Genomic DNA, 53761 nt, shown 5'->3' with positions numbered 1-53761 from the left:
TCGTGCAGTTCCTTGGCGTTCATGCGCCATACTCCTTTCAACATCACCGGAAGGCCCCTTGCCCCATGCGCGAGGGTCACCCTGATTCCAGTGGAGTACATGGATGAGCGGCCCCTATAGGCGGCTTTCCCTGCATTGGCAACCCCGGAATGATGGGCGCTGTCCGGGTGGTCGCGACGAGTGCCAGAGGTCCACGCCCTTTGGCCGCACGCGCATCGGGGGCGCTGCCCCCGTCTCCCTTCGGTCGACTCCCCTGGAGATATTTATGAAGAAGAGAAATCAGGGGTGCGGCGCCAGGCGTCCAGGGGTTGGTCCGGCCGTAGGGCCGGAGCCTGGGCGCCTCAGGCGTTCTTGTCCTCGGGGTCGATCATGTATTTCTGCAGCGCCACGATCTGCCACCACAGGAAACCGAAGAGCGCGGCGGGGAAGGCGAAGGTCTCGATCTTGACCCAGAGGTCGGTGGACATCGTGCGCCAGACGAATTCGTTGGCCGCGGCCAGCACCAGGAAGGCGAGGAAGAGGCGGCGGGTCAGCAGCATCCAGCCCTCCTCGCGCATCGGAATCAACTCGCCCATGACGTAGGCGAGGTAGGATTTGCCCTGCAGCAGGCCGATCCCCAGCAGCGCCGAGAAGACGCCGTAAACAATGGTCGTCTTCATCTTGAAGAAACGCTCGTCGTTGAACCAGGCGGTGAGGCCGCCGAAGAAGATCACCATGAAGGCGGTGAAGACCTGCAGGCGGCTGAGCTTGCCCGAGAGCTTCCACAGGATGCCCATTGCGACCAGCAGGATTGGCACGAAGACAATGGTGGCGACGATGAAGCCCGAGTAGTCGGTGCCGTGGAAGGTATAGGTATTGTCGCGGATCCGCAGGTAGATCAGGAAGAACAGCAGCGTCGGGCCGAGTTCCAGCACCTGCTTGACCCAGGGGTTCACGACTTTCTCTTGCCTTGCCATGCCGGTGCCTCAGCCTCCCATTTCAACGATCACCGCGCCGAGCGCGATCAGGGCCATCAGCACAACGCGGCGCGGCCCCACGGTTTCCTTCAGGACGATCCAACCGATCAGCGCGGCGAAGACCGTCGAGGTCTCGCGCAATACCGCCGCTTCGCCCACCTTGTCGAGCCGTGTCGCCATCATCACCGAGCCGAAGCTGCCGAAGGCGATGATTCCGCCGAGGACCCCGCGCCGCAGCAGCGGGCCGACTTCGGGGCGCTCGGTCATGCTGCGCCAGCGCAGCAGCGCGATCACCGGCATCACCAGCCCGTCGATCATGAAGAACCACGCCAGGAAGGTGAAGGGGTCGGCGGTCGAGCGGATGCCGTAGGCATCGTAGGTCGTGTAGAGCGCGACGAAGAGACCGGTCACCACCGCCAGCGCCAGCGCCGTCTTGAGCGTGTCCCGGGAGGCCTGCAGGAACATAAGGTTGTAGGCCGCCAGCCCGAAGATGCCGGCAAGCAGCACCGCGATGCCGAGCCACTGGGTCAGCGTGAAGACCTCGCCGAAGATGAAATGCGCGCCGATCACCGCGAAGAGAGGGCCGGTGCCGCGCACCACCGGGTAGACCACCGTATAGGCGCCCTTGGTATAGGCCTGGGCCTGCAGCAGCTTGTAGGCGACGTGGATCACGAAGGCGCAGGCGAAAATCCACCACATGTGCGGTTCGGGCCAGGGCACCACGAAGAAGGCAAGGGGCGCGGCCATCAGACCATAGCTCGCGTCGATGGCGCCACGGGACAGCCAAGGGTCGTGACGCCCCTTCTGCAGGGCCCCGAAGACGGCGTGCAGGAAGGCCGCCAGCAGGGCGAGGATCAGCGCCAGCCTGTGGCCGGCCTCGGTGCCTTCGAGGGAGAGCAGCCAGGCACTCATGTCCGGAGGCCCTTGGGGAACCGGCCGGCCCAGGCCGCGTTCGGTACGAAGGGGGTGCGCATGGTCGACGACATCATCGAGGAACTGACCGGAGGGTTTTCCGTGGTGCCGGTCGAGGCTTCGGCCATCCGGCTGGGCGTCGCGCTGCTGCTCGGCGCGGTGATCGGCGTCGAGCGCGAGGCGAGCCGCAAGCCGGCCGGCCTGCGCACGCATATGCTGATCTCGATGGCGGCCTGCCTGTTCATCCTGGTGAGCCAGAACCTCGCCACGCTGCAATTCGGCGACCGCGAGACGATGCGAGTGGACCCGCTGCGCCTGGTCGAGGCGGTTACGGCCGGCGTGGCCTTTCTGGGCGCGGGTACGATCTTTGCCTCGGGTGGCCGGGTAAAGAATGTCACTACCGGCGCGTCGATGTGGCTCGCCGGCGCGATCGGGCTGGCCTGCGGCGCCGGGCAGGAGGCGCTGGCGGCGCTGGCCACCGTGCTGGTGGTCACCATCCTCATGCTGCTCGGCTGGCTGGAGAAACGCATGGGCTGGCGCGACGTGGACGATTGATCAAGCCTTAAGGTCCAGTCCGGTCAGCGCCGCGGCGAATTCCTCGGGGTCGAAGGGGGCGAGGTCGTCGATCTGCTCGCCCACCCCGATGGCGTGGATCGGAAGGCCGAAGCGGTCGGCCAGCGCCACCAGCACGCCGCCCTTGGCGGTGCCGTCGAGCTTGGTCATCACCAGCCCCGAAACATCGGCGATCTTGCGGAAGATATCGACCTGGGAAAGCGCGTTCTGCCCGGTGGTGGCATCGAGCACCAGCAGGGTGTTGTGCGGCGCGGTCTCGTCCTTCTTGCGGATGACACGGACGATCTTGGCCAGTTCCTCCATCAGGTCCTGGCGGTTCTGCAGCCGGCCGGCGGTATCGATCAGCAGCAGGTCGGCGCCATCCTCCTGCGCCCTGGTCATCGCGTCGAAGGCGAGGCTGGCGGGGTCGGAGCCCTCGGGGGCGGTCAGCACCGGCACCCCTGCCCGGTCGCCCCAGACCTGGAGCTGTTCCACCGCAGCTGCGCGGAAGGTGTCGCCGGCGGCGATCACCACCGACTTGCCGGCGGCGCGGAACTGGCTGGCGAGCTTGCCGATGGTGGTGGTCTTGCCCGAGCCGTTGACGCCGACCACCAGCACCACCTGCGGGCGCTTGGGGAAGAGCGGCATGGGGCGGGCGACGGGCTCCATGATGCGGGCGATCTCGGTGGCGAGCAGCTGCTTGATCTCATCGGACGACAGGCGCCGGCCCATCCGGCCCTCGGCCATGTTGGCGGTGACGCGCAGGGCGGTGTCGACGCCCATGTCGGCGGCGATCAGCAGTTCCTCGAGCTGTTCCAGCATCTCGTCGTCGAGCGTGCGGCGCACCACCGTCTGCGGCACGGCGCGGCCCATGAGGCGGCCGAGCAGGCCGGGGCGCGCGGCTTCGGGCTGGGGCGGCGGGGTCACCGGGGCGGGCGCGACAACCGGCGGCGGCGCATGGGCTGCTGGCGGCGGCACCGGATCGGCGGGGGGCGGCGCAGGCTCGGCAGGGGGTGGCGCAACCGCTTCTTCGGTACCACCGTCCTCGACAATGGCGTCCAGCCCCTCGTCGAGTTTCGAGGAGGATTTGAACAGCCTGTCCTTCAGCTTCTGGAAAAATGCCATTGCCGTCTCCGCAGGGTCTTGCCCTTCACCTAATGCGCTTCGGCGGGATTGGAAAGCGTCCGGGGGCGCAAAGGTTCAGGAGAAGGCGGTGAAAAAGCCCGCCTGTGCCCCCCAATAGAGCAGCCAGACAGCGTAGGGCGTCCAGCGGTGGGCCGGATGGGCGGGCGGCATCAGGAATTTCTCGCAGGCGAGGATCAGGTCCGAGGCGATGAAGGCCAGCGCCGGAAGCAGCGCCAGCGCGGGCGGCAGGGTCAGCGCGGCGAGGCCCATCGACAGGATGACCGGGACATAGGCCAGCACCGCGCCGCGCAGGGCGCCGGCGTGGCGCCAGAGCAGCGCGGCGGCCGCCAGACCGATCAGCGCCAGCAGGGCGAGCACGGCCAGTTGCAGCGGCCCTGCGAGGCGGGTTGGGTCGCTGACTGGATGGGCGAGGAAGAAGGCGACATAGGCCAGATGCCCGGCCGCGAAGGCGCCTACGCCGCCCATGAAGGCGCGTTCGCCGGGGCGGGACAGCAGCCAGTCGCCCAGCGCGCAGAGCGCGAGGGCCACGGCCAGCAGCCCCGGCGCGGCGAGCGCCAGAACGGCGACCGAGAACGTCTTGACCACCGAGCGCACCCAGCCCGGCGGGCGCGGGGCGAGCGGCAGGTAGACCAGCGCGGCCGCCCCGGCGACAAATAAGGCCGGTGTCATACTTCGTCGGGGAAGTGCTTCATGGTCAGGCGGATCGGGTTCGGCGCCGCCTGGCCCAGCCCGCAGATCGAGGCGTCGGCCATGGTCTGGCAAAGCTCTTCCAGCAGGCCGGTGTCCCAGCGGTCGGCCTGCATCAGCTTGACCGCCTTCCCGCAGCCGACCCGGCAGGGGGTGCATTGGCCGCAGCTTTCATCCTCGAAGAAGCGCAGCATGTTGAGCGCGGCGGCGCGGGCCGAGTCCCTGTCGGACAGCACGACGATGGCGGCGGAGCCGATGAAGGTGCCGTATTTCTGGAGCATGTCGAAATCCATCGGGATGTCGGCCATGCTGGCCGGCAGCAGGCCGGCCGAGGGGCCGCCAGGCTGATAGGCCTTGAAGGTATGGCCGTCGAGCATCCCGCCGGCGGCCTCGATAATGTCCTGCATCGTCGAACCGGCGGGCAGCAGGTGGACGCCGGGGCGCTTCACGCGGCCCGAGACCGAGAAGGAGCGCAGGCCCTTGCGGCCGTTCTTCTCGGTCCCCGAGAGGACCTCGGGGCCGTGACGGACGATTTTAGACAGCCAGTAGAGCGTCTCGACGTTGTGGACCAGCGTGGGGCGGCCGAAGAGGCCGACCTCGGCGACGAAGGGCGGGCGGTGGCGCGGCAGGCCGCGCTTGCCCTCGATCGACTCGAGCATCGCGGATTCCTCGCCGCAGATATAGGCCCCTGCCCCGCGGCGCAGCTCGATAAAGCCCGTGTCCACAATGCCCGCGCCTTCCAGCGCGGCGATCTCGCGGCGCAGGATCTCCAGCACCGCCGGGTATTCGTCGCGCATGTAGATGAAGCAGCGCTCCGCCTCGACCGCCCAGGCGGCGATCAGCATCCCTTCGAGGAAGACATGCGGCTGGCGTTCGAGGTAGTGGCGGTCCTTGAAGGTGCCGGGTTCGCCTTCGTCGCCGTTCACCGCCATGTAGCGCGGGCCGGGATGGGCGCGCACGAAGCCCCACTTGCGCCCCGAGGGGAAACCCGCGCCGCCGAGGCCGCGCAGGCCGGAGGCCGCGACCTGGGCCTGCACCGCCTCCCAGTCGCCGCTCTCGCGCAGCTTGAGGAGTTCGGCGTAACCGCCCTCGGCGCGGTACGTTTCCAGCGTCTCGTAGCTGGGGATATGTGCGTGGGTATCCTGTTTATGGATTGCCGCCAGCACCTTTTCAGGCGTGGCGTGGTCGATGTGGTTGTGGCCGATCTCGAGCGTGGGCGCGGTGTCGCAGCGGCCCATGCAGGGCGCGCGCAGCACGCGCACCTTCGCCGGGTCCAGCCCCTGCTCCAGCGCCGCCTTCAGCTGCTGTGCGCCGGCCAGCTCGCAGGAGAGCGAGTCGCAGACGCGGATGGTCAGCGCCGGCGGCGGGGCCTCGTCTTCCTTGACCAGGTCGAAATGGGCATAGAACGAGGCGACTTCCCAGACCTCGGCCTGGCCGATGCGCAGCTCTTCGGCCAGCGCGCGCAGGTGGCGGGCGGCGAGGTGGCCGTGGGCGTCCTGAATCAGGTGCAGGTATTCGATCAGCAGGTCGCGCCGGCGCGGACCTTCGCCCAGCAGCGCGCGGACCTCGGCCAGGGCGGCATCGTCGAGCTGGCGGCCCTTCGGCGTCCGACGGCCCTTGCCCTTGCCCGATTTCCAGACACCCTTGCCGTCCTGAACTGTCATGACGCCATCACTCCCCGTGCTTCGCGATCGGGTCTATACCCGGTCCCGACCGCAAGGGCGATCAAAAGCGACATCCCGGCGCGGCTTTGCGTTGCCGCAGCGGCGCCTTTCGGAAACCGCCGCGCGCTATCGGAGCCCCTGTCAGGCGCGGGCGCGCTCGGCCCCCTCTTCGATCGCCTTGCGCAGCTTGGCCTCGAGCGAGCGCTGCTTGCTCTCGGAGTAGTATTTGAGGCCGAACATGTCCTTGACGTAGAAGGTATCGACCGCCTGCTCGCCAAAGGTCGCGATCACCGCGTTGGCGATATAGACGTTGCTGGCCGCCAGCGTGCGCGCGAGGTCGTAGAGCAGGCCCGGCCGGTCGCGGGTATCCACCTCGATGATGGTGTAGATATCCGACCCCTCGTTGTCGAAGACGATATGGGTCGCGACGTTGAAGGCCTTCTCGCGCTTCTTGATCTTGTCGCGCGACTTGAGCGCGTCGCGGGCCACCACCTCGCCCTTCAGCGTCTTGTGGATCATCTGCGCCAGGCGCGGAAGCTTGGCTGACTCGTAGGGTTTGCCGTCGGCATCCTGGATCCAGAAGGTATCGGTGACGTAGCCGTCCTTGGTGGTATAGCTGCGCGCGTCCACCACGTTGGCGCCAACCAGCGCCAGCGCCCCGGCGAGGCGGGCGAAGATGCCGGGATGGTCGGCCATCACGAAGCAGGCGCGGGTGGCGTCGCGGTCCTCGTCCGGGTGCAGGTTGATCAGCACCTTGCCGGGGTCGTTGGCCTCTTCCAGCTCGCGCAGCATCCGCGCGAAATCGACATGGGCGGTGAGGTGCAGCCCCTGCCAGTAGGGCGGGTAATGGCGCGAGGTCTCGGTCTTGAGCGCCGATTTCGGCCAGTCGGGCAGCGCCTCGCGCAGCAGCCGCTTGGCCTCTGTCCCGCGGTTCTCGCGGTTGAGCGCCTCCATCCCCTCTTCCAGCGCGCGCCGGGTCTGACGGTAGAGCGCACGCAGCAGCGCGGCCTTCCAGTTGTTCCAGGTGTGCGGGCCGACTCCGCGGATGTCGCAGACCGTCAGCACCGTCAGCAGGTCGAGCCGCTTGACCGTCTGCACCGCCTTGGCGAAGTCGCGCACGGTGCGCGGGTCGGCGATGTCGCGTTTCTGCGCCATGTCGGACATCAGCAGGTGATGACGCACCAGCCATTCCACCGTTTCGCTGTCCGCCTTGTTCAGGCCCAGTCGCGGCGCCACCTTGCGCGCGATCTGCGCGCCGATGATCGAGTGATCCTCGCTGCGGCCCTTTCCGATGTCGTGCAGCAGGAGCGCGACATAGAGCACCCGCCGGTTCAGCCCGCCCTCCTTGAGGATGCCCGAAGCCACCGGCAGCGATTCCGTCAGCTCGCCCTTCTCGATCTGGGCGAGGTTTCGGATGCACTGGATGATATGCTCGTCCACCGTGTAGCTGTGATACATGTTGAACTGCATCATAGCGACGATGGGCTCGAACTCGGGGATGAAGGCGGCAAGCACGCCCAGCTCGTTCATCCGCCGCAGCGCCCGCTCGGGATTGCCATGCTTGAGCAGCAGCCCCATGAAGATGTTCGCGGCCTCGCGGTCGTTGCGCATCTCGTCGTCAATCAGCCGCAGGTTCGCCGTCAACTGGCGCATGGCGTCCGGGTGGATCAGCATTCCCGTGCGCAGGCCCTCGTCGAAGATGCGCAGCATGTTCAGCGGATCCTCGAAGAAGCTCGCCGGATCGGCGATGGCGAGCCGGTTGTGGATCACCTCGTAGCCGTCGCGCACCCGCCGCTTGCGCGGGAAGATCCGGTCGAGCAGCGGCGCCGGCTTGACGTGGATCGCCTCCATCTTGGTCAGCAGGATGCGGGTCAGGTCGCCCACCGCCGTGGCGTGGCGGAAATACTCCTGCATGAAGACCTCGACCCCGCGCCGGCCCGACTTGTCCTCGTAGCCCATGCGCTCGGCCACCTCGACCTGCAGGTCGAAGGTCAACTGCTCGGTGGCGCGGCCGGCGATCAGGTGCATATGGGCACGCACCGCCCAGAGGAAATCCTCGGCGCGCTGGAAGCGGTCGAACTCCTCGCGCCGGAACACGCCGAGCGGCACCAGGTCGGCGGTGTCGTCGACGCCGTGGACATATTTCGCCATCCAGAACATCGACTGCAGGTCGCGCAGGCCGCCCTTGCCCTCCTTGACGTTGGGCTCGACCATGTAGCGCTGGCCGAATTTCTGGTGCCGGCTGGCGCGCTCGGCGAGCTTGGCCTCGAGGAAGGCGCGGGCGTCATGGGCGAAGAGATCGGCCTTGAGCCGCTTGTCGAGCTCGGCCGCCAGCCGGGCGTCGCCGGTCAGGAAGCGATGTTCGAGCAGCGCGGTGCGGATGGTGAAATCTTCCTGGCCCAGCCGGACGCACTCGCGGATGGTGCGGCTGGCATGGCCCACCTTCAGGCGCAGGTCCCAGAGGATGTAGAGCATCGACTCGATGACGCTCTCGGCCCAGGGGGTGATCTTGTAGGGCGTGACGAAAAGCAGGTCGACGTCCGAGAAGGGCGCCATCTCGCCCCGCCCGTAACCGCCTACCGCGATCAGCGCGATGCGCTCGGCGGCCGTGGGATTGGGCAGCGGATGCAGCCGCGTGCGCGCCACGCGCAGCGCCGAGATCACCAGGCAATCGGTCAGCCAGGCATAAGAGCGCGTCAGCGCCTGGGCGTTGAACGGCGCCTTTGCAAAGGCCTCGGCAATCGCCTCGCGCCCGGCGAGGTTGGCCTCGCGCAGGATGCGCACGGTCTCGTTGCGCAGCCCGGTCGCTGATGCGCCGTCCGCCGGCAGCGCATCCAGCGCCGCGGTCACGGCGGCTACGTCAAAGATCGACCCCGGCTCGCAGATCAGCGAGAGGTCGGGCGCCGGGACGGCTGGCTCAGAGGCCAGCGCCCGAGAAGCTTGTTGGCGCAGGGTCAATCACTACCACCTGTCTGTTCTGGATCGTGGCCACGGCCAGGCCACGCTGGTTGGTTCCGTCCCCGAGGAGCCGGAAGATGCCACCGACGCCCTGGAAGCCGGCGCCCTGGGTCAGCGCCGCACCGGTCAGCGCGTCGGACTTGCCCGCGCCCACCAGCGCACCGATGGCGGCGATGCCGTCATAGGCCAGCCCGCCGATCGGGTGCGGCGCCGCGCCATAGGCGGCGGAATAGCGGGCGGTGAACTGCGCCGCCTTGTTCGGATCGGGCAGCGCGAACCATCCGCCCTGCACGCCCGGCAGCTCCAGCGTCTGCGCCGGGATGTCCCAGCGGGTCAGGCCCATGTATTGCACCGTCGTAGGCGAAACCCCGGCCTCGGGCAGCAGCTGCGACATCAGCGGCAGCGCTCCGGCGGTATTGGCGGTGAGGAAGAGCGCATCGGCGCCAGTGGAGCTCACGGCGTCCTTGATGCGCGGAATCGAGGCGATCACGCTCTGCTGCGAGAGCTCAAAGGGCACCTCGCCCGCGATCCGCGCGCCGGCGCGGGTGGCGGCCGACTGGAAGGCATCGCGCCCGGCGGTTCCGGCGAGATCGTTGGAATAGACCACCACGATGTTGCGCTTGCCGTGGGTTGCCGCGTAATTCGCCATCCGGCTGGCGGTATTGGCGAAGGTATGCCCCAGGATGAAGACGTTGCCACCGGCGATCGAGGGGTTGTTCGAGAAGGACAGCACGTTGACGTTGCGTCCGCGCACGGCGAGGCCGGCAGCATTGGCGGATTCCGCGTAGACCGGGCCGAGGATGATCCGAGCGCCCTCGTCCACCGCCTGGCTCGCCACCGTGGCGGCCGTGGTCGCGTCGCCGGCGGTATCATAGACGCGCAGGTCGATCTTCACGCCCTGCAGGTCGCCGATCGCCAGCCGTGCCGCGTTCTCGAGGCTCGCGGCCAGAATCGCGTCGCCCGGCTGCGCCGAGCCGCGCGGCACCAGCAGCGCCACCGGCACCGGGGCAGAGGTATCGATGCTGGGACCGCCGGTTCCGACGGTATCGCAGGCAGCCAGCACTGCGCCGGCGATCAGGGTAACTCCGACGAGGGCCGCCTTGCGGGCCCTGGAAAAAACAGCGAACATGAAACACTCTCCCTCGGATCGCGCGGCTTTTTGCCGCCCTCTGGTCGATCCAGGATAATAGTCGTCAACGTAGGCGGGTCCAGCATTGAATCATCAGAAGGTGCGTTTGGCCCCCGGGCTGCACTTTGTCGCCACCCCGATCGGAACCGCGCGCGACATCACGCTCAGGGCGCTGGATACGCTCGCCTCGGCCGATGTCCTGGCGGCCGAGGACACCCGCAGCCTGCGCCGGCTGATGGAGATCCACGGCGTCCCGCTGGAGGGGCGCCGGATCGTCGCCTATCACGATCACAGCGGCGAGACGGTGCGCGCCAGGCTGGTCGCGGCGATGGCCGAGGGCAAGTCGGTGGCCTATGCCTCGGAGGCCGGGATGCCGCTGATCGCCGACCCGGGCTTCGACCTCGCACGCGCCGCCACGGCCGCCGGGCAGCCGGTGACCTGCGCTCCGGGCCCTTCGGCCCTGCCGACGGCGCTGACCCTGGCCGGGCTGCCGACCGACGCCTTTTTCTTCGCCGGTTTCCTGCCCCCCGCCAGCGCCGCGCGCAAGGCGCGGCTGGAGGAACTGGCGCAGGTGCCCGGCACGCTGGTGTTCTACGAATCGCCGCAGCGAGTGGCCGCGTCACTGGCGGACATGGCCGAGGTGCTGGGCGCCGAAAGGCCGGCGGCGCTCTGCCGCGAACTGACCAAGAAGTTCGAGGAGGTGCGCCGCGCGCCATTGGGAGAACTGGCCGCCGACCTCGCCGAAGCACCGGTGAAGGGCGAGATCGTGCTGGTGGTCGACCGGGGGCGTTCGGGGAATGTTAGGGAAATTGACGTAGAAGCAGACCTGATCGAGGCGATTAAGGCGAATCGTCTGCGCGATGCGGCTGATCTTGTGGCGCGGATGCATGGGCTTCCGCGGCGGCAGGTCTACCAGATGGCGCTGAAACTAGGGAAGGACTGAGGGATGCGAAGGGATCTGCGCGGGCGCACGGCGCATGAGGCGGGCGCCGCCGCCGAAGAGCGGATCGCCGAGGAGTACCAGCGGCGCGGCTTCACCCTGGCCGGGCGGCGCTGGCGCGCCAGCGGCGGCGAGATCGACATCATCGCGCGCGACGGTGAGGGGCTGGTCTTTGTCGAAGTCAAGCAAAGCCGCGATTTCGCCAGCGCGGCCGAGGCGCTCTGCCGCCGCCAGATGCGCCGGATTTGTGCCGCTGCCGAACAATTCCTGGCCGGCGAACCCCGTGGGCTGATGACCAACATGCGCTTTGACGTGGCGCTGGTGAATGGCTCGGGCGCCTTTCACATCATCGAAAACGCCTTCGGCGAGGCCTGATCGCCATTGATCCCCCCTCGCCGCTGCGCCATGAATGCGGCCAGCGACAAGGGGACCGCCATGAAAATCGCCTTCCAGATGGATCCGATCCTTTCGGTGAACATCAACGCCGACAGCAGCTTCCGGCTGGCCGAAGAGGCCCAGAAGCGCGGACATACGCTGTTCTACTACGGGCCGGACCAGCTGGCCTTCCAGGAGGGCCGGATCACCGCGCGCGGACAGGATATGACCGTGCAGCGGGTGCCTGAGGCGCCGGCGATCCTGGGCGAGTCGCGCGAGGTGGACCTGGCCGATTTCGACGTGGTCTGGCTGCGCCAGGATCCGCCCTTCGACATGCATTACATCACCTCGACGCACCTGCTCGACCGGCTGAAGGCGACGACGCTGGTGGTCAACGACCCGTTCTGGGTGCGCAACTTCCCCGAGAAGCTGCTGGTGCTGAACTTCCCCGGCCTGACCCCGCCGACCACCATCGCCCGCGACCTCGACACCATCCGCGCCTTCAAGGCGCGCCATGGCGACATCATCCTCAAGCCGCTTTACGGCAACGGCGGCGCCGGCGTGTTCCGCCTGGACGAGAACGACCGCAACCTCTCCTCGCTCTACGAGCTGTTCACCGGCTTCTCGCGCGAGCCGCTGATCGTGCAGAAGTTCCTGCCCGCCGTCGCCCAGGGCGACAAGCGGGTGATCCTGGTCGACGGCGAGCCGGTGGGTGCGATCAACCGGGTGCCGAAGGCGGGCGAGACGCGCTCGAACATGCATGTGGGCGGACGCCCCGAGAAGGTTGGCCTCACCGCACGCGACCGCGAGATCTGCGCCACCATCGGCCCGCTCCTGCGCGAGAAGGGCCAGGTCTTCGTCGGCATCGACGTGATCGGCGACTATCTGACCGAGATCAACGTGACCTCGCCCACCGGCATCCAGGAGCTGGAACGCTTCGACGGCATCAACGTGGCCGAGAAGATCTGGCAGGTGATCGAGGCGAAGGTCGGCTGAGAGAACTCCGAGGCGGGGGGCTGTCTGCCCCCCGGCGGCCTGGCGGCCGCTCCCCCCGAGGATATTTGGGGCAAAAGGAAGCCGCAGCTCAGCGGTAATACCAGCGCATCAGCAGCGGCGTCAGATACATCGGCACCTGGTAGCAGCCGATGAAGAGCAGGATCGGCGTAGTGATCTCGGGCGGCAGCGCCACGAGGAACAACGCGATGTTGCGGTTTCCCGCGATGATCGCAAGCGGGGTGCGGTCGTCGCGGCCGCGCAGCACCCGGCCCGCCAGCAGCTGCAGCCCGAAGTTGGCGGCGAAGGCGATGCCCAGCCAGGTGAAGAAGCGCGCCGGTTCCTGGGTCAGCGCCGGACCGGCCGCTGACATCAACCCGACCACCATCACCGCCATCAAGAGCGCCGAGGCGCCGTCGACGGCCTGAACCTGCCGCGCCTCCGGCGCCGGCAGGAGGCGCGCGCGCAGCCAGAAGGCCACCCCGGCGGCGGCGAGGATGATCGCGGTCAGGCGGGCCGAGACGTACAGCAGGTCGGCCGGCCCGCCGAGGCCCGAGCTGACCAGGAAGGCCGGGATCACCGTCAGTGGCAGCACCGCCGTGCCGACGATCACCATGCGCAGCGCCGGCACCGGCGGGCCGCCGGCCATCACCGTCAGGTTCGGACTGCCCGCAACCGAGGGCGCCGCCGTCATCAGCGTGAGCGCCACCGCCAGGGGCGTGCCCGCCAGCCCCAGCGCCAGGCAGGCCAGCGCCACCGCCAGCGGCACCGCCACCTGGAAGGCCAGCACCGCCCCGGCAAGGCGCGGCAGCTCGGCAAGCGAGGTCATCGCCTGGCGGTGGCCGATGCGGAAGGCCGAGATCAGGATCAGCCCGGCCACCATCGCCGGCAGCCAGGCCCGCATCGCCTGGGCCAGGTCCTGCAGGACCAGCCCCGCCACCAGCCCGGCGACCAGCAGCAGCCGCCCGTGGCGGGCGGCCAGTACCAGCAGGTGCATCAGGTGCCGGGCCGCTGGCGGATGTTCTCGGGCAGCCATGTGGCGATCTCGGGGAAGAAGATCAGCACAAAGACCATCGCCACCATGATCAGGAACATCGGGATCGCGGCGCGGGCGATGAAGGTCATCTGGTGCCCGGTCATCCCCTGCAGCACGAAGAGGTTGAAGCCGATCGGCGGCGTGATCTGCGCCATCTCGACCACCACCACGATGAAGATGCCGAACCAGATGATGTCGATGCCGGCCTGGCGGATCATCGGCTCGACCACCGCCATGGTCAGCACCACCGAAGAGATTCCGTCCAGGAAGCAGCCAAGCACGATGTAGAAGACCAGCAGCGCCATCAGAAGCTGAAACTTCGACAGCTCCAGCGAGGCGATCAGGTCCGCCAGCCCGCGCGGCAGGCCAGTGAAGCCCATCGAGAGCGACAGGAAGGCCGCGCCGGCGAGGATCAGCGCGATCATCGCCGAGGTGCGCACCGCGCCCATCAGGCTCTCAGAGAAGGTCGCAAAGGAGAGCGACCCCTGCCCCGCCGCCAGCAGCAGCGAGCCGATCACCCCGAAGGCCGCCGCCTCGGTCGCCGTGGCAAGGCCGAGATACATCGAGCCGATCACCACCAGGATCAGGCAGATCACCGGCAGCAGGAAGCGCGAGTTCTTCAGCTTCTCGGTAAAGCTCATTCGCGGTTCAGGCGTCGGGTTGAAGTCGCGCTTCACGAAGGAGGCGATGGCGACATAGGCCATGAACATCGCCGCCAGCACCAGGCCGGGGAAGACGCCGGCCATGAACAACTTGGTGATCGATTCGTTGATCGTGACGCCGTAGACGATCAGCGTCAGCGAGGGCGGGATCATCAGGCCCAGCGTGGCGGCCCCCGCCAGGGTGCCGATGATCATGGTTTCGGGATAGTTGCGCTTGCGCAGCTCGGGGATCGACATCTTGCCGACCGTGGTCAGCGTTGCCGCCGAAGAGCCCGAGACCGCCGCGAAGACGGTGCAGCCGACGATATTGGTATGCACGAGCCCCCCCGGCAGCCGCGCCATCCAGGGGCTGAGGCCGCGGAACATGTCCTCGGACAATCGCGTTCGGTAGAGGATCTCGCCCATCCAGATGAACAATGGCAGGGCGGTCAGCGTCCAGGAGGAAGACGAGGTCCAGATCTTGGTGATCATCGCGTCGCCGGCGGGGCGCGAGGTGAAGAGCTCCATGCCGACATAGGCCACGCCCATCAGCGCGAGGCCGACCCAGACGCCGGAGCCCAGCAGCAGGAAGAGGACGCAGAGGAAGATGGCGATGGGAATGAGCTGTTCCATGAACCTACTCCGCGTGGGCCTGGTCGACGGTCTCTTCCGAGATACCGTGAGACCCGGTGAAGAGCAGCCGGATCAGGTGATCCCAGAAACAGACCGCGAGAAGGATGGTGCCGATGCACATCGCCAGCTGCGGGATCCACATCGGCGTGGCGTCGAGGCCCTGGCTCAGTTCCTTGAAGCGCAACGACAGCCGGGTGCCCTTGACGGCGTAGTAGGCAAAGTAGGTCGCGGTGGCCGCGCCGATGCCGAAGCACCAGACCTCGCCCCACCAGCGGTGCCGGCCGAGCGCGGTGAGGAACAGCGACACCCGGATATGCGCGCCGTGGTTCAGCGCATAGGCGAAGGCGAAGAACGAGGCCGCCGCCATGCAGTAGCCGGCGTAATCGGTCGCGCCGGGAAAGACCTGCCCGGTCCATCGCGCCAGCATCTGCAGCACGATCAGCACCAGGATGGCGATCAGGAAAAAGGCCGCGATCACTCCGCCAAGAGTGTACAGGCCATCAAGAAGGCGCCGCAGCACCCTGGCAATCGGCATCGCTCACCCCCGCGTTGCACCAGCTGGAAGGGGGGCCAAAAATCTTGCAAAGATTTTTGCAAATTTCTTCGCAAGAAATTTGGCCCCGGCCCGGTCGTCCGGCGTCAGTTGCCGGCCTTGTAGGCGTCGACGATGGCCTTGCCGTCGTCACCGGCCTTGGCCAGCCACTCCTCGGTCATGGTCGCGCCGATCGCCTTGAGGCCGTTCATCAGCTCGTCACCGGCGCGTTCGACGGTCATGCCGCCTGCTTTCAGCCCGTCAAGCGTGAAAGCGGTATAGTCCTTCGACTTGGCAAGGCCGTCGGCTGCCGCAGTGGCGGCGCAGTCGTTCATCACCGTCTTGGTGGCGTCGTCGAGGCCGTTCCAGGCGTCCATGTTCACGAAGACGGCGTTGCGCGGCAGCCAGGCGTCGACTTCGTAGAAGTGGCTCAGGTGCTCCCAGACCTTGCGGTCATAGCCGGTCGCGCCCGAGGAGATGAAGCTCTCGGCCACGCCGGTCGCCAGCGCCTGGCTGAGTTCCGCCGCCTCGACCTGCACCGGCAGAGCGCCGGTCAGCTCGGCCATGCGGGCCGTGGCGGTCGAATAGGAGCGGAACTTGACGCCCTTGAGGTCGGCCACCGAGGTCATCGGCTTGTTGATGTAGAGGCCCTGCGGCGGCCACGGAACCGAGTAGAGATAATGCAGGTTGTCGCCCGCCAGTGCCTTGGTCACATAGGGCTCGGCGATCTTCCAGAGCTTTTCGTGCTCGTCGAAGGAGGAGACCAGGAAGGGGATCGAGTCGACGCCGTAGAGCGGGTTCTCGTTCTCATGTGCCGAGAGCAGCCGCTCGCCGATATTGGCCTGGCCGGTCTGCACCGCGCGCTTGATCTCGTTGCCGGCAAACAGCGAGCCCGAGGGGTGGGTCACGATCTCGAGAGCGCCCTTGGTGCCGTCGGTCACGCATTTGCCGAAGGCGGCGCCGATCTCGGAGTGGAAGTTCGAGGCCGCGTAGGCCATCGGCATGTCCCACTTCTCGGCCTGCGCGGTCACCGCGCCGGCGAAGGTCATGGCACTGGCCGCCATCAGTCGTGCAATTGTCTTCATTTCAGTCTCCCTGTTTTGAGGATCCGGCGCTCTGCGGCACCGGTTGCGGTTTCAGTTAAAACGTTCAGGACTATAGGGGGCAAGATCAATGTTGGGCGCGCGGCCGGATACCAGCTGCGCGAGGATGCGTCCGGTCTTGGGGCCGCCTGTCAGACCGACATGGTCGTGGCCAAAGCCGAGGTAGATGCCCTCGACCCCCGGCACCTTGCCGATCACCGGGATCGAATCGACCATCGAGGGGCGGTGGCCCATCCATTCGATCGTCTTCTTCCAGGTCAGCCCAGGCATCGCCGCACGGATGTTGCGTTCGAGCAGGCGGAAGGGCGCGCGCGAGGGCGGCGCGTCGAGCCCGCCGAACTCGACTACGCCGGCGAGGCGGATACGGCCCTCCATCGGGGTCACCACGAACTTGCCCGAAGCGACCATGACCGGCGAGCGCGGCATGACCGAGGGTTCCCAGAGTTCGAGGTGATAGCCGCGTTCGCTCTCCAGCGGCATGTGCAGGCCGAGCTTGTTGGTCAGCGGCACCGACCAGGCACCGGTGGCGAGGATGGCATCGTCGCAGGCGATGGTCGTGCCGCCGGCGCGAATGCCGGTCACCCGGCCGTTCTCGCGCACGATATCCTGCACGTCGGCCTTGATGATCTTGGCGCCCTGCCTCTCGGCATGGGCGGCAAGGTCCTTCACATACTGGCCGGGATCGGCGATGCGGCCGTGGTTCGGCATGCGCACCGCAAAGCTGATCGCGCCGCCGAAGTTCGGGTCATAGGCCTTGAAGGCTGCACCTTCGAGGATCTCGCCCTCGAAGCCGTATTCCTTGCGGATGCTCCAGCCCAGCGCGTCGCCCTCGTAATGGGCGCGGTCATTGTAGAGGAAGACGTAGTCGGCCGGGATCAGCCATTTCTCGGCCCCCGTCCCGGTGGCCAGCGCCTGGTGGTCGGCCAGGCTGTCACCGATGATCGGCGCCAGCGCCGCGGCGCGGTGACGGACGCTGTCGGCATTGGCCGTCTTGAGATAGCGCCAGAGCCAGGGCGCGAGTTTCGGCAAGTAGCCCCATTTCAGGAACAGCGGCTGGTTCGGGTCGAACAGCATCCGCGGCGCCTTGCCGATCAGGCCCGGCACCGCCACCGGAATGATCGAGCAGGAGGCCAACACGCCGCCATTGCCGTGGCTGGTGCCTTCGCCCGGCCCCTTGCGGTCGATCAGGATGACCCTGTGCCCGTCGCGCTGCAGCCAGATCGCGGTCGAGACGCCGACGATGCCGGCCCCGATGATCGCAACGGTCTTGGGTGTATCGGTCAATTGATGGGGCCCCCGGCGCTTGCAATGGAAAATTTCTGGACCTTGTCCGTGTCCGGCACAAGTCCCAATCCTGAGGAACGGGGCACCTGCACGCACCCGTCTTTCACGGGAAAAGGTTCCGCCAGCAGGTCTTCGGCAAGGAAATACGTCGCCTGGTAGAATTCGCAGCCAAGCGTGATCTCGGGGGTTGCGGCGATCATATGCGCGCCGGCCAGATGGGCGATGCCGGTTTCGAACATGTCGCCGCCATAGGCCAGAAGGCCCGCCTCGACCGCCATGCGCGCCACGCTCTGCGCACGGGTCAGGCCGCCGGTCTTCATGATCTTGACCGAGACGCCATCGCAGATGCCGGCCTCGATGGCGCGGGCCATGTCCTCGGGGCCGAAGACGCTCTCGTCGGCCAGCAGCGGCATCTCGATCAGGCCGCGCAGCTCGGCCATCGTCGCCCAGTCGCCGGCGGCGACCGGCTGCTCGATGAAATCGGGCGCAAACCGGGCAACCTCGGGCACCTGAGCCATCGCCTCCTCGCGGGTCAGGCCCTGGTTATAGTCGACGCGGATCCTCAGCCCTGGGTGGTGGCCGCGGATATAGTCGAGCCGCTCCATGTCAAAGGCATGGCCCTTGAAGCCGGTCTTGAGCTTGACGAGGCCGACGCCATCGGCCTCGAGCCGGGCAAGCAGAGCGCGGTCGGCGGCGAAGTCGGGGTTGGCCATGGAACAGGAGAGCGGGATCGGTTGCGGGTCCTGCCCGCCGAGCAGCGCCCAGACCGGCTGGCCGGCAAGCTTGCCGGCCAGGTCAAGCAGCGCGGTTTCCAGCGCCGCCTTGGCCTCGGTGCAATGCACCACGGCGCGGCGGGCAAGGTCCATGATCGCCTGCCGGTCTGACACCCGGCGGCCGATCACCAGCGGGCGGAGATAGCGGTTCAGCGCGGCGTAGCTGGCCTCGGGCGATCCGGTGAAGACAACCCAGGGCGAGGCCTCGCCCCAGCCCTCCAGCCCGCCCTCGGTGGTGAGCCGCAGGACGATGACCTCGACCGACCCGCCGACGCTGCCAATCCCGTGGTCGCGCCGCCCCACCACCGGCAGGGCGCAGTGCCAGACTTCCATGCCCGAGATGATGTCGTCGGGCGCGGTCATGAGGCGCGTTCCGGGCGAGAAGGGCAGCGCCTGCCTGGGCGGGCGCCGGAGTACGACGGGGTCAGCGGCGGGCGGGCTTTCGGTGCCCCGACGTCGTCACCCGTTGCCACGTTGAAAGCGCCTGCCGGGGGGCAGGCAGGCGCTGCCCGGCGTGCCGCCGGGCGAAAGGCCGGATCGAGCGGCGCGAAGCTCTCCACCCTCAGGCCACCCATTCCGACACCGGGGCCGCCGCCTCGTGCAGCGGCTGCGAGATCACGTCCACCAGGGTCGGGCCGTCATGGGCCAGCGCCTCGGCCAGCACCCGCTTGAGGTCAGCCGGGTCCTGGACCCGCCAGGACTTCACGCCAAAGGCCGCGGCCACGGCGGCATGATCGGTGCGGTTGAAATCGACGTTGTAGAACCGCTGGCCAAAGCCCGAGTTCTGCCCCGCCTTGATCCAGCCGTAGACCGAGTTGGAGAAGACGATCGAGGTGATCGGCATCCGGTAGCGGCAGATCGTCTCGAACTCGCCGCAGCAGAAGCCAAATGAACCGTCGCCCATCACCGCCACGGTCTTGACGTCCGGGCGCCCGGCATGGGCGCCCATCGAGGCCGCCAGCGCATAGCCGAGCGCGCCATGCGCGCGATTGGTGATGAAGTTCCGCCCCGCCACCGGCCAGCGGTAATGCGCGCTGAAGTAGGGGCAGGGCGTACCGGGGTCGGCGACGATGATGGCGTCGTCGTCAAGCAGGCCCTGCAGCGTGGCGATGACCCGTTCGGGCCGGATCGGGCGTTCGTCGCTGGCGGCGAGCGGCGCAAATGCGGCAAGCTTGGCCTGCCAGGCGGCGGCGGCACGCGCCTGCCCGCCCTGCCCGGCCAACGCGCGGCTGCCCAGTTCGGCCACCAGCGCGGCCAGCGCCAGCTTCGCGTCGGCGCAGATCGCCACCTCGGTGGAATAGTTCGCGCCGATCACCATCGGGTCGCTGTCGATGTGGATGATCTTCACGGCCGGCTTGGGCGAGCGCCAGCGTTCGGTGGTGACCGACCCCGCGCGGCAGCCGATGAACAGCACGAGGTCGGCCTCGTCGACCACGGCCCGCGTCGCCGGGTTGCCGCCGTTCGAACCGACCACACCCAGCGCCTGCGGGTCAGTTTCGGCGATGGCGCCCTGCCCCGAAACCGTTGTTGCAATCGGCAGGTCCAGCATTCTCGCTAGCGCCGCCAGTTCTTCAGCCGCCCCCGCGATCACCGGCCCGCCGCCGCAGATCGCCACGGCGCGTTTCGCCCCCTCCAGCATGTTCGCCGCCTCGGTAATTGCCTCGGGATCGGGCCCGGCGCGTTCGGCGGGGAAGGTCCGGTGGCGCGGGTCGGCCCAGATCTCGGCCTCCTCGACCGGGGCCTTCTGCGTGTCGAAGGGCAGCGCGAGGTGCACCGCGCCGGGCCGCCCCGTGGTCATCGCGCGGAAGGCCGCGCGCACCATCGCCGGCAGCCGCGCGGCATCGTCGAGCGAGGCGTTCCACTTGGTCAGCGGCGCAAACAGCGCCTTCTGGTCCAGTTCCGTCAGCGGGTAGCGCCCGCGCGAGGCGGTGGAGACATCCGAGGTGATCGCCAGAATCGGGATCGAACTCTCGTTGGCCTCGACCACGCCCGGCAGGATATAGGTCGCGCCGCCGCCCGAGGGCCCCTCGCAGACGCCCGGCTTGCCGGTCACCCGCGCATAACCGTCGCCCATATAGGCGGCGTGGCGTTCATCGCGGGTCAGGTAATGCGTGATGCCATGATCCATCCGCGCCAGCGCGTCATAGAAGGGCAGCGTGGTATCGCCACAGAGTCCGAACATATGGGTGACGCCATGCGCCTGCAGCATCCGCACCATCGCCTCGGCGCCAGTCATCCGGTTGTCCATTTCGGTCCCTCCGTCAAGCTGTATACAGATTGATATGCAGCATTGCGCGCATGTCAATCGCCTTGTAGATTCAGACCCAGCTTCCGCCCGAAGGTGCCCGGAAAACGCCCATGACCAAACCCGACAGCAACGTCAGCCGCGTCTATGCCGCGCTGCGCCGGATGGCGGCGGATTTCGAACTGAAGCCCGATGAACGCATCAATGAAAGCGCGCTCTCGCTGCAGCTTGGCGCCAGCCGCACACCATTGCGCGAGGCGCTGAACCGGTTGGTGGCCGAGGGCTTCCTGACCTTCCGCAGCGGGCGCGGCTTCTATTGCCGCTCGCTCTCGCCGGCGCTGGTGATGGAGCTCTACGAGGCGCGGGTGGCCGTCGAATCGGAGACCGCCCGGCTGGCGGCACTGAAGGCGAGCGACGCGAGCCTCGACGCGCTGCTGGCCCATGTCGAGGCGGGGGCGGCGGAATATGCTGCCAGCGGCGATGCCGCGCGGCTGCTCGAGATGGACGAGGCCTTCCACCTCGAGATCGCCGCCCTGAGCGGCAACAGCGAGCTCCGCCGCATGGTCGAGAACCTGAACGACCGCGTGCGTTTCATCCGGCTGATGTTCATGAAACGCATGATCGGCAGCGGCACGCCGCAACTGGCCCGTCTCGCCGCACACCGGACGATCGCCGCGGCCATAGCCTCGCGCGATGGCGAGGCGGCCGCGCAGGTGATGCGCGGCCATATCGAACGGCGGCGCGAGGATGCCGCCGAGGCGGTGCGCATCGCCTATTCCCAGCTTTACGTGCCTGACGAGGAGACATCATGACCAAGGCGGTTGGCGGCAAGGCGGTTTACGGGGCGGCGGTCGGCATCCTGATGCTGGAGGCGCGGTTCCCGCGCATTCCGGGCGACATGGGCAATGCGCTGACCTGGCCTTTCCCGGTGCACTACCGGATCGTGCGGGGCGCCTCACCCGACCGGGTGGTGCGCAAGGGAGCGGAGGGCACGCTCGACGCCTTCGTCGCGGCGGCGCGCGAGCTGGTGGCCGACGGCGCGGACGGAATCACAACCAACTGCGGGTTCCTGTCGCTGTTCCAGGACGAGCTGGCGGCGGCGGTGGGGGTGCCGGTGGCGACCTCGTCGCTGATGCAGGTCGACATGGTGAACCGCCTGCTGCCGGCCGGCAAACGCGCCGGGGTGCTGACGATCTCGGCCTCGACGCTGACGCCGATGCACCTGGTGAAGGCCGGGGTGCCGCAGGGCACGCCGATCGGGTCGACCGAGGGCGGGCACGAGTTCACCCGGGCGATCCTCGACAACGAGCTGGAGCTGGACGTGGACCTCGCCCGCGCCGACAACGTGGCGGCGGCGCTGGCGTTGAAGGAGGCGCACCCGGATCTCGGGGCCATCGTGCTGGAATGCACCAATATGGTGCCCTATGCCGCCGATATCCGGGCGGCAACCGGGCTGCCGGTCTTCTCGATCCTGAGCTTCGTCACCTGGTTCCAGTCGAGCCTGGTGCCGCCGCGGTTCGGCTAGGCGTTTTCCGTCGCGGAAAACGTCCGAATTCCTGCGAGGAATTCGGCTACGACGGTTCGGGCAGGACCGTTTTCCTCGAAGGAAAACGGGCCGAATTCCTCGCAGGAATTCGGCTCACAGCCCCAACGCCTCGCGCTGGCCGCGCGCGAAGCCCTGCACCAGCCGGTCGGCGATGAAGGCGAGGATCGCCATCGCCGCCCCCGCCGAGACGCCCAGCCCGATATCCGCCTGCCCCAGCGCTAGGAAGATCGACTGCCCGAGATCGGTGGTGCCGATCAGCGCGGCGATCACCAGCATCGAGAAGGCGTAGAGAATTGTCTGGTTCAGCCCCAGCAGGATGGTCGGCGCGGCCCAGGGCGCGCGCACGTCGCGCAGCATCTGCCAGGTGGTCGCCCCCGCCGCCGTCGCCGCCTCGACCATCTCGGGCGGCGTCTCGACCAGACCGTGCCGCGTGTAGCGGATCATCGGCACCACGGCATAGGCGCAGATGGCGAGGAAGGCCGAGAACTCGCCGATCTGGAAGAACATCAGCACCGGGATCAGGAAAACGAACAGCGGGATGGTCTGCAGCATGTCGCAGACCGGGCGCACCACGCGCCAGACCGTCGGACTGACCGCGCTCGCCAGCCCCAGCGCGCCGCCGACCAGGACGCAGGCCACCACCGAGGCGGTGCAGAGATAGAGCGAGAGCAGCGCCCGGTCCCAGAGGCCCGAGACCAGGATCGCCAGCAGCAGCACCACCGAGAGCAAAGCGAGCCGCCGACCGCCGGCGACATGCCCGAGCGCCCCCGCCCCGATCAGCACGAAGGGCCAGGGCAGTTGCGCGATGCCGGTCTCGATGATGCCAAGGCCGATGGTCAGCGCAATCCCGGCGGTGACCCGCCCCGACAGCGCCAGCGCCAGCCCGGCGAGCGCCGCCACGGCGAACCAGGCCCCGCTCATCCAGGCGGTCCACTGGAAGCCCCAGGTGAAGGGCAGCACGGAATCGTCAAGCCCGATGCGCAGCGGCAGCAGGCCATAGAACATCGCGTTGTTCTTGAGCGCGTCGAGCGTCGCGCCCTGGCTGGCGGTGAAGGCGCCCAGGCCCTTGTCCACCGCCTCGGCCAGTGGCGTCAGCAGGCGGAAGGCCTCGGGGTCGGGGTGACGCCACCAGACCAGCAGCGTCGCCAGCAGCGCCACGCCGAGGATCGCCAGCGCGACGCGGCGGTCGTGGCGGGCGCGCTCGAAGGCAAGCGCGCCGCTCATCCGGTCGATCACCACGGCAAAGGCGACGATCACCAGCCCGGCCAGCAGGCTCTGCCCGAACAGCGCCTTGCGCATGGTCAGCAGCACTTCCCAGCCGATGTCGTTGAAGCCGCCGATCACCGCCGCGATGATCACCATCGAAAGCGCCGCCATCAGGCATTGGTTGAAGCCGACCATGATCTGCCGCCCGGCGGCCGGGATCTCGACCTGGAAGAGCTGCTGGAACCGGGTCGCGCCGCTCATGATGGCGGCTTCCTTGATCTCGGTCTCGACCCGTTCGAAGCCGAGGATCACGTTGCGCGCCATCGGCGGCGCAGCATAGATCGCGCTGGCGATCAGCCCGACCACCGGGCCAAAGCCGAAAAGCAGCACCAGCGGCGTGAGATAGGCAAAGGTCGGCACCGTCTGCATCACGTCGAGCAGCACCTGCACCGCGCCCTTCACACGCGGCACCTCGTTGGCGAGCAGGCCGATGGCCAGCCCCGCCAGCAGTGCCACGGGCACGGAAACGGCAACCAGCGCCAGGGTGCTCATTCCCTCGGCCCAATAGCCCGAGATCAGCACGAAGACGAGGCCGAGGAAGCCGAGGCTGGCCATGGCCGCGCCGCCGATCAGCCAGCCGATGGCGGTGACGATGCCGATGAACAGCGGCCAGGGCGTGGCGAGGAACAGCGCGTTGGCCCAGCCCATCGGATAGGCGAGCAGCGCCGAGACCAGCCGGGCGGCGGGACGGATGAAGCGCAGCGCGGCTTCGAGCCAGGCGCTGAGGCTCTTGGTGTCGAGCAACACCCAGTCGGCCGGCCAGGCGGTGAGCCAGGGCAGCCTGGGCGCGAAGATCAGGCAGAGCGCCCCGGCCAGCAGGGTGACAAGCGCCGCCCAGGTGCCGGGGCCGAGCTGCGGCCGGGCGGCGGGAGGCGCCTCGCTCAGCGCGCTCACGTTTCCTCCACGTGCAGGGCGCTGACCAGGTCGGCCGGGTCGATCTGGCCGACCACCGCACCGGCGCCGTCGCGCACCGCCACCGGGGCCTGCGCCGCGACGCAGGCGGCGAGCGCGGCGTCGAGCGTCATGCCTTCGCGCAGCGAGGGCCCCTCGGCCAGCGTGCCATGGGCGGGTTTCATCACCGAATCGACCCGCGCGTGCCGCCCCTTGGCGACGTCACGGGCGAACTCGCGGACATAATCGTCAACCGGGTTCAGCACGATCTGCGAGGGCGTGCCGATCTGAATCACCTTGCCGTCGCGCATGATGGCGATGCGGTCGGCGAGCTTGAGCGCCTCGGCAATGTCATGGGTTATGAAGACGATGGTGGTGTTCAGCTTGGCGCGGATCTGCAGAAACTCGTCCTGCAACTGGCGGCGGATCAACGGGTCGAGCGCCGAGAAGGGTTCGTCGAGGAACCAGACCTCGCAATCGCCGACCAGCGAGCGGGCGATGCCGACGCGTTGGCGCTGGCCGCCGGAGAGGTTGCGCGGGAACGCGGATTCGCGCCCGCCGAGGCCGACCAGCTCGATCACCTCGCGCGCCTTGGCCTGGCGCTGCGCCCGCCCGATGCCCTGGACCCGCAGGGGATAGGCCACGTTGTCGAGCACGCTCATATGGGGGAACAGGCCGAAGTGCTGGAACACCATGCCGAGCTTCTTGCGGCGCAGCTCGATCAGGCGGGCCTTGCTGGCGGTGGCGATATCCTCGCCCTGGATGCGCACGTCACCGGCAGTCACGTCGAGCAGGCGCGACAGGCAGCGCACCAGCGTCGACTTGCCCGAGCCGGAGAGACCCATGATGACGAAGAGCTCGCCGGGGCGGACGTCGAAGCTGACATCCTGAACCGCAGGGATCAGCCCCTTGGCGCGTAGCTCGGCAGCGGCGGCGTTACCGTCGCGGCCATGGGCGGCCAGGGCCGAGACGAGCTCGGCCTTGGCGTTAGGACCGAAAACCTGCCACAGGTGGCGGCAGGAGATGGCCGGTGTCGCGGCGTCGCTCACTTGGTGGCGGCTTCGACCACAGGGCGCCACTTGCCCTCGTTGGCGCTCATCCACTTGGCGACCACGTCCTCGACCTTGCCACCATCGACGTCGATCGCGCCCATCATCGGCTGCTGGTCCTCAACCGAAAGCTGGTAGGCAGTCAGGATCTCGTAGGCCGCCGGCCACTTCTCGGCAAAGCCCGACCAGGCCGCCTTGAAAATGCGCGAGGGGGCGAAGTCGCAGTCGTTCACGGCGTTGGGGTTCGGGCCCCAGGCCGGATCGGTGAAGCAGGCCTCGTTGCCCTCGGGCAGGTCGACAAACTTCACGTCATAGGCCGACATCGCCCAATGCGGCTGCCAGAAGGTGATGAGCAGCGGCGACTTCTTCTCGGTCGCGGCGCGCAGTTCGGTGATGAGCGCGCCTTCCGAACCGGCGGGCACCGCCTTGAAGGGCAGCGCGAGGCCGGTCATCCGGTCGGCACCCGGCGTGCCCCAGTCCGCGGGATAGTCGACGAGCCGGCCCATCGGCAGGGTCTCGGCGGTGGCGAAGGCGCCGGCGCAGGCCTTGAGCGCCTCCCAGGCCGGCAGGCCGGGGCAAAGCTCGGCCACATGGGCGGGATAGGCGATGCCTTCCTTGGCATCGAGGCCGAGGTCGCCGATCTCGACCACAGTGCCCTCGCCGATCTTCTTGGCGTATTCATCCGAGACGTTCGACGACCAGATCTCGAGCGTGGCGTCGAGATCGCCGTCGGCGAGCGCCTGGAACTGGTTCATCATGCCGGCGGTGACATATTCCACCTTGTAGCCCGCCGCCTTCAGCATCTCGCCGGCGACATGGGTGGTGACGTGCTGGCCAGTCCATTCGTTGATCGCCAGTTTGATCGGCTGGTCGACGGCGCCCATCTCGGCAGCGGTCGTTCCGGTTGCCATGGCGGCCAGTGCCAGCCCGAGTGCAAGCTGTTTCATGAGAACTCCCCTTGTCGTTTGTTTGACCGCGAGTATTCGCCCAAATTCTTCACGAAGTCACGACACTATTACCCCTTTCGCCCGGATAAGCGTTGCAACACGCGGTCGGAACAGGCCAGATGCGCCCGATCTTCAGGAAGACCGCGATGACCAATACCCCAGAACTGCGCCTGCTCGTCTGCTCCACCTGCCGGCGCGAATGCGGCAGCGCCTTGGAAGAGGCCGCGCGCGTCCAGGTGGCACTGGCGGCGGCGGGGATCATGGCTCAGGTTGGGGAGTTCGCCTGCTTCGGCGGCTGCGAGACACCGATCAGCATCGCGGTTCAGGCAGAGGGGCGGGCGTCCTACGTGTTTTCCGACCTGCCGCCGGACTGGCCCGAAGGCGACATCGCCGCCTTCTGCCGTCTGTATCTCGACACTCCCGCCGGCTGGATCGAAGACGCACGACCCGCCGGAGAGATACGCTTTCACCTCAGGGCGCGGGTGCCGTCACTGACCAAGTGTGACTGAGGCCTCGATGGGCACGCCGCCGCTGGTCAGCGGGCGGTGGTCGTTGGAGTAAAGCGCCGCACTCAGCACCTGCCCGGGTTGCCCTGCGCCGAGATGCACCCATGGGCCATAGACCCGGGCGACCTTCTCGCCGTCGAGGTAGAGGTGCACATGCCCCTCGCCCGCGACATCGCCCTGCCCCGCGTTTTCGGGGGAGAAGGTAAAATCGCTGACGGCAACATGCACGTTCCAGCCGCCTGCCGAATCCGGCAGGGCGGCGAGGGTCACGCCCGGCACGGTGCCGCCGGGCGCGATCTCGACCGGATCGGCATGTGCATGGTCATGCGCAGGTGCCTCGGCATGGCCATGGCCGGTGGCATGGTCGTGCCCGTCCAGCGTGACGCCCATGCCGGCGGCGGTGAGGAAACCGAACCCGCCACCAAAGACGAGTCCGATCCCGAAGAGCGCCAATCCGCGGTCGAGCATGGCCTAGGCCGCCGCGTTCTGGCGAAGGCCCTCGCGCTGCCAGAAGTGCCCGGCAAGGCATCCCAGCACCACCCAGGCGGCGAGCCCGACACCCAGCGCCCGCGAGGCGAACATCGCGGCCAGTTCCGGCGGAACGGTGCCCGCGAAACTGTCGGGATGCGGCGCGCCGATCAGGTGCGGCGCCAGCAGCAGCACCACCGCCACGGCCCAGGCCGCCCAGCTGCGCGCGAAGGCGATCAGCGCCAGCGCCACGCCGGTCGCCGCCACGGTGGCGAACCACCAGACCTGGCGCGCGACGACATCGGCCGCCGCCACGCCCGGCACTTCCGGCGGCAGCGAGATCGCCGGCGCGAAATGCACGGCGACAAAGCCGGCAATACCCCAGATCAGGCCCGTCCGGGCCGTGATCTTGGCCCCCGATGCCTCGGCCAGCGACATCAGTGCCACCAGCACCAGCGCATAGCCGGTATAGACCAGCGCCGAGAAGAGCACCGAGAGGGCGTCGCGCATCACGTCGATGCCGCCCAGATCGGGGTGCGCCGAGACTGGCTCGGCCCCGAAATGCACAAGTTGACCCGACTCGTAGAGCTCGGCGTGCAAAAGCACCGGCTGTACGAAAACGAACTGCAGCAGGGCCGCGATCAGCCCTGTGCAGAATCCAGCGAACAACGCGCTGGTCAGCAGTCTGGAAGCCATATTAGTGGCAGGGGAAACCGGTCGCGTGGCGCACGTCGTGTGCCGCGTCGTGCAGGGCCGATGCCTGCAGGTGACCTGCGACCATCACCACACCAAGGCCCAGAGCGGCGACCATAAGGGCCTGCACCAGACCGGCGCGCGCAGAGGCCGCGGTTCTTGCAATTGCGTTCATGTCTATCTCCTTCCTGTCACACCCGACAGTGTTCTAGTCCGTTTCGGCCTGGTCGGTCTCCTGGCTCGCGGGTCGCTGCGTGCTGTCGGCCTTCCCCGCCCAGGGCGAGTGGTTATTCGACAGACGCTCGCCGCTTACAGTCGCGGGGGCGGCTTCGGCATTGGCGGCCCCGAGGGGCCCTCCGCACCGAATTCCCAATTGCCCGACGGACCATCCGCCGGACACCAGGCCCTTTTGGTGTATCCCGCACCGTCAGCCTCTGGCAAGAGACAATACGTCAGCGGCGGCGGCGCAGCAGGTAAATGTCCATTATCCAGCCATGGTTCGCGCGCGCCTCTGTGCGCTCGGACAGGATCTGCGCCGACCTCTCGGCCAATGGACCGGAAATCAGCATCTCTTCGGCCATGCCGAGATAGGCGCCCCACCAGATGTCGATTCCCTCGGGGTCGAGCGCCTGGAAGGAACAGGAGCCGTCGAGCATCACCGCCACGGTATCCACCCCAGCCGGCCAGCCCTGGCCGCGAAGCTGCCGCCCGGTGGTGACGATGAAGGGCGCGCCGATCTCGTTCACGGCGATGGCATGGGCGGCGGTCAGCGCCTGCAGCGCGGTGATGCCGGGGATGACCTTCACCCGCAGCTCGGGAATGCGCGCGGCGATGCGCAACGAGCTGTCGTAGAGCGAGGGATCGCCCCAGATCAGCAGCGCGACGGTTCGCGCCTCCGGGTGCTGTTCGATCGCCGCACCCCAGGCGGCGGCAATGGCGTCGTGCCAGGCGTCGACGCCGGTGCGATAGTCGCCCGAGGCATCGCGCACCGGGAGGTCGAACTCGACGATCCGGGTTGCAGCACCTTCGAGCGCCGAGGCGCAGATCTGGTGCCGCAGGTCGGCAAGATCGGCCTTGTCCGGCCCTTTGCGCGGAATCAGGATCAGGTCGGCGGTGCGCATCGCCCGGACCCCGGCAAGCGTGACATGCTCGGGGTTGCCGGTGCCGATGCCGATCAGAAGCAGCTCGCGCATCAGCCCTCCTCGGCCAGCGGGCCGTAGAGGATCAGCGCCGGCGTATTGGTAAGCGCGCCCTTCAGCCGCTCGGCCAGTTCGGCCAGGGTGGTGCGGCTGATCGCCTGCTCGGGCGTGCTCACCGCTTCGGCCAGCAGCGCAGGGGTCGTTTCGGGCAGCCCATGGGCCACCAGCATCTCGACCAGCGCCGGGAAGGTGCGCTTGCCCATGAAGACCACCGTCGTCGCCTCGGCGTCGGCCAGCGCGGCGAGGTTCAACCCCTCGGGCAGTTGCCCGGTGACATCGTGGCCGGTGACGAATTGCACCCGCCGCGCGGTCAGCCGCCGGGTCAGCGGAATGCCCGCCGCCGCCGCCGCCGCGCAGGCCGAAGGCACGCCCGGCACGATCTCGTAGGGGATGCCGACCGCGCGCAGGGCCACCAACTCCTCTTCCAGCCGCCCGAAAAGCCCGCCGTCGCCGCTTTTCAGCCGCACCACCCGCGCGCCGTCCTGGGCGTAGTCGACCAGAAGCTGGCTCACGTGGTCCTGCTTGGGCGAGGGCCGCCCCGCCCGCTTGCCGACGCCCACCAGGTCGGCATCGCGGCGGGCATGGGCCAGGATCGGCCCCGAGGACAGGTCGTCGAACAGCACGGCGTCGGCCCGTTTCAGCCGGTCCACCGCCTTCAGGGTCAGAAGCTCCGGGTCGCCCGGCCCCGAGCCGACAAAGCTCACGAATCCGGTCATGCGGTCTCCGCGATCAGGTGGAAGAAAGTGCCGGTCACATGGCCCCGGCGCGAGCCGGTCTCGGGCACGGTTGCGCCCTCGGCGTCGCGCACCTCGGCCAGCGGGGCGTCGGGTTCTTCCAGGATGGTCGAATAGTGGAACTCGTGCCCGCGCAGCCCCGCCCCGGCGGCAAAGCCCGGCATCGGCGCGTTGAGCCGGGCGAGGCGATAGCCGAGGTGCAGCTTGCGCTTCTCGTAGCTGGTCACCAGGCCCAGCAGCCCGGCCATTCGGTGACGGGCGCCCTGCTTGTCGATCAGAGCCTCGCCCAGCGCCATGTAGCCGCCGCATTCGCCGTGCACCGGGCGGGTTTCGGCATGCGCGCGCAGCCCGGCGCGGAAACGGTCGGCATTGGCGAGCACGCCGGCATGCAGTTCCGGGTAGCCGCCCGGCAGCCAGACCAGGTCTGCGTCCGGCGCGGGGGCCTCGTCGGCCAGCGGCGAAAACGGCAGGATCTCGGCCCCGGCGGCGCGCCAGCCTTCGAGGATATGCGGATAGGTGAAGGAAAACGCCGCGTCCTGCGCCAACGCGATAAGCTGCGCCGGGGGCTGCGGCAGTCTCCCGCCCGTGCCCTGCGGATGGGCAGCGGCCGCCGCGCGGATCGCGGCGAGGTCGACGTTCTCGCGCAGGAAGCTGGCATAGCCGGCGATGGCGGCCTCGAGGTCGGGGTGTTCCACCGCCTGGATCAGGCCGAGGTGCCGCTCGGGCAGCACCAGGTCGCCCCGGCGCGGCAGCGAGCCGAGCACCTTGAGGCCCACCCGCTCCATCCCCAGCCGGGTCAGCCGTTCGTGGCGCGGGCTGGCGACGCGGTTCAGGATCACCCCGGCGATGATCAGGTCGTCGCGGTAGCGGGCAAAGCCCAGCGCCGTGGCCGCCGCCGATTGCGCCTGCCCCGAGACGTCCAGCACCAGCACCACCGGCCACCCCATGCGCGCCGCCGTCTCGGCGCTGGACCCGTGGCCGGTTGCGCCGGGAAAGGCGACGCCGTCGAAGAGACCCATCGAGCCTTCGGCAATCACCAGGTCCGCCCCGTCGGCCCGCGCCGCGATGGTGTCGAGCAGCCCCGCCCCCATCGCCCAGCTGTCGAGGTTGAACGAGGCCCGCCGCGCCGCCGCGAGGTGGAAGGCCGGGTCGATGTAATCCGGCCCGCTCTTGAACGGCTGCACCGTCAGCCCGTCCTCGGCGAAGGCGCGCAAGAGGCCCAGCATCACCGTGGTCTTGCCGGTCCCGGAACTCGGGGCGGCGACCAGCAGGCCGGGCGTGCTCATGCCTGCCCCCGCGCCGATTGCGGGCGATAGCGGCGGTCGTAGTCGGTTGAATACAGGCAGCTTTCGCCGAAGTCGGCATTGCCCAGCGCGCGGCCGACAAGGATCAGCGCGGTGCGGTCGATCTCGGGCGTCATCTGCGCCGCGATATCGGCCAGCGTGCCGCACAGGATGCGCTGGTCGGGCCAGCTGGCGCGATAGACCACCGCCACCGGGCAATCGGCACCATAGAAGGGCGACAGCGCCTCGACGACGCTGTCGAGCGTGTGGATCGAGAGGTGAATGGCCAGCGTCGCCCCGGTGGCGGCGAAATTCGCCAGGCTCTCGGCTTCGGGCATGGCCGAGGCACGGCCCGGCGTGCGGGTCAGCACCACCGACTGCACCAGGCCCGGCAGCGTCAGTTCCGCGCCCAGCGCGGCGGCGGCGGCGGCAAAGCTCGGCACGCCGGGGGTGACGGAAACCGGGATGCCCTCGGCGCGCAGGCGGCGGATCTGCTCGCCCATGGCCGACCAGACCGAGAGGTCGCCGGAATGCAGCCGGGCGACGTCCTGCCCCGCCTCATGCGCGGCGCGGCATTCTGCGATGATCGCGTCAAGGTCGAGCGGCGCAGTGTTGACGATCCTCGCGCCAGGCGGGCAATGGGCGAGGATCTCTTCCGGGACCAGCGAGCCGGCGTAGAGGCAGACCGGGCAGGCGGCGATCAGGTCGCGCCCCCGCAGGGTCAGCAAGTCGGGCGCGCCCGGTCCGGCGCCGATGAAATGCACGGTCATCTGGGTATTCCTTCTGCAATCGCGCAGGTCGCCATACGGTCGGGGCTGACCATCCTTGGACAGGTCAGCCGCGCCCCCTTTCCAACGGCGGACAGGGCGGCGGCCTCGGCCACGCTGCCGGTGCCGCGTTCGGCCTGCACGCGGGGCGAGTGGGTAAGGGTTTGGGCGGCGCGGATCGCCGCCTCGGGGATTTCGTGCACCGGCAGGCCCAGTGCGCCGGCAAAGGCGCGGAAGGCCGGCGTGGCGCATTTGTCTGTCGGAGCGGCCAGCGCATCGGGGCGCGCGCGCGTGGCGGCAAGCGCCGCGTGCAGGCTGGCGGGGGTGGCGCCGGCGCGAAAGCCGAACCCGGCGACGATCATCGCAGGACACTCCACTGCATGATCGGATAGGCCGATCTCCAGCCGCGCCTGCGCCCCAGCGGCGCGGCCTCGGCCAGTTCGATGCGCAGCAGGTCGCCGCCCTTATCGGCCTGCCATTGCGCCAGCAGCGCCTCGGATTCCAATGTCACCGCATTGGCGACCAGCCGCGCGCCCGGCGGCATCGCGGCCCAGAGCGTGTCAAGCAGCCCCGCCGAGAGGCCGCCGCCGATGAACACCGCCTCGGGCGGGGCCAGCCCCGCCAGCGCCTCGGGCGCGCGGTCTTCGACAAGCCGCAAGCGGTGGTCGACGCCGAAGCGCGCGGCGTTGCCCATCAGGCGAGCGGCGCGCGCGGGGTCGGCCTCGATGGCGGTGGCGGTAAGGTCAGGCCCAGCCAGCAGCCATTCGATTGCGACCGAACCCGAGCCCGCGCCGATATCCCAAAGGTGTTCGCCCCGGCACGGCGCCAGCGCCGAAAGCGTCAGCGCCCGCACCGGGCGCTTGGTGATCTGGCCGTCATGGTCGAACCAGTCGTCGGTACGGCCCGTGGCCAGCGCCAGCACCCGCCCCTGCCCCACGACGTCCACTCCGGCGCAGACCGGGTGGGCGATGTCGGCCAGCGCGAAGCCCTGGGCAGTGGCGGTGCGCACCCGCTCGCGTGGGCCGCCCAGCGCCTCGAGCACATGCAGGCGGCTGTCGCCAAAGCCCTGCCGGGCCAGCCATTCGGCCAGCGCCGCCACCGCAGCACCGTCGCGCAGCAACACCAGCGCGCGGACGCCCGGCGCCACGACGGGCCGCAGCCGGTCCAGCGGCGCGGCGTGCAGGCCAAGACAGGGCGTCGCCTCGAGCGGCCAGCCCAGCCGCGCGGCGGCCAGCGCGAAGGTCGAGACACCGGGAAAGGCGCGCCATTCGCCGGGGGCGAGATCGCGCACCAGCACAGAACCGGCACCGAACCAGAAGGGATCGCCCGAGGCCAGCGCCACCACCTGCCGACCGCGATGGGCCATCAGCAGCGGGATGCCCTCGGCAAAGGGCACCGGCCAGGCGATGGTCTCGGCCTGCAGCGGCCCCAGCAGGGCGAGGTGACGGGGCGGGCCGATGACGATTTCCGCCACCTCCAGCGCCGCCCGGCTTGCACCCGTCAGCCCATCCGGGCCATCTTCGCCCAGACCGATGATGGTGAGCCACGGAGCCTCAGACATGACCCTGAACCTGCTTGTGCTTGGCGGCACCACCGAGGCGACCGCGCTGGCCAAGACCCTGGCCGAGAACGATATTCCCGCCACCTTCTCCTATGCCGGCCGCACCGAGGCGCCGCAGGGCCAGCCGCTGCCGGTGCGGGTCGGCGGCTTTGGCGGGGCGCGCGGGCTGGCGGACTGGATCACCGAGAACCGCATCACCCATGTGATCGACGCGACCCATCCCTTCGCCGCCCAGATGAGCGCCAATGCGATCAACGCCTGCGAGGAGGCCGGCGTGCCGCTGGCCGCCCTTACCCGACCCGCGTGGCAGGCCCAGCCCGGCGACCGCTGGATCCATGTCCCGGACATTCCCGCCGCCGTCGAGGCCCTGGGCGAGCGGGCGCAGCGCGTGATGCTGGCGATCGGCCGGATGCACCTGGACGTCTTCGCCGCCGCGCCCTGGCATTTCTACCTGCTGCGCCTGGTCGATGCGCCCAAGGCTACGCTGCCCCTGCCCGACTGCGCCGTCGAGGTCTCGCGCGGGCCCTTCACGGTCGAGGGCGATATCGCGCTGATGGAGCGGCACCGCATCTCGGTCGTGGTCTCGAAGAACGCCGGGGGCAACGGCGCGCGCGCCAAGCTCGACGCGGCGCGGGCGCTGGACCTGCCGGTGGTGATGATCGACCGCCCCGCGCTGCCGAAGCGGCACGAGGTCCACACGGTAAAGGCGGCGCTCGACTGGGTTCATGCCGGCACCGAGCGCGGCGTATAGACGATATCGCCGCCGGGCCGGCGCAGGATGCGCGTGGCCGAGTTGCCCAGGATCACCACGGTGCGCATGTCGGCCATCTCGGGGCGGGCCTCGGTCAGCGGCACCGTGAGGATCTGCTCTTCGGGGGTCGAGACGGCGCGGGCGAAGATCACCGGGCGGGCATCGCCGCAAGCCTCGCGCAGCACGTCCAGCGCGCGGGCGAACCCCTCGGGGCGCGAGGCGGAGCGCGGGTTGTAGAAGGCCATCGCCAGATCGGCCTCGGCGGCGAGGCGCAGGCGTTTCTCGATCAGCGCCCAGGGCTTGAGGTTGTCCGACAGGTTGATGGCACAGAAATCATGCCCCAGCGGCGCCCCGGCGCGGGCCGCGGCGGCGAGCATGGCGGTGATGCCGGGCAGCACCTCGATCTGCAGCGCCTGCCATTCGGCCGGGCCGGTCTCTAGCGCCTCGAACACCGCCGAGGCCATGGCAAATACGCCTGGATCGCCCGAGGAGACCACCACAACCTGCCGACCCGCCGCCGCCATCTCCAGCGCATGGGCGGCACGGTCGAGTTCGACGCGGTTGTCCGTGGCGTGCAGGGTCAGCCCCGGGCGCGGGGCGACGCGGGCAACATAGGGGATATAGCCGACGACGTCGCTCGCCCCGGCCAGCGCGGCGGCGACCTGCGGCGTCACAAGACCCTCTGCCCCCGGCCCGAGACCGGCGATGACCAGCCGCCCGCTCATGGCCGCCGGCCCTGCCCGTGCACGATGACGATGGAGAAATAGGGCGCCTTTTCGCAATCGGCCTCGGCCAGCAGCGTCACCGACTGGCCCGGCATGGCGGCATATTCCACCAGCCAGGCGCGCGCCGTCAGCCCGGCGGCATCCAGCGCACGGCGCACCTTGGGCAGGTTGCGGCCCAGCTTCATCACAACCAGCGCATCGGCGGCCTGCATGTGGCGCAGCAGGTCCTCCTCGGACAGCGTGCCCATCAGAACCGTCAGCACGTCGTCGCCCCAGGTGATCGGCTGGCCGGTGGCGGTCCAGGCCGCCGACATGCCGGTGATCGCGGGCACCACCTCGACGGGCACCACGTCCTTGAGGCGCGCGTAGATGTGCATGAACGAGCCATAGAAGAACGGGTCGCCCTCGCAGAGCACCACCACGTCCTCGCCGCCCTCGGCCAGCGCGCGCAGGTGGGCGCAGCAGTCGGCATAGAAGGACGACAGGATTTCGTTGTAACGCGGGTCATCCAGCGGGATCTCGGTCGTCACCGGGTATTCCATCGGGAATTCGACCGCGCCCTCGGGGATCATGCCGTCGACGATCCGCCGCGCCTGCCCGCCCTTGCCCTTCTTGCGGAAGAAGGCGACGTGGCGCGCGTTGCGCAGCAGTCGGTCGGCCCGGACCGACATCAGGTCGGCCGCGCCGGGGCCGAGACCCAGCCCGTATATCGTTCCCATGCTCATTCCTTGCGGCTCGCCAGCGCGTTGATCGCCGCCACGGTGATCGCGCTGCCGCCGAGGCGGCCCCTGACGATCACCGAAGGCACCGGCTGCGCGTCCCAGAGCGCATCCTTGCTCTCGACCGCGCCGACAAAGCCGACCGGGCAGCCGATGATGGCGGCGGGGCGCGGACAGGCCGGGTCTTCCAGCATGTTGAGCAGGTGGAACAGTGCAGTCGGCGCGTTGCCGATGGCGATCACCGCGCCCTCCAGGTGCGGCCGCCACAGTTCCAGCGCGGCGGCAGAGCGGGTATTGCCCATCTCGCGGGCCAGCTCGACCACGCCGGGATCGTGCAGCGTGCAGATCACCGCGTTGTCGGCCGGCAGGCGGGCGCGGGTCACGCCCTCGCTGACCATGCGCGCGTCACAGAGGATCGGCGCTCCGGCCTCCAGCGCGCCACGCGCGGCGGCGGTGAAGCCGGGCGAGAATTCGATGAAGGGCGCCAGGTCGACCATGCCGGCGGCATGGATCATCCGCACCGCCACCTGTTCGGCGTCCTTGTCGAAGCGGTCCAACGCCGCCTCGGCCCGGATCGTCGCGAAGGACTGGGCATAGATCGCGGCGCCATCGGTCTGGTATTCATAGGGCATCACAGCGTCTCCCGTCCGTTCATCAGTTCGTCATGCGCCAGTCCGCGCCGGGCCGGCTCATCCCACGAAGCGCCGTGGCGGACAAGGTCGAAGGCGCCCTCGCGCCCGACCAGCGTTACATCCGCCTTGCGCGGGAAGGCACAGCCCTTGGCGCAGCCCGAAACATGCAGGCTGCCCTCTGTCTGGGCAGCGAGTTTCAGCGCCAGCGCGCGGGTCTCGACCGTGGCCGAGGCGCAGGCCGGCGCACCGGCGCAGGCATGGGCGGCCAGCAACCGGCTGCCGGGCTCGGTCACGAAACCGGGGCGGCGGGCCTCGGTCACGCCGGGCAGCAGGATCATCCGCCAGGGGGTGAGAATGACCTCCTGCGCGCCGGTCTGGTCGAGCAGGCCGCGCAGCGCGGTCTCGGTCATGCTGCCGAAGGCGACGCCAAGCAGGAAGCCCTCGGCGCGCCGTCCCGGTTCGGGGCGGCGGGCGACAAGGGCGGGCATCTCCTGCTGCCAGACATCCGGCAGGCGGTCGGCCAGCGCCCGCATCCGCCGCGCTTCGGGCGTCTGGTGCTGGGCGAACCAGTAGGCCAGCATGATCGCCGCATCCACCGCCTCTTCGGGCGCGACCAGCCGGCCCCAGTCGGCCCCGTCGGCACGGATCAGCAGGCCGCCGTCGCTGGCCCGCTCGAAACGGATGTCGGCGGGATCGCCCGTCAGCACCGGAGCGTCGCCGCAGTCAATGGCAAAGCCGAACTTGGCCGGCAGCGGCGGCAGCGCGTCAAGCCGGGCGACCAGTTCCTCGGCCAGCTGCCAGCTGAGGTCGCCCCGCTCGCAGAAGGGCGTCATCATGATGTTGCGCCGTTTCTCGGTCGCCGGGTCGGGATCGATCAGGCGCAGGTCCAGCAGCTGGTCGAGCAGCGGCTGATAGCCCTCGCCCCGGACGCCGCGCAGCTGCAGGTTGGCGCGGTTGGTCAGGTCGATGATCCCATTGGCCAGCCCGCGCGCGGCGCTGCAGAGGCCCAGCGCCTGGTCGCGGGTGATATGCCCCATCGGCGGACGCACCCGCAGGATCAGCCCGTCGCCCGAGCGCATCGGCGTCCAGGCGCCGGGGCACCAGCCCTTGATCTCGCTCATGCCCCCGCCTCCATCTGCGCGCGGATCGAGTTGCGCCGCGTCTGCCAGAGCCCGGCGGCGGCCAGCGCGGCGAACTGCGCGCGCATGGCGTCATGGGCGCCGGGATTGGCTTGCTGCAGGAAGGCCGCGACCTGCACATCACCCAGTGTCGCGTCATAGTAGAGATCGAACAGATGCGGCTGCACCGCCTGGGCGAGATTGGCGAACCCCGCCATGTGATCGAGCGTCGCCGCGATCTCGGCCGCGCCGCGGAAGCCATGGCGCATCATGCCGCCGATCCAGCCGGGATGGGCGGCGCGGGCGCGCACCACGCGGGCGATCTCCTCGTCAAGCGGGCGGGCGCGCGGCGCGCCGGGACGGGTGTTGTCGAGGTGGTAGAGCGCGGCCTTGGCCCCGCCCGTCACCGCCTTAGCGGCGGCGAAACCGCCCTCGTGCGCGGCATAGTCGGCAGCCAGCAACAGGTCGGTCTCGGGCAGGTCCTGGGCATGCACGAAGACGTCCGAGGCCGCGACCCGCGCGGCGATGCCGTCGCGGTCGCGCGCGGCCTCGGTGCCGTCGATCGCCCAGGCGCTGGCGTCAAGCCAGGCGCGCCCGGCTTCGCCGCGCGCCTCGTCGGTGAAGGTCTCGGCAGCATGGCCCATGCCGAGGCCATAGCTGCCCGGCGCCGGGCCGAAGACCCGCGCCACCGCCGCCTGCCCGGCATAGGGGTTCCAGTCGGGCGCCTCGTCGCGCTCGGCCAGCGCGCGCACCGCCTGCCCGAACAACGCCGAGAGCGCGGGGAAGACATCGCGGAACAGCCCCGAGACGCGCAGGGTGACGTCGATCCGAGGGCGTTCCAGCAGGGTGATCGGCAGGATCTCGACGCCCGACACCCGCTCGCTGCCCGCATCCCACATCGGCTTCGCCCCCAGCAGGTGCAGTGCCATGGCGAAATCCTCGCCCGCCGTGCGCATGGTGGCCGACCCCCAGAGGTCGACGACCAGCCCCCTGGGATAGTCGCCCTGCTCCTGCAGGTGGCGGCGCACCAGTTCCTCGGCCAGCTTGACGCCCTGGGCATGGGCCGCCCGCGTCGGCACGCTTCGCGGATCGGTGGTGAACAGGTTGCGCCCCGTCGGCAGCACGTCGCCGCGCCCGCGCCAGGGCGAACCCGACGGCCCCGCCGCCACCCGCCGCCCGCGCAGCGCGGCAGCCAACCCCTCGCGTTCTCCCGCGCCGGTGCCCCAGATGTGCAACCCCTCGCCGAACTGGGTCTCCTTGATGTCGCAGACGAAACGGTCGATCCGGGTGATCGCCTCGGCGGCGCTGGCGGCGGCGTGCAGCCCGAGGTCATCTTCGACTCCCAGCGCGCGGGCCTCGTCGCGGATCTCGCCCTGCAGCCGGTCGCGGCGCCGCGGGTCGAGGCCGTCGGCGTTCGAGAATTCGTCAAGCAGCGCCTCAAGCCGCACGAACCGTTCGGGCGTGCCGCTGTCCCTTAGCGGCGGCGGCAGGTGGCCCAGCGTCACCGCCCCGATCCGCCGCTTGGCCTGCGCCGCCTCGCCGGGGTCGTTGACGATGAAGGGATAGATTACCGGCACCGCGCCGATCAGCGCCTCGGGCCAGCAGGCGTCCGAAAGCGCCACCGCCTTGCCCGGCAGCCATTCCAGCGTGCCATGCGCGCCGACATGGATCAGCGCGTCGAGACCCTGCGCCCGCAGCCAGAGGTAGAAGGCGACATAGGCATGGCGCGGCACGCGGGCGAGGTCGTGGTATTCATCGTCGCGCAGGCCAGCGTCGCCCCGCTCGGGCTGCAGCGCCACCAGCACGTCGCCGCGCCATATGGCGGCAAAGCGGAAGGCGCCGTCGGGGGCCTCCTGTTCCGACTCGCCCCAGCGCGCGGCAAGCGCGGCCTGCAACGGCTCGGGCAGCCCTGACAGCGCGGCACGGTAGTCGTCCAGCGGCCAGGCGATGGTCTGTTCCAGCGCCTTGTCCAGCGGTTCGCCCGCCTCGGTCTTCCAGCCCAGCATGTCGAGATCGGACAGGATCGCCTCGCCCGAGGCCAGCGCGTCGAGGCCCACCGCATGGGCCATCTGCCAGTCCTTGCCGGGATAGGTCGAGAGCACCATGGCCGCCCGCCCCGCCCGGCCCCGCCGCAGCGCCGCCCAGGCCGCCGCGCGGCGGGCGATGGCCTCGATCCGGTCCGGCGCGGGCCTGTGTTCATGGCGCGCGAATTCCAGCTCCGGGTCGCGCGCACCGGCCTCCTTGAACGAGGCGACGCCGGCAAGGATGCGCCCGTCGACCTCGGGCAGCACGACATGCATGGCAAGGTCGGCGGGCGACAGGCCACGCTCTGCGCCCTCCCAGGCCTCCCGCGTGCTGGTCGCCAGCGCCACCTGCAGTACCGGCGCATCGGCGGCGTCCAGCGGCGAGGCCCCGCCCGCGCCGATGCCCGAGAAGGCGGTGGCGTTGACGATCACGTCGGGGGCCATCCGCGCCACCTGCCGGGCCAGCCATCCGGCGGCCTCGGGCGCCTTGAGCGAGGGCACGAAAAGCGCGGCGACGTCAAAGCCCTGCGCCTGCAACGCCGCCTGCAGCGCCGCGATGGGCGCGGTGTCGGCGGCGGCGAGATAGGCGCGGTAGAAGGTGATGAGCGCGCGGGGACGCACCCCCGGCGGAAACGCAACGGCGGGGCAGACAACTCCGCCCTCGGGCGTCCAGGCCCCGACCTGAGGCAATGTCTTGGCCCCGCGCACCGGCCCGGCATACAGCCCCGCCGCCAGCGCCAGCTGCGCCAGCGCCGCCTGCGCCGAGACCGCCCCGCCCATGTCGCAGAGCGCCGCCAGCCGCCGCAGCGTCGAGACCGGCAGCGTCGAGACCGCGTCAAGCCGCTCGTCCACCCGGCCGTCCGCCGGCAGCACCGCCAGGGCGATGCCCCGCGCGCGAGCCAGCGCCTCGACCTGCTGGAGGCCGTAGGCCCAGTAGGGCAAACCGCCGATCAGCCGGATCAGGATGCCCTTGGCCCCCGCCAGCGTCTGCTCGACATAGGTATCGACCGACAGCGGATGTTTCAGCGCCGCCAGGTTGGCCAGGCGCAGGGCGGGCAGCCGGCCCGCCCCCCGGTGCCAGCCCGCCGCAAAGGCGCCCAGGTCGCTGTCCGAGAAGGACAGCACCACCAGGTCCGCCGGGCTCTGGCCCAGGTCGGTCGGGGTTTCGGTTTCCTCCAGCCCGTGGCTCTCGCGGAAGACAACGTGCATGGCTCAGCTCTCCCCAGTGAGGAGAGCGGGCCTGTCTTCACCGAGATGGGGGCCAAGAGTCATCCGGTTATCCCGCCAGCGCCTCGCGGATCGCGGCCTCGTCGATGTCGTCGTGCTCGGCGATCACGACCAGTCGGCCGCGCCGCGCCTCGCCCGGCGCCCAGGGGCGGTCGAACTGGTGGCGCACCCGCGCGCCCACCGCCTGCACCAGAAGTCGCATGGGTTTTCCACTGACCGCCGCATAGCCCTTGACCCGGAGTATATTACGGGTCGAGGCCAATGTGGATATCTTCGCGGCCAGCTCCTCCGGGTCGGTCAACTCGGGGATCTCGACCACCACCGACTCGAAGTCCTCGTGGTCGTGGTCGTCGGCGCCGTCATGGTGGCTAGGGCGGGCGTCGATGTCGTCCTCGGCGGCCGCGCCCAGGCCCAGGATCACCCGCGGGTCGACCGCGCCCTCGGCGACCTCGACCACCGGCAGCGGGCGCGGCGCCTCGGCGGCGATCACCGCGCGGGCCTTCGCGAGCCCCTCGGGACCGGCGAGGTCGGGCTTGGTCAGCAGCACGATATCGGCGCAGGAGATCTGGTCCTCGAAGACCTCGGACAGCGGCGTCTCGTGGTCGAGGCTGTCATCCGCGGCCCGCTGGGCATCGACACGCGCCACGTCCGGCGCAAAGCGACCGGCCGCCACCGCCTCGGCATCGGCCAGGGCGATCACCCCGTCGACGGTGATCTTCGAGCGGATATCGGGCCAGTCGAAGGCCTTGAGCAAGGGCTTGGGCAGCGCCAGTCCCGAGGTCTCGATCAGGATGTGATCGGGGCGCGGATCAAGCGCCATCAGCGCCTCGATGGTCGGGATGAAATCGTCGGCCACGGTGCAGCAGATGCAGCCATTGGCCAGTTCGACGATGTTCTCGGCCGGGCATTCGGGAATGGCGCAGGATTTCAGGATCTCGCCGTCGACGCCGACATCGCCGAACTCGTTCACCACCACGGCCAGGCGCTTGCCGTTCGGGTTCTGCATCAGGTGGCGGATCAGCGTCGTCTTGCCGGACCCGAGAAAGCCGGTGATCACGGTGACGGGGAGCTTGGTGAGGTCTTTCATTCGGGGATCTCCAGCGGGGGAATTCGGGCGATGCAGTTCTTGCGGAAATGTTCGGGGCGCTCGCGCCAGGGCACCAGCCCGTCGGCGGTGGCGTGATAGCGGCTGGCGCCCTCGTGCACGAGCGCGGCCTTCTCGGGGTCGAGCCGGCCATAGACATAGGTCCAGCGCGCCGGGCCGCCGCGCAGCACGACCGAGCAGCCGGAATCGCAGTTCGACAGGCATTCGACCGGCTTCAGCGTCAGCCCCTCGGGCCAGTCCATCGTCTCCAGCTCGGCCAGCAGCCGCGCGCCGGGGCGCGGCTCGCCCTCGATGACAGGCAGGCCCATCCGGCAGGTGGTGCAGACCAGCAGTTCGGTCGCGGCAGTCGTGGTCACGGGTTCCATTCCTTCATTCAGGCAGGGGAATGGCCGAATCCGGTCAGGGACCCGTCCCCGGAACACCCCGCCCGGTTCACGTCGTCGTCGCTGCTGGCAGGTCTCCCGGCTTGCGGATGTCAGGTTTCCCTGGCGGCTGCCCTGCCTTCCCGGCCCCGTCGGGACCAGTGGCTGCGGGCGACCTCTCCGGTCACGGTCGCGGGGGCGGCTGCGCTTGGGGCTGTTCTCCCCTGTCGCATTCCCTTTTCACCCGAAGAAACCGCCTCCGGGCACCAGCGTCCGGCATCTGCGCAGCCGGGCCCCGGCTTGTCAAGCTTGGGCGCGGCAATCAGAGCAGGATGGCCGCGGGATCCCGGCTTGCCCGCACGAAGGCGACGTTCGCCATGTCGTTCGCGTCGGCCCGCCGCGCCGCCGCTTCGGGGTCAAGCCCCTGGGCCTGCCAGCGCGCCAGCAGCCGCGCGCGCAGCTCGGCATCCGGCGAATCGAGGAAGACCGAGAGCGACCAGAGCCGCGCCAGCCGGTTCCAGGGCGCATGGGTGCAGGAAAGGTAATTGCCCTCGACCACCGCGATCCGATGGGCCGGGCCAACCACGATCCGCCCGGCAATGGCGCGATCCTGGGCGCGGTCGAAATCGGGCAGGACGACCTCCGTTTCCGTCGCCAGCCGCTGCATCGCATGGACGAAACCGAGGGCGTCGAAGGTCTCGGGCGCGCCCTTGCGGTCGAGCAGCCCGCGCGGGGCGAGCACGGCGTTATCGAGGTGGAACCCATCCATCGGCACGAGGATGGCGCCGGGGCCGAGCCGCGCCACCAGTTCAGCCGCCAGCGTCGACTTGCCGGCAGCCGGAGGCCCGGAGATGGCCACGAGGTGGCGCATATCCCGTTCCGGCAGGGCCAGCACCCGCGCTTCCAGCTCGTCGATCCTCATGGCCTTCCGCCCTCCGAGAACGCCCGGCTGATGCCCGCCCAGTCGGCCAGTTCCGCAAGCGTGCGATGGGCGGCATCCGCTGCCTCGCCCGCCCGCACCGCGGCGTGCCAGACCAGCGGCAGCCCCGGCGCGGCGCTGCCCTCGGGGCGCAGCGGGCGCAGCACCAGGTCACCGCGCTCGGCCCGGTTGCGCGCGGGCCAGCCGGCGAGGATCGACACCCCCTGCCCCGCCGCCACCATCTCGAAGACCGCGCCGGTATGGCCGACCCGTATCACCCGCGTCGGGAAGGTTTGCGCCGGCTGCATGAAGCGCGCGTTTTCCAGGTCATGATGCCGCTCGAAGCTGTAGGAGAGGAAGGTTTCGCCCACCAGGTCGCCCGGTGCGATCTCGTCCTTCGCGGCCCAGGCGTGCCCCGGCGCGGCGAGCGCCACCAGCGCGTCGGTGCCCACCGCCGCGAGGTCGATCCCCGGCACCAGCGGGCGGGTCGGCGTCAGCAGCAGGTCGATGGCCCCCTCGAGCAGATCCTCGACCGTGCTGCCGCCCATGCCGGCGTGCAGCGTGACCTGCACCTCGGGCAACCGCTGCCCCAGCCAGGCGGTGAAGTCCGGCAGCCAGCGCACGTCGGCATAGGCCGCCTGCCCCAGCACCACGCGGTGACGGATGCCGCTTGCCCCGACCTCGGTCACCTCGGCCTCGACCGCCGCCAGGTCGCGCAGCAGCCGCTGGGCGGTGACCCGCAGCCGCTCGCCCGCCAGCGTCAGCACCACGCCCCGGCCCCGCTTCTCGGCCAGCGCCACGCCCAGCCGCCGCTCGGCCTCGCGCAGACGGTGGGAAAGCGCCGATTGCGTGACGCCCAGCGCCTCGGCCGCCTGGGTCAGCGCGCCGGTGCGGCCCAGCGCATCGATCATCGCCAGGTGACGCAGGTCGAGCAGCGGCAGGCGGCCTTGCCATTCATTAATTCGGCTCACGCTTTCACCACAAATTTCGAATTTGTCTCATGCAACCTGCTGCGGCATCCTCTCCATCGTCAAGCCATGAAAGGGCAAATCGGATGGCACTCGATCTGGCGGCGGAAAGCCGGAACTACGTCGAAGACTACTGGGACAAGGGCTATGCTGTGGTGCGCGGGCTGTTCCCGAAAGAGCGCATGAAGGAGATCCAGGCCGAGACGCGGCGCATCTACGAGGAAGGGCTGAAGCACCATGCCACCTATCGCGACAGGAACGTCCTCTTCGAGATCCTGCCCGAACGCTTTGCGGGGCAGCGCTATGTCCTGCAGGCCCATTGGATGTCCTGGATCTCGCCCCTGTTCGAGGAGCTGCGCCGCGACCCCGCCTATTTCGCCATGCTCGAACCTCTGCTCGGACGCGACATCCGGCAGGTCTCCAACCAGATCCACTGGAAGCCGCCCGGCGCCTCGGTGACCGGCTTCCGCTTCCACCAGGACCTGCGCTTCCGCGAAAGGATGGACGCCTACCGCGACGTGATGGCCTCCTACATCAACACCGGCCTCGCCATCGACCCGGCAACGCAGGCGAACGGCTGCCTGCGGGTGGTGCCGGGCAGCCACAAGGCGGGCTACCTCGGCCTCTCGGACGAGGGCGGCGCGCTGATGAAGGGCGAGACGGCGATGGACGAGCTGAAAAAGGTGGGGCTGGACCCGGCGGATATCGTCGACCTGGAACTGGAGCCCGGCGATGTCGCGCTCTGGGGGCTGCTGACGGTGCATGGGAGCCAGGCCAACACCTCACCCAACGACCGCGCCTTCCTGATCTCGAGCTACCTGCGCGCCGAGAAGACCGACCGTGGCGAATGGGCCTTCCGCGACGGGGTGCCGGTGCCGGTGGGACCGGAGCCGGAGATCTGCAAATACGAGCAGCTGCGCGAGAAGCCGGGGCCGTTCTACGTCGAGGACGACTGGTACGCGCGCTGAACCGGAAATCGCGCTGCGCGCGATGCCTCCGGCGGGGATATTTCAAGGCAAAAGGAAGCCGAAGATCCTGCCTTTCCTTTTGCCGGAAATATCACGGGGTCCGGGGCAGAGCCCCGGCGGCCGCAAGGCCGTTCCCCTCGGCGCGCGGCTGATCTAGTCTCGCGCCGTCATGGCCTTCTCGATCCGTCAGCTCCAGTATTTCGTCGCCGTCTGCGAACACGGCACCGTCAGCGGTGCGGCGCAGGCGCTGGCGATCTCGCAATCGGCCATCACCGAGGCGGTGAAGGGGCTGGAGGACGACCTCGGGCTGCGGCTCTTCGAGCGGCACGCGCGGGGGCTGCACATGACCCACAAGGGGCACCAGTTCCTGCGCCATGCCACCTCGATCCTGGCCGAGGTCTCGGGCGCGCGGCGGGCGATGGCCGAGCGCGACGAGGAGATCCGGGGCGAGCTGCACCTGGGCGTCACCTCGCTGATGGCGGGCTACGTGATGAGCGACCTCCTGGCGCGCTACCGGCGGGCCAATCCGCAGGTCGAGGTCTCGGCGATCGAGGACAACGGCGAATACCTGGAGCACCTGCTGATCGGTGGCGAGCTGGACGTGGCGGTGATGGTGATCTCGAACCTGCAGGACAAGCTGGCGCTGCAGGTGGAGATCCTCGACGTCTCGCCCTACCGGCTGTGGCTGCCGATGGGGCACCGGCTGGGGCAGCAGGACAGCATCCGGGTCGATGACCTCGCCGACGAACAGCTGATCATGCTGGATATCGACGAGATGGGCGGGGCGGCGACCACGCTGCTGTCGGCGCTGGGGCGCAAGCCGCGGGTGGCGTTCCGGACGCGGTCGGTCGAGGCGGTGCGCAGCCTGGTGGCGACGGGGGCCGGGGTGACGCTGCTGCCGGACCTGGTCTATCGGCCCTGGTCGCTGGAAGGCGACCGGATCGAGCAGCGCGACGTCTCGGGGGCCTTGCCGGTGGTTCAGGTCGGGATGGCCTGGCGAAAGGGCTCGCCGCTCTCGGCGGCGGCGCGGGATTTCATCGCCATCGCACAGAGCCATTCCTCGCAGCGGGGGCGGTGATTTCAGGTGTCCCAGCTAGGACGGGGGGTCATGCCATTGGATTCGCTAGATTTATTGAGGGAGTGAATCCAGGACATCGTTTTCAAGCCCGCATCGAGGCCATTTTGGCGGCAGGCGGATGGACCCCGGAGTGCTATGCTGAAGGGGTGACGAGTCGCCTTGCCCACCCGACAATCGGAGCCCCGACCATGACGCGCGACGAGATGATCTCAAACCTGCGGGCCGCGAACGAGGTGGCGATGGCCACCGCCGCGCATGGCCACCATCCCTTCGGCGCGGTGCTGGTCGGCCCCGATGGCGCGGTCCTGATGCGGCAGGGCAATATCAGCACCGTGCGCCACGCCGAGACCGAGCTGGCCCGCCGTGCCGCCGAGGCCTATGCGCCCGAGTTCCTCTGGACCTGCACGCTGGTCACGACCGGCGAGCCCTGCGCCATGTGTGCCGGAACGCTCTACTGGGCCAACATCGGGCGGCTGGTCTATGGCTACGAGGAAAGCCAGCTGCTGGCCCTGACCGGCGATCATGCCGAGAACCCGACCATGAGCCTGCCCGCGCGCAGCGTGCTCGGCTCGGGGCAGAAGACCATCGACGTGGCCGGCCCCTTCCCCGAGCTGGAGGAGGAACTGCTCGCCCCGCATCGCGACTTCTGGCAGCAATAGCTGGCGCGCCGGTACGGACTGACCGGCAATGAGCCTCGCTTTCAGGGCGATTCTGCGGCAAATTCAAAGACAGACCACGGCGTGGTTCTCACATTTGCAGTCTTGATGGCGCATGCCTCTCTTGAACGGAGAATTGGCCCATGCATCGAAAGCTTGCGACGATCCTGGTGGGCGACATCGTCGGCTCGACCGCCCAGATGGAACGCGACGAAGAAGCCGCGGTGCGCCGGTTCCAGGACTGTCTCGGCGCAGTGAGCCAGACGGTGCAGGACCACGATGGCCGCGTCTTCAACCGCGCCGGCGACGCGGTGCTGGCGGAATTCTCCAGCCCGGTGAACGCGCTGCGGGCGGCGATGGAGGCGCGCGGGGCGCTGGCGCGGGTCGATGCGAGTTCGCCGAGCGACATGCGGTTCGGCCTGCATATCGCCGACGTGATGGAGGTGGACGGCGACCTGCGCGGCGACGGCGTGAACATCGCCGCGCGCATCCAGTCGGGGGCCGAGCCGGGCGCCATCGACACCAGCCGGATGCTGGTCGACCAGGTGCGGCGCAATTCGCCCTGCATCTTCGACGACCTGGGCGAGCGCAGCTTCAAGGGCATCAGCGAGCCGATCCAGATCTTCCGGGTGCGCGACGAGTTCGGCAGCCACCGCTGGCAGCCAAGGCGCGAGAGCACCGCCCATGCGCCCGGCAAGCGGCCGAATTCGATTGCCGTGGCGCCCTTGTCGGCCAGTTCGGCGGATGACGCGCAGCAGGCGCTGGCCGAAGGGCTGACCGAAGACCTGGTGGTGGAACTCAGCCGGGTGTCGCGGCTCTTCGTCGTCTCCTCGACCGCCAGCGCGGCGATTGCGGGGATGGAGCCGCAGGCCATCGGCGACCGGCTGGGCGTGCGCTATGTGCTGAGCGGGTCGGTGCGGCTGATCGGCGACCGGCTGCGCCTGAACCTCTCGCTGACCGAGACCGAGGCGGGGCAGATCGTCTGGTCGGACCGCATCCAGCGCCCCTTCGGCGAGTTCCTCGACATGATGGACGAGATCACCGCCAAGGTGAGTGCCACGGTGACGGGCCGGATGCTGGCCGCCGATACCGATGTAGCGCGGCGCAAGCCCGCCGGATCGCTGACCGCCTATGAATTCTACCTGCGCGGGCTGGACGCGCACCGGCGCGGCGGCGTGACCGACGACAATATCCGCGAGTCGATGAAATGGTTCGACAAGGCGGTGGAGGCCGACCCGAATTTCGCTCGGGCGCGGGCGATGTGGGTCTGCTCGGCCTCGTGGCTCGACGATTACGACTGGGACGAAGGGCGGCGGCGGCTGCGCGCGGCGCTGGAGGTCGACCCCGACGACCCCGAGACCAACCGGGTGCTGGGGTCGATCCTGATCTGGGAGGGTCGTTATGACGAGGCCCGCGCCTTCCACGAGAAGGCGATGCGCAACGCCCCGAACGACGCCTATATCCTGGGGAAATCGGCGAACTACTATATCCGGGTGGGTGACTGCGACCGCGCGCTCGCCCTGCTGGACAAGGCCGAGGCGCTTGATCCCTTCGTGCCGGTCTGGCTCTCGGAGCTTCGCGCGACGGCCTATTACATGCAGGGGCGCTACGAGGAGGCCCTCGCGCTGCTCAAGGGGCTGCCCTACCAGACCCGCGACAGCCGGCTTTACCGCGCCGCCTGCCATGTCGCCCTGGGCGATGTCGCCACCGCGCAGGGGATCGTGCGCACGGCCGTTGGCATGACCTCGGGGCTGAGCCAGTCCTATGTACGCCAGCGCGAGCCGTTCCAGGACGAGGCGGTGCGCGACGAACTGGTGGCGCGGCTGGCCGAGGCGGGGCTGCCGGCCTGATTAGCGGTGGAATTGCGGGCCGGTGTCGTGGCAGAACCTCTGCCATAGCCCCCAGCGGAGCCTTTCCCATGACGCCTGCCCTCGCCTCGCTTGACCACCTGGTGCTGACGGTTGCCGATATCGGCGCGACGGTGGACTTCTACACGCGGGTGCTGGGGATGCGGGCCGAGGTCTTTCATCCCGCCGACGGGTCGGAGCGCCATGCGCTGGTCTTCGGTCGGCAGAAGATCAACCTGCACCCCAGGGGCGGCGAGTTCGACCCCAAGGCGGCGCATCCAGCGCCGGGGACGGCCGATCTCTGCTTCCTCAGCGAGGTTCCGGTGGCCGACTGGCAGGCGCATTTTGCGGCCTGCGGCGTGGCGGTCGAGGAAGGCCCGGTGCGGAGGACGGGGGCGACGGGGCCGATCCTGTCGGTCTACCTGCGCGATCCCGACGGCAACCTGATCGAGGTGTCGAACCCGCTCTAGCCGCGCTCGACCTCGGCGCGGAGCTTGTCCATCAGCGTGACGAGGGTTTTCGTATAGCGGTCCGAGGTCAGGCGGCCCCGGTCGTCGAACTGGGTGCGGCTGTCGGCGACGTGCAACTCGGGGCCGCTGAGCAGGCGCGACTGGAACGGCACCAGCAGGCTGCGCAGGATCATCTGCGAGCGTTCGCCGCCGGCACGCCCGCCGGCCGCCGACATCACCGCGACGGGCTTGCCGGCCCAGGGGTTGCTCTCGGTCCGGCTGACCCAGTCGAGCGCGTTCTTCATCACGCCGGAGGGGCCCTTGTTGTATTCCGGGCAGGAGATCGCCACGGCGTCGGCGGCGGCGATCTGGTCGGCGAGGGTCTGCACCTCGGGCGGGATGCCCTCGGCCTCTTCCAGGTCGCCGTCGTAGAGCGGCAGGCGCAGGTCGGCGACGGTGAGCCGCGCGGGATCGAAGTGCCGCGCGGCCTCGTGCATCAGCTTGCGGTTGGTCGCCTCCTTGCGGAGTGAGCCGGATATGACCAGCAGGTGATGCCGCGCCATGCCCTGCGCGCCCGTCAGCGGGTCGGGATGATGACGACCTCGACGCGGCGGTTGCGCGCCCGGCCCTCGGGGGTGAGGTTCGAGGCGATCGGCGCATCCTCGCCACGGCCGACGATCTGGATGCGGCCGGCGGCCACGCCCGAGTTGATCAGCACGCTGCCGACCGAGCTGGCGCGGCGTTCGGAGAGGTCCTGGTTGTAGGCGGCATCGCCGGTGTTGTCGGTATGGCCGACCACCTGCACCGTCGAGTTCGGATAGGCGCGCAGGTTGCTGGCCAGCGCGCCGAGGTCGCGCTGCAGGTCGGAGCGGACGGCGTAGCTGTCCGTGGCGAAGAGGATGTCCTGCGGCAGGGTCACGATCAGCCTGTCGCCGGTATTGGTGATGGTGCCGTTGTTCATCGAGGCGCGGAGCTCGGCCTCCTGCTTGTCGAGGCTCGAACCGATCAGCCCGCCGGCGATGCCGCCGATGGCGGCCCCGGCGATGGTGGCCTCGCTGTCCTTGCCGATCAGCTGGCCAAGCGCCGCGCCGACGCCGGAACCGATCAGCGCGCCCTGGTTGCGGTTGCGGTTCTCGGGGTCGTTCAGGACGGGATCGTTGCAGGCGGTCAGGAAAAGGGTTGCGCCGATGGCGGCGAGAATGGGGGTCTTCAGGGTCATGTCGTTAGCTGCCTTGTGCTCGCGCCGCGTTCTTCCGGCGGTCAGGAACGCATCAAAGCACCAATTGTTCCCCGGCACAGCCCCAAATCGGCGCGCGCCGGCGGAAGGTCGCGCATCCGTGAACGATGGCCCGGCCTCAGGCCTCGGCGCGGGCGGCTTCCCAGGCGAGCATGGCGCGCTTGACCGGCAGGCCCCAGTGATAGCCGCCCAGCCCCCCCGACTTGCGCAGGGCGCGGTGGCAGGGGATCAGCCAGCTGACCGGGTTGCGCCCCACCGCCGTGCCGACCGCACGCACCGCCCTCGGCGCGCCGATGGCGCCGGCGATCTCGGAATAGGTGGTGACCTGGCCCGAGGGGATGGTCAACAGCGCCTCCCAGACCTTGATCTGGAACGGCGCGCCGATCAGGAACAGCGGCGTATCGGAAAGCTTGCCCTCCCCCGCTCCGAAGGCCGAGAGCGCCCAGGGCCGCAGCCGCATCACGTCCTCGACAAAGGTGGCGCGGGGCCAGCGCCCGGTGAGATCCTCCATCGCCGCCTCGGCCCCGGTCTCGGCGGCGAAGGCGATGCCGCAGATGCCCTTGTCGGTGCCCATCACCAGCGCCGGGCCGAAGGGGCTTTCGAACCAGCCCCAGTAGATCGTCAGCCCCTCGCCCGCGCGGGCATAGTCGCCGGGGCTCATCGCCTCCCAGCGCAGGAAGAGATCGTGCAGCCGGCCCGAGCCGGAGAGGCCTGTCGAGAGCGCGGTCTCCAGCGTGGTGAAGCGCTCGGCCAGCAGCGCCTTGGCATGGCCTAGGCGCAGGTATTGCTGGTAGCGCTTGGGCGAGACGCCGACCCAGGCCGAGAACAGCCGCTGGAAGTGCGCCGGGCTCATGCCCATCTCGGCGGCGAGGTCGTCGAGGCTCATGGCTTCGCCGCCCTGGTCGATCAGCTCGATGGCGCGACGCATGACGTTGTAGTGATAGCCGGTTTCCGGGAGGGCGACGTTCATGGGGGCGGCTCCTTGTGCTTGGGCATCAATCTACGCCTTCAGGGCCAATCGTGCGACCCGGTTCCTGCGCTTAGACCCGCGCGGCGCGCCGGTGGGGCGGCGGATTCCCCGTTGCAGGCGGCGCGTGGCTGCGGCATCAAGGCCGGCGATGGCCCGACAACTCGATTATCACACGATCCGCGAGATCTTCACGCGCTTCCATGCCGCCGAGCCCGAGCCCAAGGGCGAGCTCGAGCATGTGAACGCCTTCACCCTGCTGGTTGCCGTGGCGCTGTCGGCGCAGGCGACCGATGCCGGGGTGAACAAGGCGACGCGCAGGCTCTTCCCCATCGCCGACACGCCCGAGAAGATGTTGGCGCTTGGCGAGGAAGGGCTGACCGAGCATATCAAGACCATCGGCCTGTTCCGCCAGAAGGCGAAGAACGTAATGAAGCTTAGCCGCATCCTCCACGAGGAATACGGCGGCGTGGTGCCGAACTCGCGCGCCGCGCTGCAGTCGCTGCCGGGGGTTGGCCGCAAGACCGCCAACGTGGTGCTGAACATGTGGTGGCACTATCCGGCGCAGGCGGTCGACACCCATATCTTCCGGTTCGGCAACCGCTCGGGCGTGGCGCCGGGCAAGACCGTCGATCATGTCGAGCGCGCCATAGAGGACAATATTCCCGCAGATTTCCAGCTTCATGCGCATCACTGGATGATCCTGCACGGGCGCTACACCTGCGTGGCGCGCAAACCCAAATGCGGAGCCTGCCTGATCAGGGATCTCTGCCAGTTCGAGGACAAGACCCCATGAAAACCTACGATCTCGTCGGCATCGGCAATGCCATCGTCGATGTCATTTCCAAGGCCGAGGACACCTTCCTCGACCACATGGGGATCGAGAAGGGCATCATGCAGCTGGTCGAGCGCGAGCGGGCCGAGCTGCTGTATGGCGCGATGGAGGGCCGGGTCCAGACACCGGGCGGATCGGTCGCCAATACCATCGCAGGCGCAGGCGCGCTGGGGCTCGCCACCGCCTTCATCGGCCGGGTGCGCGACGATGCGCTGGGGCGGTTCTATGCCGATGCGATGCAGGACAACGGCATCGATTTCGCCAACCCGCCGGTTGCGGGCGGCGAGCTGCCGACCTCGCGGTCGATGATCTTCGTCTCGCCCGATGGCGAGCGGTCGATGAACACCTACCTCGGGATCTCCTCGGAACTCAGCTCGGACGACGTCTCGGCCGAGGTCGCGGGGCGGGCGAAGATCATGTTCCTCGAGGGCTATCTCTTCGACAAGGACAAGGGCAAGACCGCCTTTCTCGAGGCCGCGCGCGATTGCCGCAAGGCCGGCGGCAAGACCGGGATCGCCATCTCGGACCCCTTCTGCGTCGAGCGTCACCGCGCCGACTTCCTGCGGCTGATCGAGCATGAGCTGGATTACGTGATCGGCAACGAGGCCGAGATCCGCTCGCTCTACGAGACCGAGGACCTGGAGGAGGCGCTGGCCAAGGTCTCGGCGATCTGCCCGCTGGTGGTCTGCACCCGTTCGGGCGATGGCGTCACGGTGCTGGCCGAGGGGCAGCGGATCGACGTGCCGGTGGTCAAGGTGGTGCCGGTGGATGCCACCGGCGCGGGCGACCAGTTCGCCGCGGGCTTCCTTTATGGCCTGGCGACGGGGCGCGACCTGGAGACATGCGCCAAGATCGGCTGTGTCTGCGCCGGCGAGGTGATCGGCCACATCGGCCCGCGCCCCGAGGCGGACATGCCGGCGCTGCTGCGCGAGGCGGGTCTGCTGTGACGCTGGACGACGGCTTTTACGAGGTTCCGCGCGGGCGCGTCGCCACGGTGGTGACCCATCTCGAGATGCGCGCCCCTGCCCCGCTGCGGCCCTGCGCGCCGCCCGAGGGCTGCGAACTGCGCCGCATCGAGGCACCGGAGGCCGAATGGTACCGCAATCTCTTCGTGCGGGTCGGCGGCATGGACTGGCTGTGGTTCTCGCGGCTGCGGATGCCCGAGGCGCAGCTGCTGGGGATCCTCCGCGACCCCAAGGTGCAGGTCTTCGCGCTGGAGAAGGACGGCCGGGCCGAGGGGCTGCTGGAGCTCGACTTCCGCGCGGCGGGCGAATGCGAGCTGGCCTTCTTCGGGGTCAGCGCCGCGCTGCTCGGGACCACGGCGGGGCGCTTCCTGATGAACCATGCGATCGGGGCGGCTTTTGCCGGCGATATCGCCCGGCTGCACGTGCACACCTGCACGCTGGACCACCCGCGCGCGCTGGGGTTCTACCTGCGCTCGGGCTTCGAGGCCACGCGCCAGCAGGTCGAGGTGCAGCCGGACCCGCGGCTGACCGGCGACCTGCCCGAAAGCGCCGCGCCGCAGGTGCCGATCTTTCGGTGATTTCTGGGGAGTATCCCCGCAGGCCAGCCCTTTCCCCCTCACCCTAACCCTCTCCCCCGTGGGGAGAGGGGATCGGTTGCGCGGGGTGGTGGGGGGCTTTCCCCCTCACCCTGACCCTCTCCCCCGTGGGGAGAGGGGATCGGTTGCGCGGGGTGGTGGGGG

General features: G+C 69.2%; 55 protein-coding genes and 2 riboswitches (1 of these 57 running past the window's edge). Of the genes, 16 read left to right on the top strand and 39 right to left on the bottom strand.

The window, feature by feature from the left end; translation table 11 throughout:
- The 3 genes from rpmC to IE266_RS07050 form a co-directional block, all read right to left on the bottom strand.
- Positions 1-23: the 5' end (the start) of a 50S ribosomal protein L29 gene (gene rpmC, locus IE266_RS07060; RefSeq protein ID WP_189679327.1), read on the bottom strand. It extends 184 nt beyond the left edge of the window; 23 of the gene's 207 nt are visible here — the first part of the coding sequence; it begins with the start codon at positions 21-23; its stop codon lies off the left edge, out of view.
- A gap of 318 nt (positions 24-341) precedes the next feature.
- Positions 342-956, bottom strand: a complete 615-nt coding sequence (locus IE266_RS07055; protein WP_189679326.1) for an inner membrane-spanning protein YciB — start codon at positions 954-956, stop codon at positions 342-344.
- Between the two features lie 9 nt (positions 957-965).
- On the bottom strand, positions 966-1868 hold the full coding sequence (locus IE266_RS07050; protein ID WP_189679325.1) for an EamA family transporter: 903 nt from the start codon (positions 1866-1868) through the stop codon (positions 966-968).
- Between the two features lie 60 nt (positions 1869-1928).
- Between IE266_RS07050 and IE266_RS07045 the strand changes: the two genes are divergently transcribed.
- The gene (locus IE266_RS07045) at positions 1929-2423 is read left to right on the top strand and encodes an MgtC/SapB family protein (protein WP_189679324.1); all 495 of its coding nucleotides are present in this window, start codon (positions 1929-1931) and stop codon (positions 2421-2423) included.
- Here IE266_RS07045 and ftsY read toward each other — a convergent pair whose 3' ends face one another.
- The 5 genes from ftsY to IE266_RS07020 form a co-directional block, all read right to left on the bottom strand.
- A complete protein-coding gene (gene ftsY / locus IE266_RS07040; protein WP_189679323.1) occupies positions 2424-3545 on the bottom strand; it encodes a signal recognition particle-docking protein FtsY in 1122 nt (373 codons plus the stop codon).
- A gap of 75 nt (positions 3546-3620) precedes the next feature.
- Positions 3621-4235 (bottom strand): lysoplasmalogenase family protein, encoded by a 615-nt coding sequence (locus tag IE266_RS07035; RefSeq protein WP_189679322.1) that lies wholly within the window; start codon positions 4233-4235, stop codon positions 3621-3623.
- On the bottom strand, positions 4232-5917 hold the full coding sequence (locus tag IE266_RS07030) for an NAD(P)H-dependent oxidoreductase subunit E (RefSeq protein ID WP_189679321.1): 1686 nt from the start codon (positions 5915-5917) through the stop codon (positions 4232-4234). The genes IE266_RS07035 and IE266_RS07030 overlap by 4 nt, the downstream gene beginning before the upstream one ends.
- Before the next feature lie 141 nt (positions 5918-6058).
- On the bottom strand, positions 6059-8875 hold the full coding sequence (locus tag IE266_RS07025) for a [protein-PII] uridylyltransferase (RefSeq protein ID WP_189679320.1): 2817 nt from the start codon (positions 8873-8875) through the stop codon (positions 6059-6061).
- Positions 8835-10004, bottom strand: coding sequence for a penicillin-binding protein activator (locus IE266_RS07020; protein WP_189679319.1), 1170 nt, complete (start codon positions 10002-10004; stop codon positions 8835-8837). The genes IE266_RS07025 and IE266_RS07020 overlap by 41 nt, the downstream gene beginning before the upstream one ends.
- Before the next feature lie 85 nt (positions 10005-10089).
- On the opposite strand from IE266_RS07020, the gene rsmI reads away from it, so the two are divergent.
- From rsmI to gshB, 3 genes are read left to right on the top strand one after another with little or no spacing between them, the layout of a single operon-like run.
- Positions 10090-10947, top strand: coding sequence for a 16S rRNA (cytidine(1402)-2'-O)-methyltransferase (rsmI, locus tag IE266_RS07015; RefSeq protein ID WP_189679318.1), 858 nt, complete (start codon positions 10090-10092; stop codon positions 10945-10947).
- A 3-nt stretch (positions 10948-10950) separates the two neighbouring features.
- Positions 10951-11319 (top strand): YraN family protein, encoded by a 369-nt coding sequence (locus tag IE266_RS07010; RefSeq protein WP_189679317.1) that lies wholly within the window; start codon positions 10951-10953, stop codon positions 11317-11319.
- Positions 11320-11379: 60 nt separating this feature from the next.
- Positions 11380-12315, top strand: a complete 936-nt coding sequence (gshB, locus tag IE266_RS07005) for a glutathione synthase (RefSeq protein ID WP_189679316.1) — start codon at positions 11380-11382, stop codon at positions 12313-12315.
- 88 nt (positions 12316-12403) lie between these two features.
- On the opposite strand, the gene IE266_RS07000 is transcribed toward gshB, so the two are convergent.
- From IE266_RS07000 to IE266_RS06970, 7 genes are all read right to left on the bottom strand, one after another.
- Entirely contained in the window at positions 12404-13348 is a 945-nt protein-coding gene (locus IE266_RS07000) for a hypothetical protein (RefSeq protein ID WP_229863915.1), read from the bottom strand.
- Positions 13309-14622 (bottom strand): TRAP transporter large permease, encoded by a 1314-nt coding sequence (locus IE266_RS06995; RefSeq protein ID WP_189679315.1) that lies wholly within the window; start codon positions 14620-14622, stop codon positions 13309-13311. Before IE266_RS06995 ends, IE266_RS07000 begins: the two co-directional genes overlap by 40 nt.
- Positions 14623-14626: 4 nt before the next feature.
- Positions 14627-15157: a TRAP transporter small permease gene (locus IE266_RS06990; protein ID WP_189679314.1), complete on the bottom strand. Its 531-nt coding sequence runs from the start codon at positions 15155-15157 to the stop codon at positions 14627-14629.
- 104 nt (positions 15158-15261) lie between these two features.
- Positions 15262-16239: a TRAP transporter substrate-binding protein gene (locus tag IE266_RS06985; protein WP_189679313.1), complete on the bottom strand. Its 978-nt coding sequence runs from the start codon at positions 16237-16239 to the stop codon at positions 15262-15264.
- Positions 16240-16290: 51 nt separating this feature from the next.
- A complete protein-coding gene (locus tag IE266_RS06980; protein ID WP_189679312.1) occupies positions 16291-17541 on the bottom strand; it encodes an NAD(P)/FAD-dependent oxidoreductase in 1251 nt (416 codons plus the stop codon).
- On the bottom strand, positions 17538-18677 hold the full coding sequence (locus IE266_RS06975) for an enolase C-terminal domain-like protein (protein WP_189679311.1): 1140 nt from the start codon (positions 18675-18677) through the stop codon (positions 17538-17540). Before IE266_RS06975 ends, IE266_RS06980 begins: the two co-directional genes overlap by 4 nt.
- Positions 18678-18876: 199 nt before the next feature.
- The gene (locus IE266_RS06970) at positions 18877-20562 is read right to left on the bottom strand and encodes a thiamine pyrophosphate-binding protein (RefSeq protein ID WP_189679310.1); all 1686 of its coding nucleotides are present in this window, start codon (positions 20560-20562) and stop codon (positions 18877-18879) included.
- Between the two features lie 110 nt (positions 20563-20672).
- Between IE266_RS06970 and IE266_RS06965 the strand changes: the two genes are divergently transcribed.
- Together IE266_RS06965 and IE266_RS06960 are read left to right on the top strand one after the other, a co-directional pair.
- The gene (locus IE266_RS06965; RefSeq protein WP_189679309.1) at positions 20673-21371 is read left to right on the top strand and encodes a GntR family transcriptional regulator; all 699 of its coding nucleotides are present in this window, start codon (positions 20673-20675) and stop codon (positions 21369-21371) included.
- Entirely contained in the window at positions 21368-22084 is a 717-nt protein-coding gene (locus tag IE266_RS06960) for an aspartate/glutamate racemase family protein (RefSeq protein ID WP_189679308.1), read from the top strand. Before IE266_RS06965 ends, IE266_RS06960 begins: the two co-directional genes overlap by 4 nt.
- A 114-nt stretch (positions 22085-22198) precedes the next feature.
- Here the strand turns inward: IE266_RS06960 and IE266_RS06955 are convergent, their stop codons facing one another.
- Genes IE266_RS06955 through IE266_RS06945 form a run of 3 tightly spaced genes read right to left on the bottom strand, consistent with a single transcriptional unit; the run spans position 22199 to position 26258 of the window.
- Positions 22199-24265: an ABC transporter permease gene (locus IE266_RS06955; RefSeq protein WP_189679307.1), complete on the bottom strand. Its 2067-nt coding sequence runs from the start codon at positions 24263-24265 to the stop codon at positions 22199-22201.
- Positions 24262-25311 (bottom strand): quaternary amine ABC transporter ATP-binding protein, encoded by a 1050-nt coding sequence (locus tag IE266_RS06950; RefSeq protein WP_189679306.1) that lies wholly within the window; start codon positions 25309-25311, stop codon positions 24262-24264. The genes IE266_RS06955 and IE266_RS06950 overlap by 4 nt, the downstream gene beginning before the upstream one ends.
- A complete protein-coding gene (locus tag IE266_RS06945) occupies positions 25308-26258 on the bottom strand; it encodes an ABC transporter substrate-binding protein (RefSeq protein ID WP_189679305.1) in 951 nt (316 codons plus the stop codon). The genes IE266_RS06950 and IE266_RS06945 overlap by 4 nt, the downstream gene beginning before the upstream one ends.
- 146 nt (positions 26259-26404) lie before the next feature.
- On the opposite strand from IE266_RS06945, the gene IE266_RS06940 reads away from it, so the two are divergent.
- Positions 26405-26767, top strand: coding sequence for a DUF1636 family protein (locus tag IE266_RS06940; protein ID WP_189679304.1), 363 nt, complete (start codon positions 26405-26407; stop codon positions 26765-26767).
- Here the strand turns inward: IE266_RS06940 and IE266_RS06935 are convergent.
- The 9 genes from IE266_RS06935 to cbiE form a co-directional block, all read right to left on the bottom strand.
- Entirely contained in the window at positions 26747-27232 is a 486-nt protein-coding gene (locus tag IE266_RS06935) for a hypothetical protein (protein ID WP_189679303.1), read from the bottom strand. The two genes, IE266_RS06940 and IE266_RS06935, sit on opposite strands and share 21 nt — an antisense overlap.
- Positions 27233-27235: 3 nt before the next feature.
- Positions 27236-27928: a CbtA family protein gene (locus IE266_RS06930; protein ID WP_189679302.1), complete on the bottom strand. Its 693-nt coding sequence runs from the start codon at positions 27926-27928 to the stop codon at positions 27236-27238.
- Between the two features lies 1 nt (position 27929).
- On the bottom strand, positions 27930-28100 hold the full coding sequence (locus IE266_RS06925) for a CbtB domain-containing protein (RefSeq protein ID WP_189679301.1): 171 nt from the start codon (positions 28098-28100) through the stop codon (positions 27930-27932).
- A gap of 33 nt (positions 28101-28133) precedes the next feature.
- A riboswitch (cobalamin riboswitch) is annotated at positions 28134-28344 on the bottom strand.
- Between the two features lie 33 nt (positions 28345-28377).
- Positions 28378-29118, bottom strand: coding sequence for a precorrin-6A synthase (deacetylating) (gene cobF / locus IE266_RS06920; protein WP_189679300.1), 741 nt, complete (start codon positions 29116-29118; stop codon positions 28378-28380).
- The gene (gene cobA / locus IE266_RS06915; RefSeq protein WP_189679299.1) at positions 29118-29840 is read right to left on the bottom strand and encodes a uroporphyrinogen-III C-methyltransferase; all 723 of its coding nucleotides are present in this window, start codon (positions 29838-29840) and stop codon (positions 29118-29120) included. Before cobA ends, cobF begins: the two co-directional genes overlap by 1 nt.
- Positions 29837-31144, bottom strand: a complete 1308-nt coding sequence (locus IE266_RS06910) for a cobyrinic acid a,c-diamide synthase CobB (protein WP_189679298.1) — start codon at positions 31142-31144, stop codon at positions 29837-29839. The genes cobA and IE266_RS06910 overlap by 4 nt, the downstream gene beginning before the upstream one ends.
- The gene (gene cobM / locus IE266_RS06905; RefSeq protein WP_189679297.1) at positions 31141-31911 is read right to left on the bottom strand and encodes a precorrin-4 C(11)-methyltransferase; all 771 of its coding nucleotides are present in this window, start codon (positions 31909-31911) and stop codon (positions 31141-31143) included. The genes IE266_RS06910 and cobM overlap by 4 nt, the downstream gene beginning before the upstream one ends.
- On the bottom strand, positions 31908-32270 hold the full coding sequence (locus tag IE266_RS06900; protein ID WP_189679296.1) for a cobalamin biosynthesis protein: 363 nt from the start codon (positions 32268-32270) through the stop codon (positions 31908-31910). The genes cobM and IE266_RS06900 overlap by 4 nt, the downstream gene beginning before the upstream one ends.
- A complete protein-coding gene (gene cbiE, locus IE266_RS06895; RefSeq protein ID WP_189679295.1) occupies positions 32267-33469 on the bottom strand; it encodes a precorrin-6y C5,15-methyltransferase (decarboxylating) subunit CbiE in 1203 nt (400 codons plus the stop codon). The genes IE266_RS06900 and cbiE overlap by 4 nt, the downstream gene beginning before the upstream one ends.
- On the opposite strand from cbiE, the gene IE266_RS06890 reads away from it, so the two are divergent.
- Positions 33468-34220, top strand: a complete 753-nt coding sequence (locus tag IE266_RS06890; RefSeq protein ID WP_189679294.1) for a cobalt-precorrin-6A reductase — start codon at positions 33468-33470, stop codon at positions 34218-34220. The two genes, cbiE and IE266_RS06890, sit on opposite strands and share 2 nt — an antisense overlap.
- Here the strand turns inward: IE266_RS06890 and cobJ are convergent.
- The 9 genes from cobJ to IE266_RS06845 form a co-directional block, all read right to left on the bottom strand.
- Positions 34193-34945, bottom strand: coding sequence for a precorrin-3B C(17)-methyltransferase (cobJ, locus tag IE266_RS06885; protein WP_189679293.1), 753 nt, complete (start codon positions 34943-34945; stop codon positions 34193-34195). The genes IE266_RS06890 and cobJ overlap by 28 nt on opposite strands.
- Positions 34942-35670, bottom strand: a complete 729-nt coding sequence (cobI, locus tag IE266_RS06880) for a precorrin-2 C(20)-methyltransferase (protein WP_189679292.1) — start codon at positions 35668-35670, stop codon at positions 34942-34944. Before cobI ends, cobJ begins: the two co-directional genes overlap by 4 nt.
- Positions 35667-36296 carry a precorrin-8X methylmutase gene (locus IE266_RS06875; protein ID WP_189679291.1) on the bottom strand — a complete coding sequence of 210 codons (630 nt, stop codon included), beginning with the start codon at positions 36294-36296 and terminating at the stop codon, positions 35667-35669. Before IE266_RS06875 ends, cobI begins: the two co-directional genes overlap by 4 nt.
- A complete protein-coding gene (cobG, locus tag IE266_RS06870) occupies positions 36296-37417 on the bottom strand; it encodes a precorrin-3B synthase (RefSeq protein ID WP_189679290.1) in 1122 nt (373 codons plus the stop codon). The genes IE266_RS06875 and cobG overlap by 1 nt, the downstream gene beginning before the upstream one ends.
- Entirely contained in the window at positions 37414-40647 is a 3234-nt protein-coding gene (gene cobN, locus IE266_RS06865; protein WP_189679289.1) for a cobaltochelatase subunit CobN, read from the bottom strand. The genes cobG and cobN overlap by 4 nt, the downstream gene beginning before the upstream one ends.
- A gap of 67 nt (positions 40648-40714) precedes the next feature.
- Positions 40715-41752 carry a cobalamin biosynthesis protein CobW gene (gene cobW / locus IE266_RS06860; protein WP_189679288.1) on the bottom strand — a complete coding sequence of 346 codons (1038 nt, stop codon included), beginning with the start codon at positions 41750-41752 and terminating at the stop codon, positions 40715-40717.
- Positions 41749-42135 carry a DUF1636 family protein gene (locus IE266_RS06855; protein WP_189679287.1) on the bottom strand — a complete coding sequence of 129 codons (387 nt, stop codon included), beginning with the start codon at positions 42133-42135 and terminating at the stop codon, positions 41749-41751. The genes cobW and IE266_RS06855 overlap by 4 nt, the downstream gene beginning before the upstream one ends.
- Positions 42136-42218: 83 nt before the next feature.
- Positions 42219-42403: riboswitch (cobalamin riboswitch) on the bottom strand.
- 51 nt (positions 42404-42454) lie between these two features.
- The gene (locus IE266_RS06850; RefSeq protein WP_189679286.1) at positions 42455-43054 is read right to left on the bottom strand and encodes a nucleoside/nucleotide kinase family protein; all 600 of its coding nucleotides are present in this window, start codon (positions 43052-43054) and stop codon (positions 42455-42457) included.
- A complete protein-coding gene (locus tag IE266_RS06845) occupies positions 43051-44022 on the bottom strand; it encodes a LysR family transcriptional regulator (RefSeq protein ID WP_189679285.1) in 972 nt (323 codons plus the stop codon). The genes IE266_RS06850 and IE266_RS06845 overlap by 4 nt, the downstream gene beginning before the upstream one ends.
- 83 nt (positions 44023-44105) lie before the next feature.
- On the opposite strand from IE266_RS06845, the gene IE266_RS06840 reads away from it, so the two are divergent.
- The 5 genes from IE266_RS06840 (at position 44106) to IE266_RS06820 (ending at position 49038) form a co-directional block, all read left to right on the top strand.
- Positions 44106-44987 carry a phytanoyl-CoA dioxygenase family protein gene (locus tag IE266_RS06840; RefSeq protein ID WP_229863914.1) on the top strand — a complete coding sequence of 294 codons (882 nt, stop codon included), beginning with the start codon at positions 44106-44108 and terminating at the stop codon, positions 44985-44987.
- A 169-nt stretch (positions 44988-45156) separates the two neighbouring features.
- Positions 45157-46065, top strand: coding sequence for a LysR family transcriptional regulator (locus IE266_RS06835; protein WP_189679283.1), 909 nt, complete (start codon positions 45157-45159; stop codon positions 46063-46065).
- A 188-nt stretch (positions 46066-46253) separates the two neighbouring features.
- On the top strand, positions 46254-46724 hold the full coding sequence (locus IE266_RS06830) for a nucleoside deaminase (RefSeq protein WP_189679282.1): 471 nt from the start codon (positions 46254-46256) through the stop codon (positions 46722-46724).
- A gap of 140 nt (positions 46725-46864) precedes the next feature.
- Positions 46865-48571, top strand: coding sequence for an adenylate/guanylate cyclase domain-containing protein (locus tag IE266_RS06825; protein ID WP_189679281.1), 1707 nt, complete (start codon positions 46865-46867; stop codon positions 48569-48571).
- Positions 48572-48639: 68 nt separating this feature from the next.
- Complete coding sequence (locus tag IE266_RS06820) at positions 48640-49038, top strand: VOC family protein (protein ID WP_189679280.1); 399 nt, start codon at positions 48640-48642, stop codon at positions 49036-49038.
- Here the strand turns inward: IE266_RS06820 and IE266_RS06815 are convergent.
- The 3 genes from IE266_RS06815 to IE266_RS06805 all read right to left on the bottom strand — a co-directional run bounded on the left by IE266_RS06815 (position 49035) and on the right by IE266_RS06805 (position 51224).
- Complete coding sequence (locus tag IE266_RS06815; RefSeq protein ID WP_189679279.1) at positions 49035-49580, bottom strand: NADPH-dependent FMN reductase; 546 nt, start codon at positions 49578-49580, stop codon at positions 49035-49037. The genes IE266_RS06820 and IE266_RS06815 overlap by 4 nt on opposite strands.
- 14 nt (positions 49581-49594) lie before the next feature.
- Entirely contained in the window at positions 49595-50236 is a 642-nt protein-coding gene (locus tag IE266_RS06810; RefSeq protein WP_189679278.1) for a YiaD family glycine zipper/OmpA-like lipoprotein, read from the bottom strand.
- Between the two features lie 136 nt (positions 50237-50372).
- On the bottom strand, positions 50373-51224 hold the full coding sequence (locus tag IE266_RS06805) for a bifunctional helix-turn-helix domain-containing protein/methylated-DNA--[protein]-cysteine S-methyltransferase (protein WP_189679277.1): 852 nt from the start codon (positions 51222-51224) through the stop codon (positions 50373-50375).
- A gap of 148 nt (positions 51225-51372) precedes the next feature.
- On the opposite strand from IE266_RS06805, the gene nth reads away from it, so the two are divergent.
- Genes nth through IE266_RS06790 form a run of 3 tightly spaced genes read left to right on the top strand, consistent with a single transcriptional unit; the run spans position 51373 to position 53599 of the window.
- On the top strand, positions 51373-52017 hold the full coding sequence (gene nth / locus IE266_RS06800; RefSeq protein ID WP_189679276.1) for an endonuclease III: 645 nt from the start codon (positions 51373-51375) through the stop codon (positions 52015-52017).
- The gene (locus tag IE266_RS06795; protein WP_189679275.1) at positions 52014-53003 is read left to right on the top strand and encodes an adenosine kinase; all 990 of its coding nucleotides are present in this window, start codon (positions 52014-52016) and stop codon (positions 53001-53003) included. The genes nth and IE266_RS06795 overlap by 4 nt, the downstream gene beginning before the upstream one ends.
- Positions 53000-53599, top strand: a complete 600-nt coding sequence (locus IE266_RS06790) for a GNAT family N-acetyltransferase (protein WP_189679274.1) — start codon at positions 53000-53002, stop codon at positions 53597-53599. Before IE266_RS06795 ends, IE266_RS06790 begins: the two co-directional genes overlap by 4 nt.
- Positions 53600-53761 lie beyond the last annotated feature (162 nt).

Source organism: Seohaeicola zhoushanensis, from assembly GCF_014656415.1.
Lineage (GTDB): Bacteria > Pseudomonadota > Alphaproteobacteria > Rhodobacterales > Rhodobacteraceae > Seohaeicola_A > Seohaeicola_A zhoushanensis.
Note: the sequence above shows the minus strand (reverse complement) of the source record. Positions and strands in the feature narration are given on the sequence as shown.

Coding starts and splice junctions, on each gene's coding strand:
- IE266_RS06995 (WP_189679315.1), bottom strand. CDS start 14,622: ATGGAACAGCTCATTCCCATCGCCATCTTCCTCTGCGTCCTCTTCCTG.
- IE266_RS06965 (WP_189679309.1), top strand. CDS start 20,673: ATGACCAAACCCGACAGCAACGTCAGCCGCGTCTATGCCGCGCTGCGC.
- IE266_RS06910 (WP_189679298.1), bottom strand. CDS start 31,144: ATGAGCACGCCCGGCCTGCTGGTCGCCGCCCCGAGTTCCGGGACCGGC.
- IE266_RS06985 (WP_189679313.1), bottom strand. CDS start 16,239: ATGAAGACAATTGCACGACTGATGGCGGCCAGTGCCATGACCTTCGCC.
- IE266_RS06795 (WP_189679275.1), top strand. CDS start 52,014: ATGAAAACCTACGATCTCGTCGGCATCGGCAATGCCATCGTCGATGTC.
- IE266_RS06875 (WP_189679291.1), bottom strand. CDS start 36,296: ATGCCCTATGAATACCAGACCGATGGCGCCGCGATCTATGCCCAGTCC.
- cobG (WP_189679290.1), bottom strand. CDS start 37,417: ATGAGCGAGATCAAGGGCTGGTGCCCCGGCGCCTGGACGCCGATGCGC.
- IE266_RS07000 (WP_229863915.1), bottom strand. CDS start 13,348: ATGGCTGCCCGAGAACATCCGCCAGCGGCCCGGCACCTGATGCACCTG.
- IE266_RS07035 (WP_189679322.1), bottom strand. CDS start 4,235: ATGACACCGGCCTTATTTGTCGCCGGGGCGGCCGCGCTGGTCTACCTG.
- ftsY (WP_189679323.1), bottom strand. CDS start 3,545: ATGGCATTTTTCCAGAAGCTGAAGGACAGGCTGTTCAAATCCTCCTCG.
- cobW (WP_189679288.1), bottom strand. CDS start 41,752: ATGAAAGACCTCACCAAGCTCCCCGTCACCGTGATCACCGGCTTTCTC.
- IE266_RS07020 (WP_189679319.1), bottom strand. CDS start 10,004: ATGTTCGCTGTTTTTTCCAGGGCCCGCAAGGCGGCCCTCGTCGGAGTT.
- IE266_RS06810 (WP_189679278.1), bottom strand. CDS start 50,236: ATGACCCTGAAGACCCCCATTCTCGCCGCCATCGGCGCAACCCTTTTC.
- cobA (WP_189679299.1), bottom strand. CDS start 29,840: ATGACCGGATTCGTGAGCTTTGTCGGCTCGGGGCCGGGCGACCCGGAG.
- IE266_RS07045 (WP_189679324.1), top strand. CDS start 1,929: ATGGTCGACGACATCATCGAGGAACTGACCGGAGGGTTTTCCGTGGTG.
- IE266_RS06975 (WP_189679311.1), bottom strand. CDS start 18,677: ATGACCGCGCCCGACGACATCATCTCGGGCATGGAAGTCTGGCACTGC.
- cobI (WP_189679292.1), bottom strand. CDS start 35,670: ATGAGCATGGGAACGATATACGGGCTGGGTCTCGGCCCCGGCGCGGCC.
- IE266_RS07010 (WP_189679317.1), top strand. CDS start 10,951: ATGCGAAGGGATCTGCGCGGGCGCACGGCGCATGAGGCGGGCGCCGCC.
- IE266_RS06990 (WP_189679314.1), bottom strand. CDS start 15,157: ATGCCGATTGCCAGGGTGCTGCGGCGCCTTCTTGATGGCCTGTACACT.
- IE266_RS07030 (WP_189679321.1), bottom strand. CDS start 5,917: ATGACAGTTCAGGACGGCAAGGGTGTCTGGAAATCGGGCAAGGGCAAG.
- IE266_RS06900 (WP_189679296.1), bottom strand. CDS start 32,270: ATGATCGTCGCCGGGTTCGGCTTTCGCGCCGGCGCCACCCCCGCCAGC.
- IE266_RS06825 (WP_189679281.1), top strand. CDS start 46,865: ATGCATCGAAAGCTTGCGACGATCCTGGTGGGCGACATCGTCGGCTCG.
- gshB (WP_189679316.1), top strand. CDS start 11,380: ATGAAAATCGCCTTCCAGATGGATCCGATCCTTTCGGTGAACATCAAC.
- IE266_RS06805 (WP_189679277.1), bottom strand. CDS start 51,224: ATGAACGTCGCCCTCCCGGAAACCGGCTATCACTACAACGTCATGCGT.
- IE266_RS06850 (WP_189679286.1), bottom strand. CDS start 43,054: ATGAGGATCGACGAGCTGGAAGCGCGGGTGCTGGCCCTGCCGGAACGG.
- cobF (WP_189679300.1), bottom strand. CDS start 29,118: ATGCGCGAGCTGCTTCTGATCGGCATCGGCACCGGCAACCCCGAGCAT.
- IE266_RS06940 (WP_189679304.1), top strand. CDS start 26,405: ATGACCAATACCCCAGAACTGCGCCTGCTCGTCTGCTCCACCTGCCGG.
- IE266_RS07055 (WP_189679326.1), bottom strand. CDS start 956: ATGGCAAGGCAAGAGAAAGTCGTGAACCCCTGGGTCAAGCAGGTGCTG.
- cbiE (WP_189679295.1), bottom strand. CDS start 33,469: ATGTCTGAGGCTCCGTGGCTCACCATCATCGGTCTGGGCGAAGATGGC.
- cobM (WP_189679297.1), bottom strand. CDS start 31,911: ATGACCGTGCATTTCATCGGCGCCGGACCGGGCGCGCCCGACTTGCTG.
- IE266_RS07050 (WP_189679325.1), bottom strand. CDS start 1,868: ATGAGTGCCTGGCTGCTCTCCCTCGAAGGCACCGAGGCCGGCCACAGG.
- IE266_RS06840 (WP_229863914.1), top strand. CDS start 44,106: ATGGCACTCGATCTGGCGGCGGAAAGCCGGAACTACGTCGAAGACTAC.
- IE266_RS06945 (WP_189679305.1), bottom strand. CDS start 26,258: ATGAAACAGCTTGCACTCGGGCTGGCACTGGCCGCCATGGCAACCGGA.
- IE266_RS06835 (WP_189679283.1), top strand. CDS start 45,157: ATGGCCTTCTCGATCCGTCAGCTCCAGTATTTCGTCGCCGTCTGCGAA.
- IE266_RS06830 (WP_189679282.1), top strand. CDS start 46,254: ATGACGCGCGACGAGATGATCTCAAACCTGCGGGCCGCGAACGAGGTG.
- IE266_RS06930 (WP_189679302.1), bottom strand. CDS start 27,928: ATGGCTTCCAGACTGCTGACCAGCGCGTTGTTCGCTGGATTCTGCACA.
- cobJ (WP_189679293.1), bottom strand. CDS start 34,945: ATGAGCGGGCGGCTGGTCATCGCCGGTCTCGGGCCGGGGGCAGAGGGT.
- IE266_RS06970 (WP_189679310.1), bottom strand. CDS start 20,562: ATGGACAACCGGATGACTGGCGCCGAGGCGATGGTGCGGATGCTGCAG.
- IE266_RS06935 (WP_189679303.1), bottom strand. CDS start 27,232: ATGCTCGACCGCGGATTGGCGCTCTTCGGGATCGGACTCGTCTTTGGT.
- IE266_RS06960 (WP_189679308.1), top strand. CDS start 21,368: ATGACCAAGGCGGTTGGCGGCAAGGCGGTTTACGGGGCGGCGGTCGGC.
- IE266_RS06855 (WP_189679287.1), bottom strand. CDS start 42,135: ATGGAACCCGTGACCACGACTGCCGCGACCGAACTGCTGGTCTGCACC.
- IE266_RS06820 (WP_189679280.1), top strand. CDS start 48,640: ATGACGCCTGCCCTCGCCTCGCTTGACCACCTGGTGCTGACGGTTGCC.
- cobN (WP_189679289.1), bottom strand. CDS start 40,647: ATGCACGTTGTCTTCCGCGAGAGCCACGGGCTGGAGGAAACCGAAACC.
- IE266_RS06925 (WP_189679301.1), bottom strand. CDS start 28,100: ATGAACGCAATTGCAAGAACCGCGGCCTCTGCGCGCGCCGGTCTGGTG.
- nth (WP_189679276.1), top strand. CDS start 51,373: ATGGCCCGACAACTCGATTATCACACGATCCGCGAGATCTTCACGCGC.
- IE266_RS06890 (WP_189679294.1), top strand. CDS start 33,468: ATGACCCTGAACCTGCTTGTGCTTGGCGGCACCACCGAGGCGACCGCG.
- IE266_RS06815 (WP_189679279.1), bottom strand. CDS start 49,580: ATGGCGCGGCATCACCTGCTGGTCATATCCGGCTCACTCCGCAAGGAG.